The sequence below is a fragment of the Paenibacillus sp. SZ31 genome (assembly GCF_012912005.1).
Lineage (GTDB): Bacteria > Bacillota > Bacilli > Paenibacillales > Paenibacillaceae > Paenibacillus.
The window spans coordinates 1-57,671 of record NZ_JABBEA010000007.1; the positions used below are offsets into that span (position 1 = coordinate 1).

General features: G+C 46.4%; 50 protein-coding genes (1 of these 50 running past the window's edge). 8 read left to right on the top strand and 42 right to left on the bottom strand.

The genetic code is table 11. The features are described from left to right. Positions 1-94 precede the first annotated feature (94 nt). Both glpX and paiA read right to left on the bottom strand, forming a co-directional pair. The gene (gene glpX, locus HF638_RS15145) at positions 95-1,177 is read right to left on the bottom strand and encodes a class II fructose-bisphosphatase (protein ID WP_169480951.1); all 1,083 of its coding nucleotides are present in this window, start codon (positions 1,175-1,177) and stop codon (positions 95-97) included. A 692-nt stretch (positions 1,178-1,869) separates the two neighbouring features. Beyond that, on the bottom strand, positions 1,870-2,388 hold the full coding sequence (gene paiA / locus HF638_RS15150) for a spermidine/spermine N(1)-acetyltransferase (protein WP_169480952.1): 519 nt from the start codon (positions 2,386-2,388) through the stop codon (positions 1,870-1,872). Between the two features lie 122 nt (positions 2,389-2,510). On the opposite strand from paiA, the gene HF638_RS15155 reads away from it, so the two are divergent. Further along, positions 2,511-3,155: a YczE/YyaS/YitT family protein gene (locus HF638_RS15155; protein WP_169480953.1), complete on the top strand. Its 645-nt coding sequence runs from the start codon at positions 2,511-2,513 to the stop codon at positions 3,153-3,155. An 82-nt stretch (positions 3,156-3,237) separates the two neighbouring features. Here the strand turns inward: HF638_RS15155 and HF638_RS15160 are convergent, their stop codons facing one another. The 19 genes from HF638_RS15160 to HF638_RS15250 all read right to left on the bottom strand — a co-directional run bounded on the left by HF638_RS15160 (position 3,238) and on the right by HF638_RS15250 (position 30,198). Beyond that, positions 3,238-5,817 (bottom strand): glycosyl hydrolase, encoded by a 2,580-nt coding sequence (locus HF638_RS15160; protein ID WP_169480954.1) that lies wholly within the window; start codon positions 5,815-5,817, stop codon positions 3,238-3,240. A 363-nt stretch (positions 5,818-6,180) separates the two neighbouring features. After that, positions 6,181-6,699 (bottom strand): (2Fe-2S)-binding protein, encoded by a 519-nt coding sequence (locus HF638_RS15165; protein ID WP_169480955.1) that lies wholly within the window; start codon positions 6,697-6,699, stop codon positions 6,181-6,183. Beyond that, complete coding sequence (locus tag HF638_RS15170) at positions 6,696-9,158, bottom strand: molybdopterin cofactor-binding domain-containing protein (RefSeq protein WP_169480956.1); 2,463 nt, start codon at positions 9,156-9,158, stop codon at positions 6,696-6,698. The genes HF638_RS15165 and HF638_RS15170 overlap by 4 nt, the downstream gene beginning before the upstream one ends. Positions 9,159-9,191: 33 nt before the next feature. Next, positions 9,192-10,106 carry an FAD binding domain-containing protein gene (locus HF638_RS15175; RefSeq protein WP_169480957.1) on the bottom strand — a complete coding sequence of 305 codons (915 nt, stop codon included), beginning with the start codon at positions 10,104-10,106 and terminating at the stop codon, positions 9,192-9,194. Positions 10,107-10,396: 290 nt separating this feature from the next. Next, positions 10,397-11,038, bottom strand: coding sequence for a nucleotidyltransferase family protein (locus tag HF638_RS15180; RefSeq protein ID WP_169480958.1), 642 nt, complete (start codon positions 11,036-11,038; stop codon positions 10,397-10,399). Then, complete coding sequence (locus HF638_RS15185; protein ID WP_169480959.1) at positions 11,010-12,284, bottom strand: XdhC family protein; 1,275 nt, start codon at positions 12,282-12,284, stop codon at positions 11,010-11,012. The genes HF638_RS15180 and HF638_RS15185 overlap by 29 nt, the downstream gene beginning before the upstream one ends. Before the next feature lie 42 nt (positions 12,285-12,326). Then, the gene (locus HF638_RS15190; RefSeq protein ID WP_169480960.1) at positions 12,327-13,649 is read right to left on the bottom strand and encodes a 5'-deoxyadenosine deaminase; all 1,323 of its coding nucleotides are present in this window, start codon (positions 13,647-13,649) and stop codon (positions 12,327-12,329) included. 95 nt (positions 13,650-13,744) lie between these two features. After that, entirely contained in the window at positions 13,745-15,340 is a 1,596-nt protein-coding gene (gene ggt / locus HF638_RS15195) for a gamma-glutamyltransferase (RefSeq protein WP_169480961.1), read from the bottom strand. After that, complete coding sequence (locus HF638_RS15200) at positions 15,334-16,575, bottom strand: pyridoxal-phosphate-dependent aminotransferase family protein (RefSeq protein ID WP_169480962.1); 1,242 nt, start codon at positions 16,573-16,575, stop codon at positions 15,334-15,336. Before HF638_RS15200 ends, ggt begins: the two co-directional genes overlap by 7 nt. Positions 16,576-16,581: 6 nt before the next feature. Then, positions 16,582-17,889 carry a Zn-dependent hydrolase gene (locus HF638_RS15205; protein ID WP_169480963.1) on the bottom strand — a complete coding sequence of 436 codons (1,308 nt, stop codon included), beginning with the start codon at positions 17,887-17,889 and terminating at the stop codon, positions 16,582-16,584. Further along, on the bottom strand, positions 17,886-19,289 hold the full coding sequence (allB, locus tag HF638_RS15210) for an allantoinase AllB (RefSeq protein WP_169480964.1): 1,404 nt from the start codon (positions 19,287-19,289) through the stop codon (positions 17,886-17,888). The genes HF638_RS15205 and allB overlap by 4 nt, the downstream gene beginning before the upstream one ends. A gap of 43 nt (positions 19,290-19,332) precedes the next feature. Then, a complete protein-coding gene (uraH, locus tag HF638_RS15215) occupies positions 19,333-19,710 on the bottom strand; it encodes a hydroxyisourate hydrolase (RefSeq protein ID WP_169480965.1) in 378 nt (125 codons plus the stop codon). Further along, entirely contained in the window at positions 19,710-21,215 is a 1,506-nt protein-coding gene (gene pucL, locus HF638_RS15220; RefSeq protein ID WP_169480966.1) for a factor-independent urate hydroxylase, read from the bottom strand. The genes uraH and pucL overlap by 1 nt, the downstream gene beginning before the upstream one ends. Positions 21,216-21,463: 248 nt before the next feature. Beyond that, positions 21,464-23,086, bottom strand: a complete 1,623-nt coding sequence (locus tag HF638_RS15225) for a PucR family transcriptional regulator (protein ID WP_169480967.1) — start codon at positions 23,084-23,086, stop codon at positions 21,464-21,466. A 220-nt stretch (positions 23,087-23,306) separates the two neighbouring features. Next, the gene (locus HF638_RS15230) at positions 23,307-26,051 is read right to left on the bottom strand and encodes a CHASE3 domain-containing protein (protein ID WP_248278165.1); all 2,745 of its coding nucleotides are present in this window, start codon (positions 26,049-26,051) and stop codon (positions 23,307-23,309) included. A gap of 178 nt (positions 26,052-26,229) precedes the next feature. Then, on the bottom strand, positions 26,230-27,618 hold the full coding sequence (fumC, locus tag HF638_RS15235; RefSeq protein ID WP_076250332.1) for a class II fumarate hydratase: 1,389 nt from the start codon (positions 27,616-27,618) through the stop codon (positions 26,230-26,232). A 133-nt stretch (positions 27,619-27,751) separates the two neighbouring features. Next, complete coding sequence (locus tag HF638_RS15240; RefSeq protein ID WP_169480969.1) at positions 27,752-28,762, bottom strand: aldose 1-epimerase; 1,011 nt, start codon at positions 28,760-28,762, stop codon at positions 27,752-27,754. 179 nt (positions 28,763-28,941) lie between these two features. After that, positions 28,942-29,751 carry an MBL fold metallo-hydrolase gene (locus HF638_RS15245; protein WP_062834815.1) on the bottom strand — a complete coding sequence of 270 codons (810 nt, stop codon included), beginning with the start codon at positions 29,749-29,751 and terminating at the stop codon, positions 28,942-28,944. Between the two features lie 180 nt (positions 29,752-29,931). Further along, a complete protein-coding gene (locus HF638_RS15250; protein ID WP_348982110.1) occupies positions 29,932-30,198 on the bottom strand; it encodes a hypothetical protein in 267 nt (88 codons plus the stop codon). 240 nt (positions 30,199-30,438) lie between these two features. On the opposite strand from HF638_RS15250, the gene HF638_RS15255 reads away from it, so the two are divergent. The 4 genes from HF638_RS15255 (at position 30,439) to HF638_RS15270 (ending at position 34,762) form a co-directional block, all read left to right on the top strand. Further along, on the top strand, positions 30,439-31,671 hold the full coding sequence (locus HF638_RS15255; RefSeq protein ID WP_169480971.1) for an aminopeptidase: 1,233 nt from the start codon (positions 30,439-30,441) through the stop codon (positions 31,669-31,671). Positions 31,672-31,760: 89 nt separating this feature from the next. Continuing rightward, positions 31,761-32,993, top strand: coding sequence for an aminopeptidase (locus tag HF638_RS15260; protein ID WP_169480972.1), 1,233 nt, complete (start codon positions 31,761-31,763; stop codon positions 32,991-32,993). 247 nt (positions 32,994-33,240) lie between these two features. Further along, the gene (locus HF638_RS15265; RefSeq protein ID WP_169480973.1) at positions 33,241-33,831 is read left to right on the top strand and encodes an RNA polymerase sigma factor; all 591 of its coding nucleotides are present in this window, start codon (positions 33,241-33,243) and stop codon (positions 33,829-33,831) included. Continuing rightward, complete coding sequence (locus HF638_RS15270; RefSeq protein WP_169480974.1) at positions 33,809-34,762, top strand: hypothetical protein; 954 nt, start codon at positions 33,809-33,811, stop codon at positions 34,760-34,762. The genes HF638_RS15265 and HF638_RS15270 overlap by 23 nt, the downstream gene beginning before the upstream one ends. Positions 34,763-34,764: 2 nt before the next feature. On the opposite strand, the gene HF638_RS15275 is transcribed toward HF638_RS15270, so the two are convergent. Continuing rightward, on the bottom strand, positions 34,765-35,277 hold the full coding sequence (locus tag HF638_RS15275; RefSeq protein WP_169480975.1) for a hypothetical protein: 513 nt from the start codon (positions 35,275-35,277) through the stop codon (positions 34,765-34,767). 232 nt (positions 35,278-35,509) lie between these two features. On the opposite strand from HF638_RS15275, the gene HF638_RS15280 reads away from it, so the two are divergent. Next, positions 35,510-36,160, top strand: a complete 651-nt coding sequence (locus HF638_RS15280; RefSeq protein ID WP_169480976.1) for a hypothetical protein — start codon at positions 35,510-35,512, stop codon at positions 36,158-36,160. Positions 36,161-36,229: 69 nt separating this feature from the next. On the opposite strand, the gene HF638_RS15285 is transcribed toward HF638_RS15280, so the two are convergent. The 16 genes from HF638_RS15285 to HF638_RS15360 form a co-directional block, all read right to left on the bottom strand. After that, positions 36,230-37,546: a hemolysin family protein gene (locus HF638_RS15285; RefSeq protein ID WP_036613746.1), complete on the bottom strand. Its 1,317-nt coding sequence runs from the start codon at positions 37,544-37,546 to the stop codon at positions 36,230-36,232. A 399-nt stretch (positions 37,547-37,945) separates the two neighbouring features. Continuing rightward, positions 37,946-39,526, bottom strand: a complete 1,581-nt coding sequence (locus HF638_RS15290; RefSeq protein WP_169480977.1) for a sigma-70 family RNA polymerase sigma factor — start codon at positions 39,524-39,526, stop codon at positions 37,946-37,948. Between the two features lie 226 nt (positions 39,527-39,752). Beyond that, positions 39,753-40,268 carry a spore coat protein GerQ gene (gene gerQ / locus HF638_RS15295; RefSeq protein WP_169480978.1) on the bottom strand — a complete coding sequence of 172 codons (516 nt, stop codon included), beginning with the start codon at positions 40,266-40,268 and terminating at the stop codon, positions 39,753-39,755. 19 nt (positions 40,269-40,287) lie between these two features. Continuing rightward, a complete protein-coding gene (locus HF638_RS15300) occupies positions 40,288-40,710 on the bottom strand; it encodes a cell wall hydrolase (RefSeq protein ID WP_076217086.1) in 423 nt (140 codons plus the stop codon). Between the two features lie 160 nt (positions 40,711-40,870). Continuing rightward, positions 40,871-42,556, bottom strand: coding sequence for a hypothetical protein (locus tag HF638_RS15305; RefSeq protein ID WP_169480979.1), 1,686 nt, complete (start codon positions 42,554-42,556; stop codon positions 40,871-40,873). Positions 42,557-42,760: 204 nt separating this feature from the next. Further along, positions 42,761-43,510 carry a glucose 1-dehydrogenase gene (locus tag HF638_RS15310; RefSeq protein WP_169480980.1) on the bottom strand — a complete coding sequence of 250 codons (750 nt, stop codon included), beginning with the start codon at positions 43,508-43,510 and terminating at the stop codon, positions 42,761-42,763. Positions 43,511-43,657: 147 nt separating this feature from the next. After that, entirely contained in the window at positions 43,658-44,050 is a 393-nt protein-coding gene (locus HF638_RS15315) for a DUF2500 domain-containing protein (RefSeq protein ID WP_169480981.1), read from the bottom strand. A gap of 110 nt (positions 44,051-44,160) precedes the next feature. After that, positions 44,161-44,754, bottom strand: a complete 594-nt coding sequence (locus HF638_RS15320) for a C39 family peptidase (protein WP_169480982.1) — start codon at positions 44,752-44,754, stop codon at positions 44,161-44,163. A gap of 301 nt (positions 44,755-45,055) precedes the next feature. Further along, complete coding sequence (locus tag HF638_RS15325; protein WP_169480983.1) at positions 45,056-45,478, bottom strand: NUDIX hydrolase; 423 nt, start codon at positions 45,476-45,478, stop codon at positions 45,056-45,058. 68 nt (positions 45,479-45,546) lie between these two features. Then, positions 45,547-46,047, bottom strand: coding sequence for a hypothetical protein (locus tag HF638_RS15330; protein WP_169480984.1), 501 nt, complete (start codon positions 46,045-46,047; stop codon positions 45,547-45,549). 90 nt (positions 46,048-46,137) lie between these two features. Beyond that, positions 46,138-46,563, bottom strand: coding sequence for an NUDIX hydrolase (locus tag HF638_RS15335; protein ID WP_169480985.1), 426 nt, complete (start codon positions 46,561-46,563; stop codon positions 46,138-46,140). A gap of 4 nt (positions 46,564-46,567) precedes the next feature. Beyond that, positions 46,568-47,203 carry an SMI1/KNR4 family protein gene (locus HF638_RS15340; protein ID WP_169480986.1) on the bottom strand — a complete coding sequence of 212 codons (636 nt, stop codon included), beginning with the start codon at positions 47,201-47,203 and terminating at the stop codon, positions 46,568-46,570. 375 nt (positions 47,204-47,578) lie between these two features. Next, positions 47,579-49,372 (bottom strand): serine hydrolase domain-containing protein, encoded by a 1,794-nt coding sequence (locus tag HF638_RS15345; protein WP_169480987.1) that lies wholly within the window; start codon positions 49,370-49,372, stop codon positions 47,579-47,581. Positions 49,373-49,395: 23 nt separating this feature from the next. Then, entirely contained in the window at positions 49,396-50,199 is an 804-nt protein-coding gene (locus HF638_RS15350; protein WP_169480988.1) for a class I SAM-dependent methyltransferase, read from the bottom strand. 178 nt (positions 50,200-50,377) lie between these two features. Then, positions 50,378-50,587 (bottom strand): hypothetical protein, encoded by a 210-nt coding sequence (locus HF638_RS15355; protein WP_169480989.1) that lies wholly within the window; start codon positions 50,585-50,587, stop codon positions 50,378-50,380. Between the two features lie 147 nt (positions 50,588-50,734). Continuing rightward, positions 50,735-52,012 (bottom strand): WD40/YVTN/BNR-like repeat-containing protein, encoded by a 1,278-nt coding sequence (locus HF638_RS15360; RefSeq protein WP_169480990.1) that lies wholly within the window; start codon positions 52,010-52,012, stop codon positions 50,735-50,737. 334 nt (positions 52,013-52,346) lie between these two features. Between HF638_RS15360 and HF638_RS15365 the strand changes: the two genes are divergently transcribed. Next, positions 52,347-53,276, top strand: coding sequence for an L-lactate dehydrogenase (locus tag HF638_RS15365; RefSeq protein WP_169480991.1), 930 nt, complete (start codon positions 52,347-52,349; stop codon positions 53,274-53,276). A 93-nt stretch (positions 53,277-53,369) separates the two neighbouring features. Here HF638_RS15365 and HF638_RS15370 read toward each other — a convergent pair whose 3' ends face one another. Further along, positions 53,370-54,350, bottom strand: a complete 981-nt coding sequence (locus tag HF638_RS15370; protein WP_169480992.1) for a GntR family transcriptional regulator — start codon at positions 54,348-54,350, stop codon at positions 53,370-53,372. Positions 54,351-54,542: 192 nt separating this feature from the next. Between HF638_RS15370 and HF638_RS15375 the strand changes: the two genes are divergently transcribed. Beyond that, positions 54,543-55,031, top strand: coding sequence for an HPP family protein (locus HF638_RS15375; protein WP_169481155.1), 489 nt, complete (start codon positions 54,543-54,545; stop codon positions 55,029-55,031). 78 nt (positions 55,032-55,109) lie between these two features. Here the strand turns inward: HF638_RS15375 and HF638_RS15380 are convergent, their stop codons facing one another. From HF638_RS15380 to bcaP, 3 genes are all read right to left on the bottom strand, one after another. Continuing rightward, positions 55,110-56,075 (bottom strand): tyrosine-type recombinase/integrase, encoded by a 966-nt coding sequence (locus HF638_RS15380; RefSeq protein ID WP_169480993.1) that lies wholly within the window; start codon positions 56,073-56,075, stop codon positions 55,110-55,112. 55 nt (positions 56,076-56,130) lie between these two features. Continuing rightward, positions 56,131-57,210: a hypothetical protein gene (locus HF638_RS15385; protein ID WP_169480994.1), complete on the bottom strand. Its 1,080-nt coding sequence runs from the start codon at positions 57,208-57,210 to the stop codon at positions 56,131-56,133. A gap of 262 nt (positions 57,211-57,472) precedes the next feature. Beyond that, positions 57,473-57,671, bottom strand: partial view of a branched-chain amino acid transporter BcaP gene (bcaP, locus tag HF638_RS15390; protein WP_211175666.1) — the 3' portion only. 1,238 nt of this gene lie beyond the right edge of the window; 199 of the gene's 1,437 nt are visible here — the last part of the coding sequence; its start codon lies off the right edge, out of view — the gene reads right to left on this strand; it ends in the stop codon at positions 57,473-57,475.

Consider the following 57,671-nt stretch of genomic DNA (forward strand, 5'->3'; position numbering starts at 1 on the left):
CACGAAAATGCTTGGGTTGGAAGACCGCTCACGAATCTTTCGCAGAAGAACTGTCGCACTTGGTTTGACAATCCGTCCTACTAATAAGAACCAATCACAATGTCGTTGTTACGCCTTGATCAACGGAGGATTGACTAAATTCAGCCTGTTCCAACGTTTTTACATGACTCGGAATGCGGTCCGATGGTTCTGGCGTGGATTGCAGCTGTCTTACTTTGTGCAACACTTCTTTGTTCGGCAGGAAGTGTTGGGAACGAATGAATCGAATTGTTTTGGTTTTGGCACGCATAACAATCGAATCGGTCTCGGCCCGATCATCCGCAAGATAACGTACTCCTCCCAGAATCTCACCTGGCGTCACACCCGTTGCGGCAAAAATAACGTCCTCCGTGCCGATCATATCCTGCATCGTTAACACTTTGTAGGGATTATCGATCCCCATCTGCAGGCAGCGTTGGAATTCGTCCGCGTTGGCAGGCATCAGGCGACCTTGAATTTCGCCTCCAAGGCAGGACAATGCAGCTGCAGCCAGCACACCTTCCGGTGCTCCGCCAGACCCCACATACAGATCAATGCCCGCCTCCGGGAAGGCCGGTGCCATCGCACCCGCAACATCACCGTCACTGAGGAACTTGATCCGAACACCAACCTTGCGCAGAGTCTTGATTGTACTTTCGTGTCTCACACGATCCAGAATCATCACAGTGAGGTCCGAGATGTTTTTGTTCAATGCAGCAGCTGCTTTCTCCAGGGTGACTTCAACGGGCTCTTCAATGCTGACCTTGCCTACAAGCGCAGGGCCTACCGCCAGTTTCTCCATATACATGTCCGGTGCGTGGAGCAGGTTACCTTTTCCCGCCACTGCAATAACCGATAGAGCGTTGTTCAGTCCTTTGGCCACGATTTCTGTACCTTCGAGCGGGTCTACAGCCACGTCAACCTCAGGGCCCTCAGCGTTGCCCACTTCCTCGCCGATGTACAACATGGGTGCTTCATCCATTTCCCCTTCACCGATTACCACCGTGCCGCGAATAGACACGGAATCGAACATGGCGCGCATGGCCAAAGTAGCCGCTTCATCTGCACTGTTCTTATCGCCTCGTCCCATCCAGGGTGCTGAAGCTAACGCAGCCAATTCTGTTACTCTGACAATTTCCAACGCCAGTTCGCGTTCCATTTTTCCCACTTCCTTTCCAATTTCCAAAAGCATAACGTGAAAGCGGTACTAAATCCATCGCAAATCCATATGAAATTGATCTATAATCGGCGTAGAAGCGCCTTTCCGGCAATTAATCCCTTATTTATCCAATTCATATTTTGATTGATTTCACTTCTTTTTCGACTGGGTTTAACATTACAACCTGTCCACTTTTTCACCTTAAATATTAATTTAAATTCCCATTTACAATATAAAAATCCATATTATTTAACATCGTGAATTTAGACACCCATTTCATGCACAATAAGTTCTTTTAACATAAGGGATATACAGCTTTTAAGGTGATTATTAAGAAAGAAACCATCTCCGACTGACTACGAGCGAAAACGATTTTCGCTTGGCTCTACAAACCCAGAAATAAGCTAATAGATTGTAATGATATGTATTGAGATCAACCTGCCGCTTTCAATGTTATCAAGCTAAATTTGGATGTCATTTATGTATTAATCAGGCCTTTAGCTCTTACAAATGCCATAGATGCAGCTTATGATGGTCATCGAAAATAATAAGTTTACATAATATTTATTATGTATTAATTTCCCGCAATTTCTTCATTTTATGATTCATCGGTTCTGGCAAAAGATAAAAAAGCCCAAAAGAAATTCTGCATTCAGCATATTTTCGCTCAGGCTTTTCCCTCGATGATCCCGTTACAGTATCGTTTTGGTCATTATAAAATCAATCTGTTCCTCATCTCCCATAACAAAGGTATGGGCTCCGGTCTGAACAAATCCCATCTTTTCGTAAAATGCGATGGCATTTTCATTTTTCTCCCACACGCCTAACCAAATATTCCTTTTGTCATGTTCAATTGCCATCTCTATGGCTTTATGGAGCAGTACTTTACCAAGCCCATGTTTTTGGAACACTTTCTTAATGTACACCCGCTCGATCTCAAGGGATTCCTCCCCCATCTTCTCAGACTGAGCATCATTGATATTCACCTTCATGTACCCTGCCACTTTATGGTTGACGTAAATAAAAAGAAATTGTGAATCCGCAATGGAAAGTTCGGTCTCTAATTGTTCCAGACCAAACGCCTTTTCCAGATAAGCTTTCATATTTTCAGGTGAATTTTGCGCTTTAAATGTTTCATTAAACGTCTCATAACTAATCTCCTGCAGTTCACATACATGTTCAACCGTACATATCTCTATACGAATCGTCATCTATCATCACATTCCTTTAGCAAGTTAATTATTTGTTGCAAATGCAATAAAAAAGGATTACATTGAATCTAACTCAATTTTGTTGTATTTGCAACATAATATAAAAGAAGAGGTTGAATGATTTGAAATATGTGCTTTTTGTCTCAGGTATTCTCATCTTAACGCTTGGTATTTCCCTTACCATTCAATCTGAACTGGGGACCTCACCGTTTGACGCACTTCTGGTAGGGCTGTCCCATCATGTAGGGCTAAGTGTAGGAAGCTGGGAAGTCATCATTGCTTTCCTATTAATAGGATGCAATGCGCTTTTGAAGCAGCAAAAACCCGAGTTTCTGGGGCTCGTCACCGCATTCATTACAGGTGTGGGGATCGATATATGGCTTTATGTATCTCATTCTTTGATCACACCCGAAGTTTGGTACAGCCAATTAATAACTTTTGTCATTGGTTTAGTGATCATAAGTATCGGCACGGCCATCTATTTACAGACCAATTTCGCACCCATTCCGATTGACCGCTTAACATTAATTCTGCACGAAATCACTCAAACTCCATTATTTATATCGAGAACATTGATTTACTTTGTATTTTTGATCCTGGCGTTTCTGCTCGGTGGGCCGATTGGGCTTGGAACATTGCTAACCGTATGTTGTGCAGGTCTGCTCCTTCAGTTCATCATGGGGCATACGAAAAAGATAATAGATCGCATATTAACAGACAAGGATACATCCACACATACTACACGTGAAAAAGAACATTCCGTCTAATCGCGGTGTATACCGTCTACACAATAAAAGGCTGAATCAGAGGTCCAACCCCTGATCCAGCCCATCAACCGTTCATTCTTCCTTACGGCTCAATTCCCCATACCAACTGACCATTCACATACCCGGTAACCTTATCATGGTTTGCGAACTGACTACCGGATGCCTTGAACGAGTAATCGTTAGTCTGAGTATAATTCGTCCAATTGTTTTTGGAAAAACGAGCTTGAAGCTCAGCGCTCTGGCCTGCATTCAGCGTTCCCGCAGCATTTGTAAAGCCCACTTCAAGATAATGATCGGCTCCGGCAACTGGAGTCGCCAGTTTAACGAAATTGCTGGTTACATTCGCACTGCCCATACTGGCCCAGTCGGACCAGAAACTCTGAGCTTCTTCCCCGTCGATCGTATAGTAATACCGGAGTTTTACATCACTCAACGAGATGGTCGAATTACCAGAGTTGACCAATTTGAATTTGGGTGAGATTCCGTTGGTCGATGCACTTGTATTGCCGTTAAAAGCTTGAATCGTCAAATCCCCTGCTGGCACAGTAACCGTGCTATCTACCACGTTCACCGTAAGCACAGCGTTATTTCCTCCATTGAAGTGAAAGGTCAATACATTCTGGCCCAAGGGCAGCGTAGCGAGGTAGGATTTGTTCAAAACAACAGCAGAGCTGGACGCTGTATAATTCTGACCTGATACAAGCGTAACATTCCCCTTCGTGATGCTTGTGAGCTGACGGCCATTTAAGGTGAGAGATACACTAATATCCTGCGCGGGATTCGTCGCTTTATCAAATGTTGCATTCACAGGAGAAATCGAAGCATTCGTACTCGGTGTTGAATCCACAATTTTGACTTTTAACACAGGGTCCTGACCTTGATTAAAATCCAGCACAATCGAATGTTCGCCAACTGGCAGAGTTGCCAGGTAAGCTTTTTTCAGCAGCAATGTGCTTCCGTTCAAGGTATAGTCCGTCGTTGCGGTCAACGCATTGGTGCCTGCCCGAAGAGCAGTCAGCGTATTTCCGTTCGCATTTACCGTTACGGTTTTATCGCTTTGAATGGGTGTGTATTTGTCAAATTCAACATTTACAGGTGTGATGGATGCACTGGGGTTGGGATTGTTTACCTTTAGATTCGGCAGTTCATCCAACGTAATGACATAATCGCTTTGATAAAGCGTTTTCAAAGTTGCCGGGTAGTTAAAAGCAGAACTCATCAGATGCTCGCCATACCAAGGGCAGAAGTACAGCCATCCTGATTTCTCCTCTGTAAGATTCTTCACGCTTGGAATCGTGTCGTTCTCCGTCATGGCAACCATTTTCGTACCACCTGTCAATTCAACAAGCTTATAGAAAATCGAGGTAATCGCATCCTCATTCGGTACGCCAGATAAACCGTCATAACGGTTGTAGATCGTATTGTATTTATCATATCCGACAAGATCTACCTGATCATCGCCCGGATACCAGGCAGGAGAAGTACTGTATACGTAGCTGTTGTAGGTCCAGATCAGATTATGCAAGCCATACGTCTCGGTCAGTTCGGTATAAAGCAGATCCCATAGCTCTTTGTACACTTCTGCGCCTGCCGAAGCCCACCAGAACCATGCACCTTCCCCGTTCAGCCCGCCGTTGCCTTCTGCTTCATGATACGGACGGAACAGCACTGGCACATCGTTATCTTGCAAAATCAGCAATTGTTCTGCCAGATCCTCGATGGTCATCATCACGTATTGATACTCTTTCGTACCGGGAATTACCGCATTCGCTGTATTAAAATTCGTTTCTGTTGGCTTGTAGGTAGCTTCTTTCCAATCGACAAAGTCCCCAAGCTCATACGTATTGAAATTACGAGGCACATTGATATGCCAGGAAGCTGTTGCAATGCCTTCACGGTTATTCACCCAATCAATCATGCGATCGGTTGTACCGTCCTCCCAACCATACAACGGATTATAGTTCATCAAGTCAAAACCACGGATAGCCGGATACTTTCCGGTAAGATCATGAATCCACTCGAATTCAAGCTCTGTATCTCCGTCATTTCCTCCTCCATAGATCTCTTGCTGACCTGAGATGATGTTGTTTCCGTATACATCTGTTAAATAATTCATCAAAATTTGAGTTTCCGGTGTAGCTTCTGGATCAGTCAGAACTGGCTGCACATTCAGGGGATCCAGATCAGCATGATCCACTGTGAACGTGTCAAAATAAGCGAAGCCCCAACCCGCCTTTAGCTCGATGGTGTTGGCACCCTGATTCAGCTTATGGAAGCCAAAATCAAAGTCCGACCACGTTGTCGTGTAAGGCAGCATGTATGCCCCCTTGGTAACTCCGTTCACGTTTAAATTTTGAGACCTTCCGTCCGCACTGAGCTCCTGCATATATCGTGTGGAGATCGCGTACATGCCGGTTTCCGGGACAGTAACGGTGAAAGTTAGTGTGCCAGAGTTCTGCATCCAGACAAATCCGGTCCCTGAGAATCCGGGCTTCGGTTGTCCATAGATTGAAGTGACCACTTGAAGATCCGGGGTGAGCTGCGCATTTTCGCTTTCGATGGTGAACAGTGGTGTGTCTGCATGAACGGGCGCTGTCATTAATCCAAGAAGTAGGGCCAATGCCAGCATCATTGCGGTTGCCTTTTTGAGCAAATTTTTCATCAATTCCATCTTCCTTCCCAAGTGAAATATGATAATGAAATGTCAATGAACCCATTCATGATGGCGCTTTCATATTAAACATAGCATGTGCATCAATTTTTGTAAATATATGGTGAATACAAATGTTAAAACTTCTTTTATACCAGCCTTTTAAACATCTATCCTCCTTTCTCTCACCCGACTTGATGATTGACGAAAACGGTTCATTATCTAATCAAATTAGCGTATGAAACTTCATTTCACATTAGATGTGTATCTGGCAGAAAACCTGATAAACAACAAAAAAAAGCATTCCTGTTCGAATGCTTTTTCAAGTACGTTTCTTCAATTGCCCTCGTTTATGTCTGCGGCCTGCGTCCCGGCTCAACTTACGGTTTCCTCGGTAGATGTTTCCGTGAGCGCACAACGTTCCCCTGCTTTGCGTACCGCCCGAATAATCCCCCCGTATCCGGTACATCGACATAGATTCCCGCACAGTCCTGTTTCAATCTGATCTTGTGAAGGCTCAGGATGTGCATCCAGCAATGCCTTGGTTGAGATCACCATGCCCGGAGTACAGTAGCCGCACTGGAAACCACCTTCCTCCACAAAAGCCTGTTGAATCGGATGCAGAGTACCTTTCTCTTCGCCGTGCAGACCTTCAATGGTCGTAATATCACTGCCTTCACATTGATAAGCCATAACAAGACAGGAATTCACGGGCTCTCCATCGATTAGAACCATACATGCGCCGCAGCGACCGACTTCGCACGATACTTTGGTACCCGTTAGTTGTAAATGAGTTCGAAGCACATCGACAAGTCGGGTCGTTTGCGCGATCTCCAGATGTTTCTGTTCGCCATTTACAACGGCTGTCCAGTGGTTTTCAAGCGGTTTACTCATGATGGACTCACTCCTTCCTGCAAAGGTACATTTAAAGGTCTGACCAGTTGTTCTCTCTGTACAGGAAGACGGTTGACCCTCACGCCTGTCGCCTGATGAATTGCGGCTGTAATGGCCGGCGCAAGCGCTACGGAACCAATCTCACCAATGCCTCTCGGACCAAATGAATCACCTTCGGGCAAGTCTTCAATAGCCTCAACCTCCAGATTGGTATGAATATCCCGAATGGTTGGGATCAGATACGTATCGAGGTTGGTAGTTACATAGCGGCTGTCCTGCATAACCGCATCCTCGGTCAACGTAAATCCAAGGGCCATGACACTGCCGCCTTCAATCTGTCCAATGTAACCCATGGGGTTGATAACCGGGCCTGCCGCCACAACATGGCGTGTATCGAGTAGCTTGGTTTCCCCGGTTAAGGTATTCACTTCCACCTCTGCCGCAACCGCCGCGTACGTATACAAATAATGCCCGCCTACCACATTGTCCGGCGTAGTAGGGTAATCGAACTTTGTATCGAAAATCCATTCATCAGCTTCACCCCGTAGCGCGAGTTCAGCATACGAGACCACAAAGCCTGATGGGGCTTCCAATTTCGCCTGGTATTGAGATACGCCTGAATAACTTTCAGCAATTTGAGCACTTTCAGTCCCTCCAGCAACGATCTCAGCCACTTCAGTTCTTTCAGCCTTCTCGCTCTTTCCTGTCTTTTGCACATCTGTTTCTAGTTCTGAAGTGTCGGCAGGAAGCTGGCCTGTGTGCCATATACCACCAGGTCCTGTTACCAGTTCATCCGCCGGAATGCCCGACATTTCAGACGCGACAGCGAGAGCACGGGAACGAAACGGAGTCTGCAACCGCTGCAGAGCCATCCATGCCATCGTTGTTGAACGCGAAGCGGTACTTGAACCGCTGTGTGGCACACGGTCCGTGTCTCCAATGATGATACTGAGATCCGATGTACTGCATTGGAACAGATCACATAACATAATTTCCAGTGTTGCAACGAGCCCCTGGCCAAATTCCTCGTAGCTGAACGCCACCTCAATCTTGCCTTCGTTATTCAGGGACAGACGGCCTCCCGCAGGGTCCGGAATGCCGTAACCCAGCCCTGCACCATGCATGGCGATGGCTGCTCCGACTCCGCGTTTGATCCACGGAGGAAGAGCAGGATCTGCCGGAGGGTGCTGATGTTTTTGCCACAGTTCGGAGCGATCCAATGCCTCCCATACTTGGGACAGTCCATCCGTGACCAAAATCCGTTGATTCAGCGGTCCGGGATCATTCTTTTCCCGCATATTGCGCCTGCGGAACTCCCAAGGGTCCATGTTCATGATTTCTGCAAGCCGATCCATCTGGCCTTCCATGGCAAAAATAGCCTGGTTTCCGCCAAATCCGCGAAACTCACCTGACAGCCCATTATTCGTATACACAGACACACCTTCCACATCTACATTCGGAATGGCGTAGGGTCCAAGGCAATGCTCGGTACAGAAGTTCAGCACCGGTGCGCCAAGTGTGGCATACGCTCCCGTATCGGCTGTAATGCGGACACGATGCGCCTGTATGATGCCTTCTCGACTCATGCCGGTCTGCATTTCAATTTTCATTGGATGCCGTTTCAGCCCTGCACGCACGGATTCTTTGCGCGAATTATGCATTTTCACAGGACGTCCGCATCTTAAGGCCAGCAATGCACCATAGGGCTGTACGTTGAGTTCATCTTTTCCACCAAATGAACCACCAATCGGTGAAGACACCACCCGGATATCTTCTTCAGGACAGCCAATAATGCGTGCAAGCTGCATCCGGTCTTTATATCCATGTTGCGTTGCCGCGTATACATTCAGCCTTCCTTCTTCATCTGGGACAAACATGCCACCTTCTGTCTCCATGTAAGCATGCATCTGGCGAGGCGTATAATACGTCTCTGTCACGATATGATCACACGTGGCAAAGGCTTGCTCGGCATCTCCACGTTTGATCTCCGTGCGATGCAGCACATTACCTGGACCATGCTCATGCAGCTCTGGTGCGCCGGGGGCCAAGGCAGCGTCTGTACTATCCAGCGGCGTGAGTTCCTCATACACTACCCGGATCGTATCCAGCGCAAGTGCCGCACGTTCCGGGGAATCCGCAGCAACCGCTGCAATGGCGTCACCGACATAACGTACCATATTCTCGCAGAACACTGGCTGATCCGGGGTCGCAATACCAAAACGATTCAGTCCAGGCACATCTTTGGAGGTCAGAACCGCATAGACACCTTCCAACGCCTCAGCTTCCGAAGTATCTATAGACAATAGACGAGCATAAGGATATACGCTTCGTAATACTCTGCCATGAATCATGTCAGGTAGCGTCATATCTGTCAGATATTGAAGCTGCCCTGTTACTTTGGGTGCCCCATCTGGCCGCAGGTGCCAGCGTTTCCCGCTCTGTTCCCGATTCAGTAGCATGATCCTTCTCCCCCTTTGTTTGATCCCATTCTTCTATTCGTGAAGTGCCTCCCATAGCCCGGCGCCAAGCATGTTGCCTGCGGTCTGCTTGCGATAATGTTCTGTTGCAAATGCATCGCTATAAGTCATAAATTCGCTAGCTACAGTGGCTCCGAGAGTCGCGGCTTGCATGACAGAAGCTTCGCTACCAAGAAGCTGTTGTTCTGACTCCAGAAGTCGCATCGCCATGCCTGAGCCCCCGCCAGCCGCAATCGCAATCTTGGTCCAGCGGTTATCCGAGTCAATCTCTCCATACAACGCAACCGTCACCAGCGATGCACTGAACGTCTCCCGTCGACCCAGCTTGCGATAAAAGGAAACTTCTCGTGCAGCAGGTCTGTACTCACCTTCCACATCAAGCTTAGAGGACGGTCTCATCGGAATATGAATCGAGATTAATACGTCCCCTGGATTACGGCTGCCATCCCGTCCACCCTGAAGCCAGGAAGACACACTGCGGATCTCGATGCCGCTGTCAGTCAACCAGTGCAGCTCCGCATCATGTACAAGTAAAGCAGTCAGTGTGTCACCCACTCCGGATACAACATTCCCGCCAATGGTTGCCACATTTCGAATGGAAGGAGCAGCAATTGCATTCACCGCTTCTTGCAGGATCGGCAGTTGATGCAGCAATGCTTGTGAAGCACATTCCTTTAATCGCGTCATGGCTCCAATGACCAGCTCATCTCCACGAATAGATACACCGCTCATTTCAGGAATACGACCCAGACTAATCATGTGTTCAGGCGCTGGAATCAAGCCACCTTCCCACTGGGTTCGCAGCAATGTTCCACCTGCCGTAAAACAACATATTCCCTTCAGTCTACTTCTCAACGTTTGCAGTTCTTGCAGATTCTCAGGCTGCCATACCGATGGCATGGCTCCAGAACCGTATGCCGGTATTACCATCGCTGCATCCCCTTTCTCTCTCTTCCATGGGCAGGAAATTCAACCGTCTGATCCAGATAATTCTTCAAATCATATGAGAGTTCAGCAACAACGTCAATTCCCTTCACATCGTTTTGGATAAATGTATAAAACCTGCGTTCCATTTGTGCTTGATGCATCATGATCTAACGAAAGCTAACACAGGCTCTCTTTCACCACACGTTAAAAGGAGACAAATAGGCCAACCAGACTGTCTGGCTGACCTGATCATGTTATTAAATTATACATAGTTAATAATCTTCTCCTGTTATTTAGTCTGTCTGCTCCGACTCGTATACATGATTCAGAATGCGTTCCAATTCCGGCTCTGTATCCGCATCCCAGAAACTAGTCTCAGACAGTGGTACATGTACACCTGAATAGTTAGCGCTGCGCATAATCTTACGTGCCCCCTCATCTCCATGCAAGGACAACAGAGGGCCGAACATATGGGAGCGAAAAGCAACAGGCGGCTTACCTCCCTCACCGTCGGTAGCTGCAACAAAGTCACTCAGCCTGTGGGTAGCCAATGCTGTGCTCACCCGATTGATATCCTGCGCTTTTAATAAAGGCTGATCACCCAGTAACATGAGAATGCCCTCCGGTTTGTATTCCATCGCAGACAATACGCCAGAATGAAGAGAATTGGCCATACCGCAGGCATAGTCAGCACAGACCACAATTCGAAGTCTCGCTGTGGGATGATAGGCATACGTGGCAGAATCAAACCATTTTACAGGTAGCCATGCCAACGAATCTTCCGGTTTGACCACACAGACCACTTGATTCAACTCCGAATTCAGCGCAGCTTCCAATGACCATGCAGCCAGCGACCTTCCATCAGGCATGACAACCGAGAGTTTATCTCGACCAAGACGACGACTCTTACCTGCTGCCAGAACTATGCCCGTCATTCGCATGCGCAACGCTCCCCTTCTGCACCTCGGAACTCAAGGAGGAGACCTTATGTTTACATGCGATCAATTCAGCTGCAATGCTGATGGCGATCTCTTCGGGACCTTCTGCCCCGATACCCAAACCAACGGGAGAATGCACATATTTCATCGGTGGTAAGCCATCCAGCAGACGGACTGTACGTGTTTTGGAACCCATGATGCCAAGATACGCATACTCACAGTCCACTACCATCTCCAGCAATTCACGTTCGCGTGGAAAATTGTGACTCATCAAAATTAAATAATCTCCTTTGTTCATGTTTAACAAAGGCATAATCTCCCGCGGGAAGCCCATCACGAGTTCGGTTTCAGGGAACCGTTCCGAGTTGATTAGGGACTCTCGCCAATCGGCTACCACCACACGAAATCCTGCTGATCGGGCGAGTCTGACAACAGGAATAACATCATTCCCGGCTCCGATGATAATCAGGCGAGGTTTAGGCGTATACAGCGAAGTGAGTTGCTTCGGGAGGTCCCAGGGATTCGTCGATACCGCATCGTTTGTCGATATTTCAGCCTCAGAGGTATGTTGTGAATCAGCGGATAGTTGGGAAGAGTGAGAACCGTTGGACGCAGCAGGTACCACTTCAGGCACAAGCGTAAGACGAAGTATATTCGGAGAATGTTGTGTGGAAGCCATATTTTTATTCCTGGCCACCCCTACGTTGTACTGTTCATCAACCTGAAATGGTGCTAGATTATGATTCTTCACGCGATCATGAGAAGGGACGAGCGAAGGACGCAAGACTGGATGGTACCCCTTTTCCATAGGCTCAGTCCGTCTCCAGTCATATTCAACCTTCGTATAATCATCTTGGAATGTTCGGGTTAATGCTGTTGTAGCCCCGGATTGCAAACACTCATGCATCTTCTGCAACGTATCTCGGAGTTCACCACACACAGGTTCAAGCAACACAACAACGAGTCCGCCGCAGCCAATCGTCTCCCCCCAGGACAGATCATCCTCGGGACGCATGTCGTACTCCGCAAATTCCATCTGCTTCGTATCCAGCACATGGCTCACCCGGGCCTGAAGATCACTCTCCAGACATCCCGGACTGATACTACCAACCATTTTTCCATCCTCAGTCAACAACATAGAGACTCCCTGCTTACGGTAAGCATGACCCTCTACCTTGATCGCTGTTGCGAGCACGCAGCGCGTTTCACGGGCTGCGATTGCACACAGATCATGCATTTCCATATCGGTCTCCATCCTTTCTGGAATCGCATAAGCTTCCTTCGATCAGATGCGCTTCATTAATCTCGCAATGCTCTTATCCGACTCACGCAGCACAATGCCACGATCGATCGTCTGAATCTTACGATTTTTGAGCACGATACTTCCATCGATAATCACGGTGTCCACACAGCTTCGTGTTGCAGAATAGACCACGCGGGAATAGACATCCGTCTCATAGGAAGGATACGTGTGGAAATCATCCAGATCCAGCAGCAGCATATCTGCCTTTTTGCCCACTTCGAGACTGCCGATTTCCTTCGACATGCCGAGCACCTCAGCACCACCCATGGTAGCCATGCGCAATACCGTCCGTGCATCCATCACCGTTGGGCCATGAGGAATCTTCTGCATCAGCGCTGTGAGGCGCATCTCCTGAAACATATCCAGATTGTTGTTGCATGCGGCACCATCGGCACCAATCCCAACCGCGATCTGACGATTCAGCAGATCAGGAATATCGGCTACCCCGGAGGAAAGCTTCATATTCGATCCAGGACAGTGAGTGACTTTGACACCGCGCTTGCGGATGATCTCCTTCTCTTCCTCACTCAACCATACACAGTGGGCCAGCACCAATCTTGGGGTCGCCAAACCAATATGATCGAGATATACGATGTTGCGCATTCCGCGTTCATGTTCTACCAGTTCGATCTCTCCACGATTCTCGGAGGCATGGGTGTGGACTTTGACATGATATTTATTGGACAGGTCTCGCACCTCTACCAGCAATTCTTCGGTACACGATACTACGAAGCGTGGACAGAAAGCATACTGAATGCGTCCTCCGCCAAACCCGTTCCATTTTTCCAGCAGATCCACACTCTGTTGCAACGAAGTCGCTGTATTCTCACGCAGGGGTTCCGGAACCTCGTCGCCATGATCCATCATCACCTTGCCGGAAATGACCCGAATGCCGCTCTGTGCCATCGCCTGAAATGCCGAGTCTGTGTGATGTACCGTCTCCATATCCAGAATGGTCGTGGTTCCACTGGAGATCAATTCGCCGAGTCCAAGCATTGCCGAATAATAGACGGATTCCTCATCATGCGCTGCTTCCAGCGGCCAGATGCGTTGACGGAGCCAATCCATCAGTTCCAGATCGTCCGCACGTCCACGGAACAAGGTCTGACACAGATGAATATGCGTCTGGATAAAGCCTGGTAACAGCACTTTGCCGCGAGCATCAATAACCTGATCAGCCTCAACGTCGATGTGAGCTGCAATCTCCTTGATTTTGTTATCCTCGATCAATAGATCTCCGATGAACACTTCCTCTTCTGCATTCATCGTCACAAGCTGTGCGCCTTTCAGCAGGATCGTTCCCATGCCAATCTCCCCTATCTGTGTCTGTCTATATAGTTCAACTCATACATATTTACACTTGTACTCCGATGACAGATTAACCTTCCGATCGCTGTCTGTTACCATCCAATAGCCATTCCATCGCCCCTGGGGTCTGCTGCACCGCTAATCATGCCATCCTCACGAATGACAATGCCTTGCGACTGTCCCATAATCCCGTCCCATGGTGCTCTGGCTTCAACGTTATGTCCCCACTGGGCAAGGGTCGCACATACGTCATCATGATATCGGTTCTCCACACGCATCGTATCGCCTTCTTCACCCCAGGTACGTCCGTACACCCAACGCGGCAGGCTGATCGCTTCCTGAATGTTGAGCCCGTAATCAAGCACTCCGGTAAGCACCGATAATTGTGTCTGCGGCTGGCCTTCTCCTCCCTGCGTACCTACGAGCATATAAGGTTTGCCATCTCGTGTAACGAGGCCCGGCATGAGGGTATGGAATGAGCGTTTGTTCGGTTCCAGTACGTTGGCATCTCTCGGATCTAAGGAGAAAAAAGACCCCCGGTTCTGCATGATAACCCCCGTATCCCCCGGAACATACGCTGCACCGAAGTCAAAATACAGGCTTTGGATGAATGAAACTGCATTGCCTTCGCTATCAACCACCGCTGCATACGCCGTGTCCTGACCTATCGTTTTAGACAAAAATGGTTGTGCCACAGGTGGAGCAGACTGAATCTCATTCCACAATTGGTCTCCGTAACTCTTGGACAACAGAAGATCCAGCGGAATGTCCCTGAAATCAGGGTCCGTCAGATAACGATCACGATCACGAAACGCCTTTTTCACCACTTCCGCCATCAGATGATAGAATTCCGGTGAGGTACGTGCTACAGAGGACAGATCCGTATGCTCCAGCATATTTAACATCATCAGCATCGAGAATCCCTGCGAGTTGGGCGGCATCTGATGAACTTCATAGCCACGATACTCCGTGCTAACGGGTTTCACCCACTCGCCACAATGCCCTGCAAAGTCTGCTGGGGCAAGCATGCCCCCATCCTCACGAATAGCCGAGGTCAGACGATCCGCAAGCTCCCCTGTATAAAAAGCATCTCGCCCTCCCGTCTGAATCAGACGAATGGAGTTAGCGAGTTCAGACTGGATCAGCAGCTCTCCTTCCTGCAAAAGTGTACCCGAAGGGGCAAATACCGCTCGCAGCGGTGTATGACCCAGTATGAAATCTTCATCCCTTTCCATCCATAGGCGGAGATTTCGGGATACAGGGCATCCTTTTTCTGCATACTGCGCGGCAGGTTCAAGCAATTGCTCCCACGGTAGCTTTCCGTACCGAGACCATACTTCCCACCAAGCATCCACCATTCCCGGAACCGTAATTGCACTAAGTACACCGCGCTGAGGGATGGCATTCATGCCCATCGCTTTGAACGTATCGGCATGAATGCCTGCGGCTGATCGACCACTTCCGTTATAGGCGGTAATCTCACCGCTGGCTCCATCATGAATCAGGAAGAAGGCGTCCCCACCAAGTCCGGTCATATGCGGATATACCACACCCAGTGCTGCACTGACCGCAACAGCGGCATCATAAGCATTCCCGCCTTGCTGGAGGATGGAACTTCCCACTGCACTCGCCAGATAATGAGGAGAGGTGACCATGACCTCTCTGGAGATTGGCATTTGGTTTAACATAAGGCGCCCTCCTTCCCTGCATACACATCCATCGCTGCCTGCACCGCTTCACCGGCTGGTAACACGTGACGATGACGTAATAGAACAGCTTCCAGCGCTCCCAGCACATGAAGTACGTTCTTGCGTTGGCAACTGAATCCCATCGTACCGATCCGCCAGATTTGCCCTTTCAACGGGCCGAATGAACTGGCGATCTCAATACTGAAATCGTTCAGCAACATGCTGCGCACCGACTCACCATCGATGCCCTCCGGAATAGTAATACAAGTGACCACCGGAAGTTTACTGGACATATCCCCATATAATTGCAGTCCCATTCCCTGAATTCCGGCGACCAATGCACGTTCATTCACAAGATGTCTCTGGAACCTGGCCTCCAACCCTTCTTGCAGCAGAATGCGTAATCCTTCGTGAAGACCGTAAAGCATGGAGGTGGCCTCCGTATGGTGGTTCAATCGTGCCGAACTCCAGTAATCCTGCAATTGGCTCAGGTCAAAATAATTGCTGGCAATGGTGCGGCCTTCTGCCCGCGCACTGGTTGCATCCCGCAGTCCGCGTTCAACTGTTTTGCGGCTCATCAGCTTCTGCTCCACACGACTGTTGTACGTGAGAGGTGCCATTCCTGAAGGAACGGACAAGCATTTCTGCGTGCCGCCCATCACCGCATCCAGATGCCAGGCATCCGTCTCCACGGGTGTGCCACCAATAGTTGCCACAGCATCTACAACGAGTAAAATATCAAGCTCGCGACAGGCTTTGCCAATCTCGGCAAGGGGCTGCATCTGTCCGGTGGAAGTTTCACCGTGAACCATCGCAACCAGACTCGGTTTATGGGCATGGATCGCCTTGATCACCTCTTCCGGATCAAATACCGTTCCCCACTCCGTTTCAAAAAAGACAACCTCGGCACCACAGCGTTCCGAGATTTCAACCAGCAGATGTCCGAATCGACCGTAGATCGGGACGAGAACTTTGTCACCAGGCTGGATCAGACTGACCAACACAGCTTCAATCCCTGAACGGGATGTACCATCTACCGGATAACACCACTCGTTGTCTGTCATATATAACTCACGCAGCATCGCCATCGTCTCGTTCATCAAGGATGTGAACTCCGGGTCAAACTGACCCAGGATTGGAAAGGATAACGCTCTGAGTACACGTGGATCAACCTCAACGGGTCCCGGGGTCATAATGGTCCGCAAGGACGGAGATAACTCTTTATAGTTGGACATCTGCATTCAACTCCCGTAACCGTATTTATAGAGTAGCCGGACCAGAACCCGAAAACCGCGCATCAGGTCTGCTTCAGCTGTATATTCAAGTGGATTATGACTAATACCATCCTGGCTCGGCACAAAGATCATAGCTGTTGGACAAGCAGGCTGGAAAATCTGCGAATCATGTCCCGCACCGCTTGGCATTGGCCAATAGGACAATTGCTCCTGCTCACAGATATCTTGAATGTCCGAGATTATCTGCGCGTTCATGGGTATGGGCGTGACAGATAGATGTTCTTCCCAGTCCAATACGAGCTGCTGCTCGGCTGCGATACGACTAAACGCCTGAAGCATATCCTGCCAGCAGCGATCAATACTTTCCTGCCGAATATGGCGGATATCCAGTGAAAACACCGCCCGTGCTGCAACCACATTCCCAACACCCGGATCGGCTGTGATTCGCCCAACTGTGGCTACCAGTGGTTCTCCAGCTTCCAATGCGATATTCCTTACCTCAGCAATCATCTCGGCTGCTCCGGCAAGTGCGTCCTTGCGCCAAGACATCGGCGTCGTCCCCGCGTGATTTGCTTCTCCGCTGACGGTAATACTGAACCGCTTCTGACCTACGATATCGGATACGACTCCAATCGAATGTCCAAGACGTTCCAGAACCTGACCTTGCTCAATGTGAAGCTCAATAAAGGCACCGTAATTTTTCGCAGCGGGTCTATATGCACTATCAGGTCCAAAGCCTGCATCGCGGATCGCTTGTGCAAAGGTAACGCCATCTTGATCCTTCAAATGCTCTACATCTTCCAGAGTCGTCATTCCTGTTATACTGCGTGAACCCCAATACGCGAAAGGGAAGCGACTTCCCTCTTCTTCACATAGCGATACCACTTGAAGTGTGCGCTTCGGTACTCCGAAATGCTTCTGTAAATACTCCAATGCCAGAACTCCCGCTACCACACCGTAAGCACCATCATATTTGCCGCCATACACGACAGAATCAATATGTGATCCGGTCACAATCGGTAATTCTTCAGCACCCGTCGCTGATTCCTTACCTTCGCCCTGGAGTGTGCCATACAGATTGCCGGACTGGTCAAATTCGGGAGACAGCCCTTTCTCATGCATTTTGGCAGCAAGGGCACCCTGTGCTTCACACCAAGCCGAGTCATACAACAGTCGTGTAACGCCACCCTGTGCATCCGCACCATATGTCGACAGCCATTCAAGCATGGCTTGCAGCTCCACCTGTTCCACATTCGGCAAAGGAAGAGGTGCGTTATTCGTACCGGATGACCCGTATACTCCTGACTCCGTCATGGCGTCTCCCCCGTTCCCGCCTCGATGGGACTAGAGGAGTGGGCTGCAATGTGCTGCCCAATAGGTTCAGGAGACAATCCGGATTCCGAGTTATACACCCGTTGCCCACGACAGAATACGTCTGCAATGCGGCAGTTAAATGTACGTCCCACATAAGGGCTCTGTTGATGCGTATAGAGCAGATCCTCCGTGTTCAGGGTTGTGCTTTTCTCCCAGTCAATCAGGACGAGATCGGCATCCTTGCCAACTGCAATCTCTCCTTTGCTCTCCAGACCAAGCCTTCTGGCAGGTTGCAGGGAGAGCACTCTTCCGAGTAACGGGAGGTCGATATTGCGCTGAAGATGTCCGTCCTCCAGCATGATCAGCAGTGTGCTTTGCGCTCCGGATATACCGCCCCAGATTTCAAAAAAGTTATCGGATTGTTTCATGGATGGCGGACATGGCGAATGGTCTGAGGCAATAACATCAATTAATCCTGACGTCAGTGCATCCCATAACTGCTCCTGTTCAGATGAGCTGCGAAGCGGTGGAGCGCATTTCGCTACAGCACCCAATCGGACCACATCCTGATCGGTCAGTGTCAGATAATGAGGGCATGTCTCCGAAGTGACGTCCTGCCCACGCCGTTTAGCCGCTGCTATCAAATCCAGTGCTTCCCGGGTACTAATATGCACAAAATGCAGCGCACACCCGGTCTGTTCACCATATTTCAACGCTCGGGCAACCGCGACGACTTCAGCTTCCACAGGACGCGACTGGACATAGTCCATCGGTTCAGTCTTTCCCTCAGCGATGCTTTTCGTGCCGAGTTCGGCAACCATGCTTTCGTCCTCTGCATGAAGTGCCAGCACACGGTTTAATTTTGCGATTTCATTCATTCCGTCCAGTAGCGTATGGTCATCGGCTCTGGCAAAGATATCTTCCCCTTCTCCACCCGGCTCGGACATAAATGCCTTGAATCCGGCTGCACCCAATCGTGACAGTGGAGCAAGTTCCTTACGATTGCCGGGAACCAAGCCTCCCCAGAAGGCATAATCAACATACGACTGGTCTGCGGCTGCTTTCTTTTTTATTTCCCATGCGTCCGGCCTTGTGGTTGGTGGTACGCCGTTAAGCGGCATATCGACATAGGTTGTGATTCCCCCTGCGGCAAGGGATGCCGATCCAGACCGGAATCCTTCCCAACTGGCGAGTCCGGGTTCATTGAAGTGTACATGAATGTCCACCACGCCCGGCATCACTGTAAGCCCCTCAGCTTCTATGATCCGAGTCGCTTCGCCAGCGGTCAGCCCCGTGGATATTTCTGTTATTTTTTCACCAGTAATGCCAATATCCAGTTGCTCTACCCGATCTTTCAGCACCACCCGGGCCCCCCGGATGATGGTATCAAATGTTGTCATATGAATGACCCTCCCCCTGAATCAGAACCAGATGTGTGCATGTTCAGCTTCCCCGGTATGTACTGTAACCTCCTGGAGCAATCAATAACGGAATATGGTAATGGCTTGAGGCATCAGATACGGCAAAACGAATCGGAACAATCGTCCATAATGCCTGGCCCAGCTCCTCCAACGAACGCTGTGCGTAATAACTCTCGACATGGAATTGAATCTCATATATCGCTCGCTCCAGCTTACCTCCATCCAGCAGCGGCGTATCCAAACGTCCATCCGCATTGGTCACCGACTCCGCAACTTTTGTCTTGCTTTCCTGCTCTCCATCCCTCTTCAGGGTATACAGCTCGATCCGAACACCCGCAGCAGGCACACCTTTGGATGTATCCAGTACATGAGTTGTAATTCGTCCTTCAGACATCGACATTAAACGTCACCTGCTTTCCCGGAGTCACGGCCGTCTGTTTCCAGATCATCTCTTGTCATCGAGAAACCCTGGAATCCATATGGCGGTCTCGGCTCGGTAAATACTTTGCCTTCCCCCTCTTTCACTTCCTCCAGCACCGTCTCCCAGGTCCGATTGTTGGATTCAAATGACACTTCACTAAGCTGCTCGAATCGACGTAACAGTCTTTGACCCATCTGATAGATCAGATGTTGAATGGAAGCGGATCGACACTCATGAAATACCGCAGCAGCCAAATCTCTGACCTGTTCCGCTGCTACATACCGTCCACGCTGATCATCTATACCATCTCTCGGGTCCTCATAACGCCAATTGATGTTCAGGAAAATAAATAACGGTCGATCCCATGTCTCTGGAAGAGTGGTATATTCATCCTGCATAAATCCGGCAAATTCACTGCCTTTGACCTTGATCAGTCTGAGATCGGCTACACCACTGAAATGGTTGCTTAGTTCAATTGAGTCTCCTGTTCGTTCTGCCTCTATGGCAGCCGTCGCCCGATCATTCTGCGAATAACGGAATACGAGTGCACTCGGTCGGTAATTCCCTTCCAATCCAATCGGTATATCTTCAAAAGGAATCTGGTCCGCTGTCATCTGAACCTTGCTCATCTGCGGATAGGTCTCCAGGAAACGCCGACTTACCAGCGCAAGAAACCCTTCCACCGTCGCCCCTGTGTAATCCGCTGCATGTCTAAGAATGAAATTCTTCATCGAATCGGTTGCCATCACCAGCGAATTATCCCCTTCTGCAAAAGAAGGCAAGAATTCATCTCCCTGCACAGCGACCTTAATGTTCAATCCAAACAGAATATTGCTGCGTCCCATAAACGGAGATTCCGGAATGGACTGTATCCCCGTCAACGGCTTGGCGTAGGAACGGTACATCCACACATCCCCTTTGCCGTAATACATGGTTCGCTGCTGTACGGCGGCTGGCTTGCTCACAAATTCATGTTCATGACCGATCTGTGCGAGCCACTGCTCCAAACGAATGCCCGCAATTTTGAATACTTCCTTCAAAGCAGTCTCGAATTCTTCTTCCCTGCCTCGACGATGACGTTGCCTCATGGATTCGAGGATGGAACTTGCAGTATGGCCTTTTACAGCCAATATGAATGGAAAGCCAAATTGGCTTGTATATGCTTTGTTTAATTGTAGAAGTTCGTTGTATTGTTCCCGTGACAGTGAATCAAGCCCTGCACCAGCCTGTTCTTGAACAGAGTTGCTGCTCATGCTGATTCGCGCTCCAAGATCCGGGTGATTTCGAAGCAGTTGCAACTTCACCTGGTCATCTGATGCCTGAACCACCTTCTTCATCACATTCATCATCTGTTCAAATGAATCGAAAGGTCGTGAAAGCCCGGAACGCTCAGCCACCCATGGTGATTCCTCAAATAAGCCGCCAAACGTATGCACGAACTGCGTGATAGACCAGTTGTTAACAAGTTTAATTAAGTCGCTCATGTTAGAACCTCCGGTCTGTTGTAGATTATTGTTCTTCATTCTAAGTGTCGTTCAATGTCGCGACAACAATATTTACGCAATTTTGTAATATAACATAACATCAGAGTTGTGATTTGTTTGCTATGCACGGGAAGATCAGCTTTTGTTGTCCTCAAACATGAACAAACCGCACTCCATCAAGGGAATGCGGTTCTTGGGGGTCTGGCCAGGTAGTATTGTCAGTATTGTCATGATGCACAATGTGCGATCTAGAGTTGAACATTGTGGGGTCTTGCAGCTACTTTGTCCCGCACAAACTTGCGGAAGGTGAATACCAGCTTTAACTTAAGCAGATCATTTGTCTTTTTAAAGTCCATTTGCAGTAAGCTGCCGACTTTCTCCATCCGATAGGTGACCGTGTTCCGGTGCACAAACAGTTGCTTGGCAGCTTCATTGATCAGTCCGTCATTCTCGATAAAGGACTCCAATGTATTCATCAGCACCTGATTGGGATCACCATCCCTGGCAAGTAACGGTTCAAGTACTTTATTGCAATAGTTCTCCATGATGTTATCCGGTACGTGTTGGAACACATAGGCAAATTCGAGCATTTCAAATTGCAGCGCACGATCTTTCATGCCGAACCGACGAGCCAGTTGTCGTGTATCCAGACACTCCTGGTACGCTTCACGAAGTGATTTGGGCTCATGCTTCATTTTGCTGATCCAGAAGCGCGGAGCCGGTGCCCCTTTCGCTTCTTGTGCTGCCAGAACATCACCGAACCGGTTCAACAGAAAACTCGACAGCTCCTCTCCATAATCTCGCCCTGTTGGACAGGTATAGATGGATAGAATGCCATCCTCGATCTGAAAATGCTGCGAGGCCGTGAATTGCATCAGTGGATTGTATTGCAACTCGCGATGAATCTGTTTAAGCAGCTTTCCCTCGGCAAACATGGTTGGCTCAAGCGTAATCAATACGCACTGATAGGTGCCCTGGAACAGATGTACACCTTTGTTCTCACTCATGGTGGTTAATTCCTGAACGGTCATTTTGTTATCCAAATACTGTGAAAGCAGTGTACGCATCTCATCCTGCACAGTCGGGTTAATATGCTCACGATAAGTCATATCCATATAGAATGCCAGCACATCAGCAGCCTGCTGAAACAGCTCTTCTTCTGCTCGAAGCGATAGGGCTGAATCCGTAAACACAAGCAACGATCCGTACTCTTCATCATTCTGCTTAATCGGTACGCGATGACAGCTCCCTTGATTCCATTTCACTCGGTGCATGACAGATTTCCAAGGCCAGCCTTGAGTTACGGCATCCCCTGCAATGCCTTCACTGCCATAGAGCACATGTCCACGAGATCCAATGACGGCAAGCGGATAGTTCAGTACCGTGGCTAGTTCCGCGAACACATTCCGATGCGGCTGCTGTTGCAGCGCAAACTGCATTAATTTCTTCTGTTTCTGCACGACCTCATGCAGTAATCGGTTACTGCGTTCATGTTCAGCCTTGAACAAGGCATTCATCTGATCGGAAAAAGTGAATTGAAAAGGAAGCTCAAGCAGCGGTAACCGAAGTCGATCGGCTTCCTCGACAATGCCTTGGGGAATGGACTGCCAGAAGCGTCCCAGCTTGATGCCGAGTCCTGCACAGCCGCGTTCATTCAAGCGTCGCATCAAACGTAGTGCATCCGTCTCACTGTCTTTCATAATAAAAGCGGTGGTGAACAGCATTTCTCCGGATTTGATCCAATCCGCGATATCAGGAGCGTCCATGACGTTAACGGATTTCATCATCCGTGAAGTCCCTTCTCCACCCGCAACCAGTTTGGCCTCTGACAACGGGTATACCTGTAAAGCCTCTTTGACCGTAAGTTGCATGGACACTACCTCCCATATATATAACACTAAATCGTGTTATTGTCGTTTCTACAGACTAAATTCTGGATTATCCTTCTAATTAAATCTATATTCATCCATTTATTTTTGTTTATTGTTAAGTATTATAACATCAAATTCCAGAATAAAGCTTACACGCAAAAAAAATAAAACCTATGACCTAATTACAGCGCACTCTCCTGTAATCGGCATAGGTTTCATATCAGATTTCCAATGTTTCGTGATTGATCCATAATTTCATACGGGATAATACATCTTTGATATTCAGTGGCTTGCTGAGATAGTCCGAAGCACCTGCTGCAATACATTTCTCCCGATCCTCTTTCATGGCCTTGGCTGTCAGCGCAATAATCGGAAGCTGAGTCAGACCAAGCCGTTCACGGATCTGGCGAGTTGTCTCATAACCATCCAGTTCCGGCATCATGATATCCATCATGATAATATCAGGTTTGACTCCTCCACGCTCCAACAATTCCAGACACTCGTATCCGTTCTGCGCTGAAATGACATTCATGCCGTATTGCTCAAGGGCGTTAGCCAGGGCATATACATTACGTATATCATCATCAACGACAAGCACTTGGCGTCCGCTGAGCAACGCTTCTTCCAGAGGTGTTAATAACACGTCCGATGGAGCTGTGGTCAATGAAGGAAGTTTGTTGATCTCAGGTGTGGTGCTAGCCACCTCATTCAGGAACAGCCGAGATGCTTGCATCGTCTCAGGTTCATCTCTTCGCAGCGGCAGGAACAGCGTGAACACACTGCCATGTCCTTCACGGCTTGTTGCCGAGATTGAACCACCTAACAGGGTCGCAAGCGATTGAGAGATGGACAAGCCCAGCCCGGTCCCCCCGTATTTACGCGCTGTAGCTCCATCCGCCTGTTTGAAAGCATCGAAGATCTGCAGAAGTTTATTATCTGCAATCCCGATCCCTGTATCACTGACGGAGAAAGCAATCACGTCTGTTTCTTGGCCTTTCGCCTCAGGGTTCGCCAGACTCATTCTGGAGATGGTTAAGGCAACTTCACCCTCACTGGTGAACTTGAATGCGTTCGAGAGCAGATTTCGGAGAATCTGATGCAATCTCATCTCATCGGTCACGATGGTTTCCGGCAAAGGACTTTGGAGCTGAATCCGGAAATCTATTCTTTTCTGCTCAGCTGTTTTCAGGAAATACTGATTCATGATTTCAGGCAGACTGCCCAGGTAAACATCATCGAAATCCACTTCCATCTGCCCGGCTTCCACCTTGGATAGATCGAGAATATCATTGATCAGATTAAGCAGGTCTTTGCCTGATTTGTGAATGACTGAAGCATAGTTCTGCTCTTCACTATTCAAGTGTTGATTTTTATTTTCAGACAATATTTCAGATAAAATCAACATGCTGTTGAGCGGTGTCCGCAGTTCATGGGACATGTTCGCCAAGAATTCGGATTTGTACCCCGAGCTCGTTCGTAACTGATCCGCCACAACCGAAAGTTCATTGGCTGATGTCTCTGCAGCACTCTTTTGTATTTCCAGTCGATCATTAAGCATATGAAGCTCTTCGGTCTGCATTTGCAGCTCCTCTGTCTGAGACAGCATCTCTTCGGTCTGAGCCTGAAGTTTCTCTGATTGCGCCTGTAACTCTTCATTCAAAACTTGTGACTCATCGTACAATTGCTGTAATTCCATACGAGTGACGGTAGAGTGTAGTGAAACACCGAAAATCTCAGTAAGTTCTTGCATCAGCTTCATGTCATTCTCTTGCAGCGGATTCATTGACGCGAGTTCAATTACCGCAATCGTTCTGCCTTCGAACAGGACCGGCACAACGGTAAGTGATGTGGCAGATGCATGTCCGAGACCCGACGAGATTCGGATATAGTTTTGAGGCAAGTCATTCATGCGCAAGACTCGCTTCTCGACAGCACTTTGTCCGACAAGTCCCTCACCCGGGGCAAGCGACACTTTACCGAGCGAACGTTCTTTCTCTCCATCCGCAGCATATGCAGCCACGCGCAGCAGTCGATTGTCTTTCAAATAATATAGGACGCTATAAGGCACTTCAAAAAGAATGGCAAGTTCGTTCAGGAACAAGCGTGACAATCCCTCTAGATTGGTCGGGTTCTGCAAAAGTGTGGCAATGCCCGTAATCTGATCCTTGATTCGATTCTGTTCCTGCACTTCATCCAGCAACTTGTTCGTTTCATTCCCCAGATCACCCACTTCGTCACGTGTACGCACCTGAATTCGCTGCTTCAGGTTTCCACCTTTAGAAATATCACTGATCGTGTGCATGACATCTCGTAACGTTTTGACAATATTCCCTGAGATTACGATCGCAGCGGTGATTGATAATGCTGCAATAACACCCCAGAGCGTATACATAATTGTCAGCAGTGTGGAACTGCGTGCGGCAAGATCAGTTACCCTTGCTTCCGTCAGAGCAATTTCGGTGCTACGGAAGGTCGCGAGCTGGGATCTCAACAAATCAATTTCCGTTTTACCAGGATCAGATTGGAAGAATGCAATTACCTGTGCTTGATCCCCTTGCTTTTTCAAGTTTACGGACGGTTCCCCAGCGATCTCAATCCAGCGTGTAATATGTGATTTGATATTTTGCAGACTCTGCTGCTGTGAAGGATTGTCACTTATGAGAGCATTCAACTGATCATAGTTGGAACTCCATTGGGAGAGGCCTTGGGAATAAGGCTCCAGGTAACTTTCATTGCCTGTAATCATGAATCCACGCTGTCCTGTTTCCATGTTCAAGACATTTTTTTCAATCGCGTTGGTCAGATTATGTACTTCCAGATCATGATGGCTGATAAAATCATTTTCCTTCTGTAACACATTAATTTGGGCTGTAAGCACTAACAAAACAGCACCAAATAAAACTACAACCACAAGATAGCCCAATAGAATTTTGGAGCGTATCGTAAATCTTCTCGTTTTTGACAACGCGGAAACCTCCAAATATATACGAATCCCATTCACGTACATTAAAACAGTTGCATATGTAGTTTATATGTATACGTATAGTCTGACAAGCTTTAAGTTCATCCATTTGTATTAGAAAAACGACCTGCTTATGCAGGTCGTCATCTTCATCGATCTATATTACTCATTCATGCTGATTTTAGGCCTTTGGAGCGATCATTTTAGCTGGATCGACATATTGATCAAATTGCTCTTCCGTAAGCAGGCCTGTTTGTAACGTCGCCTGTTTCAAAGACAAACCTTCTTTATGCGCAAGCTTTGCAATTTTGGCTGCATTCTCATAACCAATATGCGGATTAAGCGCGGTAACCAGCATAAGCGAATTGTTCAGATTATGTTCAATCTGATCCAGGTTAGGCTCGATGCCTACGGCACACTTGTCATTAAACGCAATAATGGAGTCCGCCAGCAGTTGCACGGATTGCAGGAAGTTATAGATGATAACCGGTTTGAATACATTCAGTTCAAAATTACCCTGACTCGCCGCGAATCCAATCGCTGCATCATTCCCCATGACCTGCGTAACCACCATGGTAATAGCCTCGCTCTGAGTTGGGTTGACTTTACCTGGCATAATGGAGCTGCCTGGCTCATTCTCCGGAATACGGATTTCTCCCAATCCACTGCGGGGGCCACTGGCTAACCAGCGAACATCATTGGCGATTTTCATCAAATCAGCTGCAAGCGCTTTAACCGCACCGTGCGCATACACAACTTCATCATGACTCGTAAGTGCATGGAATTTGTTTGGTGCAGATACAAAATCTTTACCTGTATGCTTGCCAATCTCCTTGGCAGTGAAGTCCCCGAAGTCCGGATGAGCATTGATTCCGGTTCCCACAGCTGTACCGCCGATGGCAAGTTCCTTCAGGTACTGCACACTTTCACGAATCATACGCTCGCTCTTGCCCAACATGGCTTCCCAACCACTAATCTCCTGACCGAGCGTAATCGGTGTTGCATCCTGGAGGTGGGTACGTCCAATTTTGATAATATCCTTGAATGCATCCGACTTGTCTGCAAAAGTGGCTTTCAATACCGCGATTGCTGGCAAAAGTTGATCCTCAACAGCCAGAACACCTGCGACATGCAGAGCCGTTGGGAATGTGTCGTTAGAGCTCTGGGACATGTTCACGTCATCATTTGGATGCAGACGCTCTTCCTTGCCCTTCTGCTCCAGGAGTTGGTTACCCAGATTAGCAATGACTTCGTTCACGTTCATGTTGGATTGCGTTCCGCTTCCAGTCTGCCACACAACCAGTGGGAAATGGTCATCAATTCGACCTGCAATAATCTCGTCTGCTGCATAAGCAATGGCATCGGACTTGGCCGCAGATAATTTACCTAATTTATGGTTACTGGCCGCAGCACTTTTTTTCAAAATGGCAAGGGCACGTATAACTTCCATCGGCATATGTTCACTGCCAATCGGAAAGTTCTCCTTGCTGCGCTGCGTCTGAGCTCCCCACAGCCTGTCGGCTGGTACTTTCATTTCGCCTAACGTATCTCTCTCAATGCGGTATTCCACTTGCTTGTCCTCCTCCAAAAAGATGGTTTGGGTCTCTACAAAGCTTGTGTATCTCGTCATATTATACATGATTTACGAGCAGGTTTTCACCTTTTCGACAAAATTGTAAGCGTAGCGCAAAATGAACGTGAATTTATTTTTGTGACGCAATGGGATACAGTCGGCTAGTCTGTTCGAACAGTTCACCTGGCTCCAGACCGATCAATCCGATTTCTTCCGCCGGGATGCCTTCAACATTCGGGGCATTAACCAGGTTCATCTGTGGTTCAGGACAGAAGAATTCGCCGCCCATGTTATTGTTCCAGATCATCCAATGCTTGTACGATGTACCCACATCATATACCAGTTTGTCTCCAGTACGATGATCTGTAAGTTCCATATAGTTACGGCCATTCTGAGGTACTGCCGTGTAGTGATTATCCATGGCCGCAAAGAACGGACTAACCCCGTCTTTCTTCAATTGTTCTTCCTCAGGTGTAAGCGGTTGAAATTGTCCGGTTGGCAGCGAACGTTCATTCAATTCACGGCGTTGTCCAATCGTAATTTTGGCCGTGTAATCCGAGGATTGACTGTCCGGTGCGAACGGTACAGCGATCGCCGTGTGGAATGCAAACAGGTTAGGCATGTATTCGTTCCCGTTATTGCGAACGATCAATTGCTGCTGAAGTCCTTGGCTACTCAAAGAGTAACGAAGCGTTACCGTGAACGTAAACGGCAGGTACTGATGGAATGTATGTCCTTCTTTCACGTCCTGGCTAAGCAGCACATAACTCTCCAACTGGTCAGAACCATATCCCTCAACCTTCCACTCGGCATCATGCAAGAATCCATGCAGATGGTTACCTGTAGCCGGTTCATTCACAGGCAATTGATAGACTTTACCATTCCAGGGGAAACGACCATCCTCATAACGGTTCGGCGGAGAAAGAATCGGAATTCCATAGACCGCAGGTGCAGCCATAAACTCATCCATCTGATCCTGATTCGGCTCTCTCAAGTAACGGAATCCCTTTTCTGTATCACGGAAAGCAACGAGGTTGGCACCCACGCTTGGAATAACTGCCGCTTCAAATTGATTAAAACGAAGCCAGACGGCCGGAATCCCTCCAAATTGTTCTTCGAATGCTGCATTTTGCTGTGTCATCGTTATATGTACCTCCTGCATACTAAGGTTATATTATACGGCTCGACTATATCATGCCCGGGCACAAAATACCAATCTATGATAGAGAACAAATTCATGATTGAGCCTCAAAAAAGACATGAAAAAGACAGCTGCAAACGGCTGCGGCTGTCTCTGTCACCATTCTTATTATGGTTCAATTAATCTACATATTTGCCGTGATCCGGCACGGTGCTCTCTTCAAAGTCCAGATCAAGCTGCTTGAGGGATTCACTTAGCATATCTCCGCTCAAGGCATGCCCATGCCCAGTAATGGCAAGTTTCGGCTCCAGATGCCTTATATGCTGAACAGATTGATGTGCAGCCTGCCAATCGGTTGTGAAATAGGACGGCGGGCCATGCAACTGTTTGTCCTGAAGTAACACACTCCACAGCGATTCCTGCTTCACCGTAATGATCGCGTCCCCTGCAATCAGCAAACGATCCGCTTCCCGAAACAGTGACACATGTCCAGGTGTGTGACCTGGCGTGTGCACCCATTCCCATCCCGATACGCCTGGAACGGAATGATCTTTCGGCAGACTGAATATCCGATCATCCAGATTGATTGCCTCATTGGGATAAGCGAATGACAATCTGGACATTAGACCTCCACCTACAGAAGGGTCCGCCGGAGGGTAATCTTTCAATCCCGTCAAATATGGAATTTCAAGCGGGTGCGCATACACAGGTACACCCCAGAATTGTTCCAGTTCAATAACGGTTCCTACATGGTCGAAGTGACCATGTGTCAATATGATCGCAGATGGCGGACCTTGAAAACGTTCGCTTGCAACCTGAACAATATGATCCGTGAACCTCGCCATTCCGGTGTCCACGAGGACCCAGTTCCTGCTTCCTGGCTCTCCGATGAACACGACATTAACGAATAGTGTACGCAGACTGAGAATATCGGGCGCGACTTCTTCAAGCCCCGTCAACCCTTCTGTAATCAGATTGTCAGATGCCATTCACGGTTACCTCCCATTAGGCGGATTGTCTCTCTGGTTCCATTCATCTCGTAGACTTCCCTTTTCTGGATCATCTATTCAATATTTCCAATAAAATAGACGGTATACACCCTGTTTCGGGCATACACCGTCTAGTATAGTCATCGACACGACACAATAGAACAAGAATATCTCAGCCAGTTAAGCCGGATAGGCCTCCAAAGCGGCATCGAGCAATTGATTGTACACATCGTCATCATTCTCAAGCAGCTCGTCCATACGAAGCAACTCATCTTCATCTCCGGATTGCTCCGTGAAATGCAAGCTATAGTCCCAGTCTTTTCCGTTCTTGCTCATGAAGGTAATCTCATATACTGACTTTTCGCCTTCTGTGCGGTAAACGGTATTTCCCACGTATCCTTTTTCACCTTCACGGCGCATTTCAGCACTTATAATTTCAATATTCACAATCATTCTCTCCTTTAATCTTTCATTTACAGCAGGTCTCCAACATTTCTGGTAAACCTAGTTTGGTAATTATTATTGGTTAATTGTACAATATATAACGTAGCAACGTATACCTTATTCAATGAAGGAACTCTTCTGAGTCCTTACATCGTTGTAATGAGGACTATAATACGTGTTTGAACAACATCTATAATAGCCAACAAGCTACGATATTATTATCACATTGGAGGAAAAAATAGCATGAATACTTTTGAAACGAATCTGCAGCAATATGCTGAACTGGCTGTTCAAGTCGGTGTCAATGTCCACCCTGGACAAACGCTCGTGGTTAACGCTCCAATCTCGGCAGCGCATTTTGTAAGACTAATCGTCAAAGCCGCTTACGGTAAAGGCGCCAAATTGGTTAAAGTAAACTGGAGCGATGAATCCGTTACACGTCTTCATTACGATCTTGCCCCTGATGAAGCCTTCTCTATTGAACCGAAATGGTTTGCAGCTGAAATGACTGAACTCGTTGAAGAAGGTGCCGCTATTCTGCACGTCATCGCTGAGAATCCAGATCTGCTGAACGGTGTAGCTCAGGAACGAATTATTACTAGCCAAAAAGTGCGCGGCAAAGCGCTCGAAAAATATCGTTCTTATCAGATGGCTGACAAATTCAGCTGGTCCATCGTAGCCGTTCCTTCTCCTGAATGGGCAGCTAAAGTGTTCCCGGATCTGCCGGAAGCACAACAAGTGGATCGCCTGTGGGACGTTATTTTCAAAACAGTACGGATCGGTGAACAGGATGCTGTTGCCGAATGGAAAACCCATTTGCAAAACCTCGATTCCCGCGCTGATCTACTGAACAACAAGAAATACAAGAAGCTTCACTATACAGCTCCAGGCACAGACCTGACGATCGAACTTCCAGAAGGCCATATCTGGGTATCCGGTGGAAGTGTGAATGAGCAAGGACATGTCTTTATTGCCAATATGCCTACCGAAGAAGTATTCACAGCTCCACTGAAAACAGGTGTTAACGGCACAGTACGCAGCACGAAACCACTGAGCTACGGCGGCAACCTGATTGACGGATTTTCCCTTACATTTGAGAACGGTCGAATCGTAGATTACACCGCTGAGCAGGGACTGGATGCGCTCAAAAACCTAATCGAGATGGATGAAGGTGCACACTATCTGGGTGAAGTAGCCCTCGTTCCACATCAGTCACCGATTTCCGATACGAATATTCTGTTCTACAATACCTTGTTTGATGAAAATGCCTCCAACCATTTGGCGATCGGTAATGCCTATGCCTTCTGTTTGGAAGGTGGTAAAACGATGTCCAAAGAAGAGTTGATTGAACGTGGCATGAACTCCAGTCTCACTCATGTAGACTTCATGATTGGATCTGGAGAAATGAACATCCACGGTGTAACTTCCGAAGGCACGGAAGAGCCGATCTTCCTGCAAGGAAACTGGGCATTTTAATCCCGTTTGATGTGATTAGGAGAGAGGAGATTACTCCTCTCTTTTCCTGCGTCAACAGATTTAAAATTCAATCATTGGAGGGAACGTATATGTTAAGTTTTGAACAAAAACTGGATCGTTACGCTGAACTTGCTGTAAAAGTAGGCGCTAACGTACAACCAGGGCAAGTATTTGTCATCAGTGCGATGATTGATACCGCTGAATTCGTACGCCTGCTGGTGCGCAAAGGGTACGAAGCTGGCGCCAAGCAGGTTATTGTAAAATACGGAGATGAAACCGTCAATCGATTGCGGTTTGAGATGGCCCCTGAGAAATCCTTCCAAGAGCCACCGAAATGGCATGCGGCGGAGCTTGAAGAACTGGCGGCCAATAATGCAGCCTTCCTGACGGTATTGTCATCCAGCCCAGACCTGATGAAAGGCATTGACCCGGAGCGAATCTCGACCCATCAGCGTACATTTGGTCAGGCGATGGCCAAGTACCGTCAGTATCAACAGGCTGATAAAATGAGCTGGACGGGTGTAGCTTGTCCTTCGCCCGATTGGGCAGCTAAAGTATTCCCGGATCTGCCGGAAGCTGAGCAGGTTAGCCAGCTGTGGGAAGCCATTTTCGCTGCGGTAAGAGCTGATCTAGAGGACCCTGTAGCGGCTTGGGAACAGCATATTGAACGATTGGAGACCAAGGCCGTTGCATTGAACAACAAGAAGTATCAAGCACTGCACTTCCTCTCTCCGGGAACGGATCTGACGGTTGAGCTTCCAGAAGGACATATCTGGGCGCAGGCAGGTAGCGTGAATGAGCAAGGTACCCCTTTTGTCGCCAATATCCCGACAGAGGAAGTATACACAGCTCCAGCCAAACTTGGTGTCAACGGTACAGTATCCAGCACCAAACCGCTCAGTTATGGTGGAAGCATCATTGATCGTTTCTCACTCACCTTCGAGAATGGACGCATTATTGATTTTCATGCGGAGGAAGGTCAGGATACGCTCGAAAGACTCATCTCCATGGATGAAGGTTCGCATTTTCTTGGCGAAGTGGCTCTGGTTCCCTTCCATTCCCCGATTTCTGAGAGCGGTATCTTGTATTACACCACGTTGTATGATGAGAATGCCTCCTGTCACCTTGCGATCGGCAGTTCCTATGCATCTAATATCCAAGGTGGCAAGACGATGTCTTCCGAAGAACTTGCCGCTCGCGGTATGAACACCAGTATCACTCATGTGGACTTCATGATGGGCTCTCCCGAGACGGACATCTACGGTATCACGGCAAACGGCGAACCTGAAGCTATCTTCCTTAAGGGAGATTGGGCATTCTAACGGTTACGGATGAGTTCTCCCCCGTAATGTATTTCCACTAAACAGTAGCAAAGGCTGTCTTGCAACCATGTGTTCATGGTTGGCGAGACGGCCTTTTATTAATTTTCAGCAAACTGTCCCAGAGGCTACATACGCTCTCCTCATCTGGTTTTTCTCGGACCAACCTCCCATTGTATCGTTTCCATATTATGTTGTAAAATGTAATGATACCAATGTTTGTGGATTGTTCACCAGAAAGGAGAACATCATGGCCAATCGGCTTCAGTTACTACTCGCCTCAGATTTCCATAATTTAGGCTCTGCACTTCAGGAAGAAGTGTATTATGAATATTATAATATGGTACATGGTCTTATCGTTTATATCATCAAGGAGCGTACTGCAGCAGAAGATATTATTCAGGAAGCTTTTATTAAAATCATCAAAAACAAACCCATTTTCGAAGACGAGGTCAAACTAAAAGCCTGGCTCAAGGTCGTCACGCGGAACACAGCTATTAATTATCTGAGAAAAAATAAAAATAACCGTAACCAAGTGGATACGGATAGTGTTTTTATAGATATGGAGACGATGAATCAGACCGCAGCTTCCGTGGAAAGCATGGTAGAAACGCAGATGATGCAAGAGTCCATTGAAAATTATCTCGAACAGCTCAAACCGGAATATCGTGTACTGGTGGAGTTACGGTGGAAAGAAGGTCTCTCCTATCGGGAGATGGCCGAACTGCTGGATACCTCCGAAGACATTGTGAAGCAACGCTTATTTAGAGCCCGTGGCAGTATCAAGAAGAAATTACATAAGGAATGGGGTGGAAGCATTGAGCAAAGGCAAGTCCGATAAGCATGTGGAGCAATTCGACTCAGATCTGGAAGACGAGTATTTCGATGCTGCGTTTGATCTGGCTTTTGATGAAGCTTTTCATCAGGCCGTCTCTGCCCCTTCCTCCTCCCATACCGAATCCATGCAGCAATCCTGGCAGAAGGTACATAGGGAAATTAACAGAATCGGTTTACGTAAAAAAAGAATACGTACCTTGCGGCTTTCCGTTGTCGTAGCTGCTTCCGTGACCATCGGGGCCGTTATTTTCAGCCTGCCGTCTGGTACGCAAGCGGTATCCCCATTCGTGCAATCCATCAAGGATTGGGGCAATGGCATGAAATCCATTATCATCGAGGATCGTACGACCCATCTTGGGGCTGATCCGTCAACAGCCAAAACGCCTCCACCACCGGAAACCAGCTTAGACGACATTCTTAAAGTACAAGAAGAAGAAGCTCTTAATACACCTTCGTATGAGTTATCGAGCCACCTGCTTCGTCCAGTACTTGTTACAGAAGAGATTGCACGCGATGGGTTCATGGGTGACTTTCTGTTATCCAATGCCATTCCCGAGCGATTCAACAAGGTCAAATTCGAACTCGTGCTCGATACTGAAAACCCTGTAAATCCAGACGATTATTATGAGTCCACACAAATGAGAGTTCAATATACCAGTGAAGGCAAGAGCATAGAGGATGAGATCATCCAGTTTGATTATGTCCATGTCATGCCTGGGGAGAAAATTGAAGGGGCCATGCTTCGTGATATGAGCACCGTAAAGCTGGCGGATGGCTCGGAAGCACTGATGTATATCGGCCCACCCTATAACTCCTTTCAGTGGATGATGGGTTCCAACAATATGAGCCTGTTTGGCACCCTTTCTGAAGAAGAAATGACTGCTATTGCCAACGATTTTCAAGAGCAGAAGTTTCCCGGCAGTACCCGCCGATAAGATCAAAATAACACGGTGCCAGAAACATGTTTGCTGGTATCCGTAGTACTTCCATCATGCGCTGTATGAATACTGGTAACGCGATAATAATATCCTGGCATAACGGTCCAATCCGATGTGGCATTCAGTAAGTTTGTTTTCGTTGCATTGTTGGAATTGTTTTTGAAAGTTACCCATGCTGTTCCTGTCCAGCGCTCAAGTCGGTAATCTACCGAAAGTGTCTTCACTTCCACATATGTCGCGGTCTTCGTATTGACGATGGCAGAAAGTCCTCCCCCAGGGATGAGTGCACCGACCGCCTGATAGATATGTCCTCGTTCCTGAGTGGTAGCAAGCGAATTGATGGATGGTTCGGGTGGCGGTGGAGCTGTAAGTGCACCAGAGGACACGTTGATTATCGGGCTTGCAACGGCTGGTTCGGACGTAGGTATAGCCAGGATTGTTGGCACTATTAACAAGACAACAAGGGTTATTTTTAGTATAGATGCTGCACTCTTTGTTTTCGTTTTCCGCATATTGATCCATCCTCCGCTTCCATACTTGATTTTGTGTAAGGGTATAAACGGACGGATCGGGTGACAGGTTTCAAAAAAAATTAGACGCTCCGATATTTCTGTCGGCAGCGTCTTTTGTCCTTTTTATACATTTCCAGTATTGTGAAACCTAAACTATTCCAGCCCGTATGTATTGGGTAATGCATGGTTGGAACCATATTAACCAACAAGATTTGCAAATGAGGTGTATAACTTGAGTGAATTTCAATCCGAATCCAGAAGGCATCGTCACAGCTCCAATCCGAATGAACTACATATCGAAGTTTCCGGCTCGTTCAAACGTAGTCTTCTTATCTTGGTGGGTGTGCTTACCCTCGGGACCTTAATATATTTCTTGGCTACAGCCCGGGAAAGCTGGATAAGCATGGGGATTGACCGCTATGTATTACCTTTTATGATCTGGGGATTTGCACTGTCTCCCATCCTTGCTTTTCTTCTCCTCAAGCAGAGTCGCCGAACCCTTTCCCATGTCAAATTTTTACGAGTTTTCGGGATTGCTTTCTGCCTTCTGCCTCTGACACTTCTGTTTTATGTGCTACCTGTAACACTTGGCATGGTGAATGATCACCTAACTCAGTATAAGCAAAATCCGGTGTTATCCACCACTAAGGTCGGGGACTACAATTCTTACGAGGTTACTTTCGTGGATACGCCTATGTACGCCATCATCACCATTAAGACACCGACAACAACCCAATCCACTCGAAAAAAGCTGAATATCCAGCATGATCTCGCTCCTGGAGAGAATGTTTACGTCACTTATAAGCGAATTTATATCAAAAATAGCTTTGTCACGGAGAATCGTTACGCCGATGTTGTCATTCATGTACCCAAAGAATCATGAGTATGCAAAGAAGCTGTACAATGACCATTGCGTCACCATACAGCTTCATTCGTTACAATTTTGATCTGGCTACGCGCCTTCTTCTTCAACCAATAGTTCCAGCTTAATCACATTCACTCGGGAAATCCGCTTATGCTCTGTCTCTTGAATGACAAATACATAACCCCCATACTCAACCGATTGACCGACCTCAGGTGGAATGGCATCTACTCTGGAGTATAGCCAGCCCCCGATGGTATCGTAATCGGCACGATCCATCTCCAGTCCGAATCGTTCGCTGACTTCTTCAATCAGCATCAATCCATCAATGGAGTATTCCATCTCATCCACTTGTTCAATGACAGGACGCTCATGGTCGAATTCATCCTGAATCTCGCCTACGATCTCTTCCATGATATCTTCAAGTGTGACAAGCCCGGAGGTTCCGCCGTATTCATCAATCAGAATCGCAATCTGTGTCTTGCTACGCTGCATACGCTTGAGCAGATCACTGATTAGCGTGGTATCTGGCACAGCAAGGATGGGCCGGATCACGGAGATGGTATCCGTAAGTTGGGATCGCATTAGATCCTTAATGTGAATAAAGCCGATAATATGATCCTTGTCTCCGTTATATACCGGATACCTTGTTCGCATACTCTCACTGGCAATCTCCAGATTCTCCAGCATCGACTCATTGGCGTTCAGACAGATCATTTCCGTCCGCGGAATCATAATTTCACGGGCGGTTGTATCCGTAAAATCAAATATATTATCAACAAGTGCTAATTCAGTGTTATCAATTAAACCGCTCTTATTGCTTTCTTTCATCAGAATGCGTATTTCATCTTCGCTATGTGCGGAGTCCATCTCCGAAGCTGGTGCCATTCGGAACAGTCTCAACAAACCGTTAGCCATACCGTTCAGTGCCCATATGAATGGATACATTAACTTGTAGAAGAACGTTAGCAAAGCCGCAGACCACAACGTGATCGTCTCAGACTTTCGAATCGCCATTGTTTTGGGAGCAAGTTCCCCCAGTACAATATGCAGGATCGTAATGATCACAAATGCAATGGCAATAGAGATTCCATGAACATAGACCGGTCCCAGTCCAAACGCGGTAAACATAGGCTCTAACAGATGTGCGATTGCGGGTTCTCCCAACCATCCAAGTCCCAGTGAAGCCAGCGTTATGCCTAATTGGCAAGCTGACAGATATGCATCCAGATTACGTACGATATTGGAAGCATAGATGGCATTTTTGTTGCCTGTTTCCACCAAAGCCTCAATCCGGCTTCCACGAACTTTCACCATCGCAAATTCCGCCGACACAAAGAAACCATTCATTAATACAAGTAAACCAATGATTACTAAATTTAAAATACTCGGTAAGGGGTCACTCAAATTTTCATCCTATTTGCCGTCATTCTTCGGCAAATAGGTCCACCTCCTTCGAAAATGTAGGATATTTGCCATTCTGCCGCTCATATGCAATTTCAACTTCCCAATGCTTCCACCTCCACCTTGTTCTGTCGAATAACAAAGATATGCTTCTTTTATTATATAATTCTACACTACACAGTCAATCCGTGTCCTATGACAACGAAATGGCACAAACGCCTTATTTCTTTAACAAAAGTAGCGATTACGCTGTTTTTTTAACATTTCGTAAACAATGAACTACACCAAAGAGAGTATCCAAGTTCATGCTTCGGCATGGCTGGTACTCTCTTTATTTATTACTTTTATATAGCATAAGAGTATAGGGCATTACTCGCTTCTCTATATCTTCTGCTCTACTTCCTATGTCGACTCAATCTCCACTATGGTCTCAGAAGCGGGGTTCCAGCGCCACTTGGCTTGTTTCCCACTTTCGTTATGCAATCCACCGGTCCAGAATTCATCCTGCTTCAACATAGCCCAATCGACCTCGCCACTCAGTACCTGAATCCCGAGTTCCGTCAGCGACAGGACTCCGTCACGGAATTTTTCATCATGCTGCATGAAACTAGGGAAAGGTGTTGCACCGGTCATCTGAAGTAGAGCATGAGGTTCTTCTGTCATCCGCTTCAGGTGTGCCCAGTATTCAAGATCACCCATCCCGAGAATATGCAGCTTGTCCCCTACCTCGCGAAACAAAGGATACGGACTCTCCACACCAGCTGTAATGGTCTCCAGTGTCATCTGCTCAATGACTCCCAGGCCGTTTGATACAGATGGCAGACGGGACAAGTGGGCCTTGAACGCAGCGTTTGCAAAGGAGAGCACCGAGGTGTCTGCCTGCAAATAATCCAGATGATGACGGATATCAGGCGACGTATAGGCTTCCCAGAACTGTGCACCTGCTTGTAGCTCGTCCGTGTCAATAACGTGCCAACTGCCAGACAGACGTTCGATCTGCGTGGAGGTAAGTTGGCCCAGTCCCCTAAAGTGCTCAATCTCTGGATACGAGTCAATACAGAGCAGATTCAGTTTCGTATTCTGGAGTGCTTGTCCTTTGAAATAATGCAATAAGTAAGATAACATCGTCTGATCATAGAGGTCGTATTCGAACCACAGGACAATCTCCTTATATTGTTGAAACGAATGCAACTTGCGCTCAAGCTCCTCGATCTGCAAGTATTCCGTCTGCGGAATGCCCAACTGCTGCTCTAACACGGATGCCCGATTCTTCCGTTCCTTTACATCTCCCATATCTTTGGCTACTGGTCCGAACGTGTACAATTCTCTCCATACGAGGATATCTCCCTCGATTCCACTCTCTCTTAGACGATTCGCAGCGTGATCTCCATTCATAATGTGTAACAATCCTTTTCCTCCTTCATACAAGTCACTGAACACAGAGACCAGATCCCTCACTGGCATAGAACGCTTGAGTTTGGATCGGGCATCAAACAGCCTTTTCTTTAATGCAGGTACCTTGACCCCGAGAAAATCCGATATTTCCTTCAACGAGTATCCTTCCAAATAAAACAGTTCAACAGCAATCCGCATCGATGACGGCAATTTTGCAATCGAATCACGCAGCGTACGATGAATTTCGTTTTGCACCGCTTGTTCTTCTGGATTATGCGCCTGATCCTCTTCCTGGAATACATGCTCCAGCTCCTGAACGGGAATCAGGGTATGCTGCTTGCGCCTTAGCCAGCGATAACACTGCCTCTCCACGATCACCTTGAACCATCCAGGAAAAGCCTCCGAGTCCTCCAGCTTGGACAGATTGCCAAAGGCTTCAGTAAATGCCTCCTGCACAACATCTTCTGCCCAAAATGTATCTCCTAAACGATTGTAGGCAACAGCAAGAGCCATCCCGCGATATTGAGACATCAGTTGTGCGTAAGCTTCGGGTTCGCCCTTCATCGCTCCTTCAATCCATGACTTCAATGCTATGGACTCCCTTCATATAGGCATGTTTCTTGTTCTGTTCATATATAAGTGCCATGTTTTTATCAAAAGGTTACGTCTGACTCAATCATATAGTAATCATTTTGCACAAATTCTTATGTAAAAAGCCGCCCCGTCTGTGGAATACCTCCACATTCAGGACAGCATGTAATTCATTATGTGTTATCCATATCAAATATCAATCAAAATGAAGAGGCGCCAATGATCATCTGCTTGGAGCTTGTGGGTAGTTGCCTACCACGCCCGGATATTGATACAACAACGGCTCATCAAATGTAGCATAGTCGAAGTTGACCATCAACAGCATGATCCGTCTTCCTGTCTTCGGATCGCTGATGATAATATGGTCACGGCCCGCTGCTTCAATGATACCTTGGAATATGCGAGCGTTCCACTCTTTGTTGCCTTCGTATGTCATGTAGAACGTACCGAATTTCCCGAGGTTCAGACGCAAAATATTCTCAATGTACGACTGCTCAAACTGTGGCGCCGTTGTAGTGATTACTGCACCCGTTGGTGTCATTGGGCTTCCACTGGATACGAGTGGGGGTACACTTGTGGAGCTTGGTGATACCATTCCTGGTGTTACTGACATGGCAGGCATTCCGTTACCGATTTTGTAAGACGTACCTTGAACCTGAGAATTAGCTTGTTGACCCAACACGGAATTCGCTTGCTGACCCAACGTTTGAGTCGTTGGTTGATAAGGCTGATTAATCATGGTGATTCCTCCCCAAATTTTAATATACTTCCGGACAGTCTTCGCCTGAAGGACTGAAGAAACAATGCGCTTTAAAACGTCCTGTATTTTGCTGGTCATACCACGTTGCCGGACACTCGGCCACAGGTCGGAAGAACCACAATGAATTGCTGGCTGGCCAGAAACGCTCTCCATTGATCACCCGTTGTGCCAGACGAATCTCGGACTGTCTTGCCCGCTGGTAGAAGTAACCCTTCTGTGTGGACTCGTAGCCTCCTGGATTCTGGAATACCATACGATTGATGTCGCGAATATCCTTAAAGTCCAGACAATCTACCAGTACCCGGTTCACACTTACATTGCCCACAAGCAACATACCCTGTTCGCCGTCACCTTCAGCCTCCGCCCTCATTAGCCTAGCCAATAGCTTGACGTCCTCTGAGTTGGCTTTAATAACAGCCATATTCTGTTTCCTCCCTTGTTTCAGCTGTTCATCTCCGTACATCGTATTGTGCAGGAGCCCATTCGGTGACACGATTCCATCTTTTTTCCATAAAAAAAAGCCCGGAACCTCACCCAAGGTGAAGTCCCAAAGCAACTTATTTCTTATATTACTCGCCTGTTCAGGGTTTGGCTTCAATCCAATAATCATAGGCATGTACAATATTGCCCTGGTACGCCTGATATTCGGCCAGCAGATCGGGAAGCTTAGCAAGCTGAAGTTCCATCTCCGCTGCTCCCTTCTCATAAAATGAAATATGAGGACCTTCGTGGTTCTCCTTCATTTCTACCGAAATCATCAACCTTTTCCCTAAACGATCGGCGATCTCCATCTCCTGACTCACAACAGCAGCGATGCCATTGGAACCTTCGGCGTTGTTACGGAAAGCCATCAGTGACACATGATCGAGTGTACCAATCATAAATTCCGTCACAGACATGTCTTTACCCGGCAGCGGGAAGGTATCCAGCCATATGGCAAGATCTGCACTTGTTTCGAGATCACTGTCCTTCTTCGTTTCTTCCTGGAAAAATGTAATGTTCGCAGCCCATTCGGTCAACAGGGTATTCCGATTGTTCTCCCAGTCCGGCAAGGTATAAGGCTCAATATCCAGATGGATGCCTTCAAATTGTTCATCCGGCTCAGATTCAGCATTATAATTTTTCACATAATCAATCAAGCGCTGAATCCTTGGACGATTTTCCTTCTTGCCCCAGATCGGGTGTCCACCCATCGCATGAATTTCAATACCTTGAGCTCTGGCTCGTTTCACAAAACTGCGGTAACTGGAATAGGGTTGATCCAGATCCAAGCGGACATACAACCAGTTAATATTCTGCTCTCTCGCAAACGCTAAGATGTGCTCCCCTCCGTCGTTCGTCACCTGAGAGGCCTCCCAGATATACGTTCCCCGAATCTCTGGCTGGTTGGATGGAATCTCCGGTGATGGCAGTTCCGACGGTTCCAGTTGTCCCCAGTATACAATGTCATGTACAGCGGAACCGGCGTAGGAAGTATGCTCGCTGAATGCGGAGGCAACTTCTTCAATAACACTTTCCAGCTGCGCTGCCCCTTTACCGGCAAATGTCGTGAACTCCTCGCCAGGCATGGGCTTGGTATTCAACCCAACCGTGACGCTCGCATTGCTGGCATCAGCCCAGTTCAGTTCCTGTTCAATTAAACGTATGATGCCATTGTTTCCTTGCGCATTATCACGGTAAGCTAGTAAAGTGACATGATCCACTTGTTCAATAAACCAACGTGACAATGGTTCGTTATCTGCATCCTCAGAAGTTCTATTCCCTGTGACGGTGTACGAATCCAGCCAAAATGGCAGGTCAACATTCACAGCAACAGCGCCACCCTGTCTCACTTGCTCAAGTAACAGATTCATATTGGCCACCCAGGATTGAACCAATGGCTTGGCATCTTCTTTCCAGGCTGGTAACACGTAGGGCTTGATATCCAGATGTATGGCATCAAATCGCTCATTGGGCTCAGCTGCCAGATTATAGTCACTTACCCACGAGGCTAACCTGAGCATGGGGCCTTCACGCCCACTGACCGCCCAGGATGGATCGCCTCCCAGCGCTTCAACCGCAATACCTGCACGGCTTGCTTTGGCTATAAACGTCTGGTATACCTCCTTGGACAGCGTCATGTCTACATTCACGTACAGCCTGTTTATCTTATGTTTAGCTGCATTGGCCAGCAGCTCATCTCCGTTGCTAACAGACTGCGCCTGCCATACCCAGGCCGCCCGTATATCCGCGCCGTCTGCTTCAGCAGGTGACTCATTCCCTATCATTATCATCCCTCCGATCAGCAGTAACAGCCAAAATACCTTCCGGGATTGTTTCCCGAACATATACTCCCTCCATTCCTCTACTGTTGTAAAATCACATTTATTATAGCAACCGAGTTATTAAAAACAAATAAGCCCAAGTGCTTAACTTGGGCTTATTACTCTTATGTTGGGACAGCGCAGGGCTCACCCGGCTCGATCCCGGTTCTAGTCCTCATATATCATTTTTCGGGTCATGCCTCCATCAATAACGAGGTTGGTCCCTGTGACAAAGGTATTGCTTGGGTCAGATAAATATAGACAAGCACGGGAGATATCCGAAGGAATACCCACACGACCAGAGGGATGCTGTTCATGATCCTCCTTTTTCAGTTTCTCCACGTCTCCTGTCTCAATCCATCCGGGACTGATACAATTGACCCGAATTTGGTCTTTGCCCAGTGAGACCGCCAGCGCATGCGTCAGAGCCACAATCGCACCTTTGGATGCGGCATAGGCTTCGGTATCAGGCTCAGACATCAGTGCACGGGTAGAAGCCATGTTGATAATGGCACCGCCGTGTTCATTGCTTTTCATATGTTTGGCTGCTTCCCGACTCGCCAAAAAGCAACTTCTCACATTGGTATTGAGTACATCGTCCCATTCTTCCAGCGTTAGCTCATAGGGTGATTTCCATTTTGCAAGTCCTGCGTTGTTCACCAGAACATCAATTTGTTTGAATTCCTCCACGGTAGTCCGAAAAAGATTCGTAATATCCTGCTCGCTCCGAACATCACATTGAACAAAGATGGCTTCTCCGCCTTCATTGCGAATGGAAGCTGCGGCTGCCGCACCCTCCGCTTCCTTATGGTCAGCAAGTACGACTTTAGCCCCGGCGACCGCATAAGCCTCGGCCACACTGCGTCCTATTCCCTGAGCGGCACCGGTTACAACAACGACCTGATCTGTAAATGACATATTTATTTCCTCCTCTATGGTAATGATCCTGCGATCAAAATTTCATTAAGCCTCTCCTTATATAAAAACACGTTAGGCCCATTAAGAAACGCTTGTCCAGCAAATAATCAAAAAAAGCTCACGCCATCCTGGCGCAAGCTGCTCGGTTTAACCGCGTAGGCGTTCGGAATATAAGCGATTATATCGCTCGAAGCCTATGTAACGCGTTCCTTTGAACGAGAGCCGTCCTTCATCCCCCTCAGCGCACAAACCATACTCTTCGCCATTGACTTTGAATTCGAGCCGATCTCCACTCTCTACTTCAAAGGTGACATAATATAAGGTTCGTGCTGTACTGCCTGGTTCGGATTGAGACTGACTCGTCTTCATCCGTCTGCTGGTGATTCTTGAAGGTACGGTCAACAGTGGCTCTGAGTTGTTACGCCCCCACTTCCATACTTCTTTTCCCATCGACAGAAGGACTATACCTATAAGCAGAACAAATACAACCGGAAAGACGGTTCCAAACAAATCAAACATCCAGGATGATTCAATGCCCATGTCTCTCCCTCCGTTCATACAACTTAGGACAGCCGGAGTCTTGACCCGTCTCCTGTAATGTATATGCGGACGTACACAGAACTTGTTAACCCGATTAAATATTTGAGCAATTAAATCTGCACTGGATGTACGACGATATAGGAGTTTTGACAAAAAGGTAACCAAGATCTCCATAACGTGTTCAGTTCAATACTGCTGATTTTTCGATTGTAATATTCTTTATCACAATTCATCTTGTGATCTAACGATTCGGCCAAGTAAAAGTGCGTTTCATCATAGCCAACGACGGGAACAAAATGCAAATAACGTTGTTTGGGATGTACTCTAATAAATATAATAACGGGCACCCCTTGGCTAATCTGCTTCTTCAACGTATTCACATTCCCACGTAAGTACATTGCCTGATATCCAAGCTTTCTGAAAAAAACAACGACCGCTTTGGGATATACCGTCCCATCCAGTAATTTGCGAGGATAGGTTTCATAGAGCTTTGTCCCGTTGGACTCCACCCCGAAATGTCTCAAGACGAACGCACTGGAAAATGCAGCGCATTCATAGTTTTTCTGAATATCCAATCGATTGGGAGATTGAATATAATAAGTGCTTGGCACCTTGACGGTGTACATGCGATCTATCTTGGGAAAACTGAAATAAAGGGAGATCACCCAGAGGATAATCAACCAAAGTAATACATTGAGAAACAATACGTGACCTCCTTCACTTCATCAGATGATGTTATTTTCTAGCGTATTATGCCACTCACTAGACAGCAGACTAAAATCCGGAAGTAAATTGCGAACATGTGATGAGACCTTTGTTTTTCCTGTTCCACTTGCACCTGTCACTATAAATAAAGGTAATTTGTTCATGTCAGTCCTCTAATAAATAAGTCAGTTTCTAACGTTTTCTCGCTTTAATCACAGTTGACGATCAGCTAAGATTAACTCACCCTGACAAAAGTCTGGAGATACCGCATACCAAGATTCATCAACTATCTCCAGAACATCACTTGTTACCTTCGTTGAAATATGTAATCTCATTGCCAGTAAGTAAGCTTTTAAAGCCGTTCTTGTAATAAGGCATAAGCTCATCTGCCTGTGCTATATCCAACCATGCTATCTCAGAGATTTCATCTGGTCTTGATATCTCTTCTCTCCCTCCGACAATTTCGGCTCTGAATGTGATAAAAATGGCATGTTCCTTGATTTCTTCAAATTTACACTCATTGATTGCTACAATGCCATGAACGGTAACATCAAGTCCTGTTTCTTCATGGGCTTCCCGAATTGCTGCTTGTTCCCATGATTCATCGGGTTCAACAGCTCCGCCAGGCAGCGACCAGCTTGAACGTCCTACATTTCTTACCGCAAGTACTTTAGATTTGGATGAATTCGTTAGTAATGAGTAAACTACATCGACTCGTTTCATTGATTGAACTTCCTTCCTGGAATTGACCTTCAAATCTTTTTCGTTCATCATGACTACTTAGAACCTGCCTAACTTATCAATTTTTTGTTATTTTCTATTGATTGTTCTTCTATATATTTTTTAATAATCATTTCTCCTTCAGTTGAATTTAAAAAATCTCTTATCTCATTCCCTTTTGATTTTTCCAGCGAAGTAGATTCTTCTCTTTCAGTTTTAAATCCAAGTAACATTATTGCTATTCCTAGGCTAATTAAAGTGAAAAAATCACTATAAGTATTCACCTCTTTAACAGAGATAGCGACCTTTATATTAGGCAAAACGATGATAGCCATCACTGCACATCCAAGAAACAATGGGCGAAAATTAAATAAAATCTTGCTTAGTTTCAAACCCTTACTTGCCATTATTCTTTTAATCACAAATTCCATTAAGTCATATAGGATAAGAAAAAATGCTGCTATGGATATGTATAACAACCACTTACCAGTCACATTAATATAAGGAGTTAGTCTTAAGATTGATAAAATAATGAAGCTAACTCCGGCCACCTTAGTAAAGGTTGCGTTCAATGTAATTCCCCCTATTGCAGTTTTGATCAATTAACAAATAATTATAAATTTCCAAAAAAATTAGATAGCGCCACGCTTTTCCGGAAACTTTTAAATATTATTCTTATCGCTAAACTCAATACAAAAAGGTTGCAGCTCAGGCTTTAAACAGTACTCTATCCTTTCTCTGAAGTTTTTCCATTCGACTTTTAAAATTGCTTCTTCGATTGGAAAGAAACCAGAATCTAAACTCTCTGATGATGTGGTTAATTCTCCTCCTATTGGTTTTGCTAAAAATAACGTGTTGCATATTGAATTTTCGATATTTTGAAATATTCCACAGAATTTGATGATTTCAATGTCGATTCCGGACTCTTCTTTCGTTTCTCTGATCGCAGCTTGACTTAAAGATTCCCCCTCTTCTACTTGACCACCCGGCATTTCCCATCCTCTTCGTGGTCCTCTAATAAGTAATAATTCGTTTTTTTCGTTTATGACGATTGCAGCAGCAGATACGATATGTTTTGGAGGGCTCATTATTCTACTCCTTCTTTGACAAAGCAAGTGTATAGTTCTTGCCATCATAGTTATTCACATTTTCAATGTGTCCTTGTAAATGCCTATAATAACGTTCAGAATTTTCATTTTTCCAATTCCAGAAGTGCGCACCATTACATATAATCAATCTTTCAAACCATCTCTCAAAATTCATATCTACCTTAATTGCGCTATCAACAAATAACATTTCCGTCCAATACAGGTAGCTAGAAAATCGATCAATACATTCATTCGTATTTATAAAAAGCATATCTCCATTATCCGAGCCTATTGGAATCCAACCCTGCGGTATCATGCTAACATAATCATAATCAATGTATACCTGCCGAATCATGTTTAAGCTATACAACTGGATCCCACCTCCATAAAAGGGATGCACGAATAGCTCTGCTCCATTATGACTTAGTAAAAAAGCTTTATAGTCCCAAGGAATAACTAAATTAAACTCTTCAAATAAAGAATCGATCTCCTGATTTGATGAACCCGGATAAAACGTAAATTTTGCAGGCTCACTGTAACCAGTTGAACCTTGTATTAATAATGAATTATTACTATCTAATCTTTTCTTCAACCCCTCTAGAGTTAACTCAACTATATTGAAAACTTCCGAAGATTCCATAAAATTCATCCTTTCTACTATTTCCCGCCCTCTTAAATAAAGCCCTCTATAAACTATTCCTTATGCCAATAGAACGTATAGTGTGAATGCTGTTGAAAACCTAATGAAGTATAGAAAATACTATCAGAAATAACATATGCTTTTTCAGCACCTAAAGAGTTGCCGATAACATTTCCTTTTGCTTACTCATCGTATAGTCATCAACAGGTACAGGTCCTTAATATGACGACGGTTATCTGCGGAAATTTCAATCAAGAAATCACATACTTGTTCATAATAAGAATCATCGAAATTTCTAAAGTCAATTTTCATTTTTATCCTCCACAAATTACAATTGATTGTTACGTCAAAAGAATAATAACGTTGCTTACGGCTCTAAAAGTACAAATCCCATCCCACAATAAAAGCAGCAAATAGGAAAGCAGATATGCCAGACATGATGTATACCGCCTTTTGCTTTTTACTGTAACTCCTCTTCAGCAGTTTGTAGAACATCAAGACAAGGTACGCCACAGCTAAAATGACATAAACCAGGTTTAAGATGAGATGTATCCGTAATGAAGAATAGGGGGCAAAGCCTAAGGCACGCATGAACAATAGGATCGTATTCAAAATTAATGCCAGACTGGCAATATTAATGGCAATATGATACTTATCAAATCCTGTACCTGGTCTTTCCCAGTTTTTTAATTTGTATTTGGATAACCGAATAAAATAACCAATTGTAGCTCTCAAACTGAGTAGGATGGCTACTGCAAGAGCAATAAAAGATGCTTTGATCCCGTTTATCGTTAAGTTGGATACGGGCAAAAAGTCATTATAAGACATAGAGACCTTCTCAACAGTGCCATTACGCTCAACAACATTTGCAAAATTACTAAGGTCAAATGTGGTATAATTCTGCAGACTTAACATCGAATATGCTTTCGTAAAGCCGGAAACGACCCGTCGCGCAGGCAGATAATATCCTCCACTCTCAGATTCAATAGAATTCGTGCTGAAACTACTTCCAAACACCTTCTGGACAAGACCAACGCTATAAGCCATTTCATTTGACTGGTTTGTCATGACCACTAACCCAAAATTAGACTCCCGATCAAAAACAAATCTACTTGAAAATCCCGCCGTACTTCCAGCGTGTTCTAGTGCAGGCACCCAGTACTCTACCTCAAAGAAGCCATGCGCAATTCGAGGAGTAGAAGTCCCATCGTAATATAGACTAGTTGACAGCATCTCGTCTAACGTGGCATTGTTCTCGAACAATAAATTGCTACCATCCACAGGCATCAAGGCTGCGAGAAATTTAGCTGCATCCTCTGCGGTGCCAATGGCGCCCCCTGCAGGGTATAAGCTTATGTATGCTCTGTTCTTAGGAATGAGTTTCAGATTCGTAGTGTAGCCTTGAATCTCATTTCTCCTTTTCAAGACGTTTAGATTATCATACTGTGACGGGTGAATCGAAGTGTCTCTCATATTCAACGGTTTAAATATATGTTCATTGACATATTTGTAAAAGGGTTGTCCGCTTTGCACCTCAACGATATAAGCAGCCATAGCCGTACCATAATTTGAATAAGCAACGACACTCTCAGGTTTATCGATCTGCCTTGGTTCAAATTTTTGTAAAGCTTCTTCTAAATCCACAATGTCTTTCTCGGATGAATACCATAAATCGATCAATATATCCTCCCATCCTGCATTATGATGCATAAGGTTCAATAGGGTAATGGGAGCATCGTATTCAAGCTTCTTTAGAAAACCTTCCGGCAAATATTCCTGAATATCGGTATGCAAATCAAGCTTTCCCTGCTCGACAAGTTGCATCACACTCGTCCAGACTAATAGTTTAGAGGTTGAACCCCATTCAAATACAGTAGAGATGTCTGCCTTTCTCTGTTGCTCAAGATCTGCGTATCCATAGGCCTTATTCACAACAGTCTCACCGTTCTTGATAGCTACAACCGAAACGGCGGCGTTGTTCTTCTGATTAGTAGCCACATATGAATCAATCGTTTCCTCTAGCAAAGACAACGCAATCCTGGAGGGCGTTGTCTCCACATTCTCTACCTCAGCGTACACAGGTACAGCACACGTCACAATGATTAAAGCGAGTGACAGAAAACAAGCAATTACTTTATTAACATGGTGATATCTTCGATTAATCTTCATTGTCTACTCCCCTTATCGTTCTCCTATAGTTTTCGTGCCTTTATCACAAAGGTTACAGGGAGCATCAATGCTTTATTGGCAAAATCATCATTCTGCAGTTGCATCAAGTCATCATCAGATTCCTCAATTAGCTGCTCAATGACAAATCCTGCTTTTGCCAGCGCATTCACATAGGTTGAAAGTTTACGGTCCGTTAATGCTAGCTTACTTTCGCCAAGAGTTACCGAGTACCAAGATTCATCAAAGTAACATTTTTCAAAAACAAGTCTATCCTCTTCTGCAGCAACACATTTGTGTATAGGGTGAGACCAACTAAAGATAAATACGCCATCCTTCTTAAGATAGGAAGCAATCTGGAGAAAAGTCCCTTCAAGATCCGTTGTCCAGCCGATCGCATAAATCGAATAAACGATGTCAAAATAATCCTTGGGTATGCCACATTCTTCTTCCATAGGTGAACAGATTAAGGTCGCTGAAAGACCACATGACGTCAAAAGCTGTTGTGTCTTTTCAATTTGATTTTCCGATAAATCCGTTCCCCATAGTACACTCGCCTGACGTTCTCCCAAATACCGTAAGGATTGGCCGCTCCCACAGCCTATTTCCAATACTTTCTTTTCCGAGATATCTCCAAAAAGATGGTGTTTTTCTTCGGAGACAAATGCTCCATAGAGCGGAAGTGCTGTCACTCCTAAAACATCATTTCCTTCGGTATTCCAAAACAAGCCATTGGTTTCATGAATACTTCCTTTATCCATGTCGACCGAGATGGCATGAACCTGTCTACCGCCGATCATGTTGGTTCTAACTGTAGAACTCTTCTCCATGTCATCATCCTCCAAACTAAAATTCAAAAAAATTAATTCCACATTTTGAGTAAATCACCTTAATTATTTCTATAATAACCCATGCTGCAATATTTGCGTAGTACATTTAAAAGCGCATACATTTCTCTCCAAATCAAAAAGAACCCTCCCGCAGGAGCGTTCTCCGTGAATGATTAGCCTAAGCGTACATCAGATCCATAAACCCTCGAGTTACATCTCCACCTTCGGCTGGTTCGGGCTGATCTGCCTGTGCGTGTTCTGCCATGCAAGCCTTCACCGCTTCCTCTGTCGTACAACGATTGGCCTCGTCACATGTGTAGCATAATTGAAGCATATATCTGGTTAAGTCATCCGCCTGCGTGAATTGAGTTTGACCGTTGGTTCTCATCTTCATCACTCCTTCTCTTGTTGAGTTAAATATATCACCTTCCAGTGGATTTATTTGTGATTTATTTCACAAACTAAGTAAAAAAGAAAAGAAACCCTTAGGCTCCTCTCCTTTCTCCTATCTATTCACATCGATAACACTCTACGTTTATAGTACTTTCCAATGTACACCGCCATCTACCGTTTGCAATAACAATGATCTTTTGGCATCTGTATTTTCAACCAATATCCAACCAAGCTTGGAGGTAACCATCTGAATCTTCACAATCTCCGGATAGTCTTCGAGAATTTTTTCCAGTACACTGCTTGCAGGAAGAGAGCTCCATGTTTTGCCTGCATCCTTGGTGTGGTAGGTTATACCCTTTTGCATCGCCCAACCTTCCGATGCGTTCAGGAATACAGGTGAAAGACTGCGATTCGCACCCGTTTGTTTGTTTAAAGTGAAATTGGACAGCTTCCAGCTCTTTCCGCCATCGGTTGTGAAGAATCCATTGAATGTCGTGCTCTCCCCTTGAGAACAGGACATGGACATCCAGGCCGACTGCGCTTCACGTCCAAAAAATTGTGGTGAACTGACACTGAAATTACCACACCCGTTGAATTTGTTTCGATCAAAGAAAGATGGTCCTGTATCCCAGTTCTCTCCGCCGTCTGAGGTCACATACAACTTCGGTGTACCGAACTCAATGGCGGTCAGGAAACCATGCTTTGGATCTGAGAAGGTCATACCTGTTGTGTATCCACGTCTGGAAATCTCTTCTGTTTCCTGTTTGCCATCATCGTCACTGGATGACATCCGATTCCAAGTGATTCCACCGTCCTCGGTGAAGTACAGTTTCTTGTCCTGTTTACCAATAGCGGTATCCACCGTGGTGAGAATCCAGCCTTTTTCAGGAGATACAAAGGAGATCGCGGTCACTTTATCCGTCTTGGACAGAGATGACAGACTCCAACTTACCCCTCCATTGTTGGTCCGAAGCACCATGGTGTCTGTTCCACCCATGCCTTCGCGAACAATCCAACCATGCGTACGATCTACAAAATAAATGCTTTGTCCATATTTAGGGTTAGCCGGAAATTGTACATTTTCCGAAGGTGAAATATTGGTCCAGGTCTTTCCCTGGTCCTGTGTATAGTACAGTCGCAGCGCATTCCGCGTTACACCCCATGCCAATCCTCCGTTGTCATTGAGCAACTGAAAATCGGTCAACCGGGTCTGAATTTGGTACTTGGCCATATCCGAAGATTCTGTACTGTTGACAGGGGGAACGACGGTTAATGTCTGCCCTGTATTCCCGGCATCCTCCTGTTGTTGCGGAGGTTCTGCTTCCGGAGGTTGATCTGAGTGGGTGCATGCAGCCAGTAAAGCTACTATACCTATAGACAGCAATGCTGTCTGCGCGATTTTGATCCATTGCGAACGCAAGTGGGTTCCACCTCTCTCATCCAATTTACAGGCGCGCATGCCTGTCTTATGGCGTTTTATTTACGATTCATCAGAATCCACTGCTCCTATTCTACCACAAACCTTGTGTAAAAGGCTCATTGCCCTCTCATGGCCGGCCCGCTCCCTTTTTCCAGCTGATACTCTGGCTATATGTCGCACATTTATTACCATTAATTTGTTCCTAAACTGTTTTTCGACGGAATAATTGGTAAAAAGACATGAAATGTGAACTATTTTATAGACAACACTCGCTTTATATTTAGTAATCCCTTAATATGGATGGGAGTATAACCCAAAAGGAGAGGATATGAACATGACAAACAGTGCAGTATTGAAACCAAGTCGTGTCGTGATTGTAGGCATGGGTGCGGTGGGAACAACAACGGGATACACGCTAATGTTGAGACAGCGTTCGTCCGAGTTGGTATTTGTGGATGTGAATCATGATAAGGCAACCGGCGAAATGCTGGATATGAACCACGGTCTTCCGTTTACCGGTGGCGTGAAAGTATGGGCTGGCGATTACTCCGACTGCAAAGATGCAGATATCATTATTATAACAGCGGGCGCTTCTCAGAAACCGGGCGAAACCCGCATTGATCTGCTGAAGAAAAATGCAAGCATTTTCAAAGATATTATTGAACGTATTACTGAAGTGAATTCTCATGGTATTTTGCTGATTGCAACCAATCCTGTAGATATTTTGTCCTATACTTCATGGAAACAAAGCGGATGGCCTGCTTCCCGTGTCATCGGTTCAGGTACATTGCTCGATAGCGCACGTTTCCGTTACCTGATTGGTAAAAATAAAGGGATCGACCCGCGTAGTATTCACGCCCACATTATTGGTGAGCATGGCGATTCCGAAGTACCGGTATGGAGCCTGGCTAATGTTGCGGGAACAGACCTGGAATTGGATGAAGAAACACAACAGGATATCTTCGACCGTACCAAAAATGCAGCGTATGAGATTATTAATGCCAAAGGAGCGACTTCCTATGCAATCGCCCTTGCTCTGGACCGCATTGTAGCTGCAATTCTGGGCAACGAAGGCTCCGTTCTGAACGTGTCCACGTACCTTGAAGACTACAATGGCGTATCGGATGTCTATCTGGGCGTTCCATGTGTAGTAGATCGCAACGGCGTGCGCGAAATTCTGCCTCTTCCGTTGAATGAAACCGAGAAAGTGGCTTTCCAAGCTTCTGCTAACAAATTAAAAGAACAGATCGCTGGATTGGAATAATCGGATTATTACTTTAACAAGAGCCACCCGCATCTCTTATTTCAGAGAAGCAGGTGGCTCTTATGGATATGCATTCGGAAATGTTTCATTTATTTATTTCATATCAGAATGGATAGAGATATCATTCAACAAATTGGCACTGCTTGGTTCTAGTCTCATCGGATAGGGAACTACTTTATCTGGGGCTAGCTTAAACAATGCTGGAAAGACAGCGCCAGAAGCGTAAACTCGGTCTGTTTTCTGCAATAACCGCAGGCTTTCTTCCTGATCAAGCTCTTCCTCCCACCCTAAAGTCTCCACATTCAAGTGGTGAATTCCCGCCTCCTGAACTCGACTAGCCATCCACTCTCCTCCTATTTTACCTAAACATATAAAGGAAACGCGTGTGTTCTTCTCCAGACTCGATATTTCTAATAACAATGATGGTTCAATATCAGCGCCAATAACTAGAATTTTGATGTTGAGTGCTGCAAAGTATTTTTTGACTTCTGTAGCATGATTAAGTGTAGTTACTACGATTTTTATGTGTTGGAGCTTATCATGTATTGAATCTTCATGGAAAGGCAAGTCCTCCAGAAATAAGGTCTCCACATTCAAGCCAGTCGCCTTTTCGATAACTTGACGGTAAAAGAAATGATCGTGGCCCTTACATTCTACAAACAGGATGTCTGATTGACCGTCAGGAAATGAGCTCTGTTGCAACGCATACGCCAATCCCGTCATAAAAAATGGTTTGAGTTCAATGTTGTTCAACTCCACTTGCTTCACGGTTTCTTTTATCAGATCCATTAGTAATAAGCTTTGTTCATGGTATAACTGCCCTTTGGCAGTAACCTGTGTTCCCCGTCCCTTGTTCATCGTGACGAACCCCTCATCGCGCAGCTGATTATATACCAGATTAATCGTGTTGCGGTTCACTCCCAGTTCCTCAGCTAATTGGTTCGCCGCTGGCAACATATCTCCGGATTGTATTACACCCATTGCAATGAGACATCTCAATTGCTCTCTAATCTGCGTATTTACATTAAAAGTCCAATCAGGATCTATCCTCAATGTTAGTTGTTTGGTATCCAATGATATAAACCTCTTTTCATAGCTATATAGTTATATTATAACTAAAATCAGCTAATGCTCCAATGGAATCACCCTACATATCGAATTATATTGACATAATACCACTTTGATTATATAACTAAATAACTATGTAAATATGAATTAGGAGGCAATGACGTGCGATCAATTGAGGTAACCGATTTTCTAGCTAAAATGAAGGGAACGGGTAGGAGTACACTAAAAGTAGATCCTTTTAGTGCACTTATTGGGGGGATCGGAGGTTTTGTGACCATCAGTATTTTATCTTTACTCACCCTTTGGACTTCAAATCTATGGATTATTGCGCCTTTTGGTGCAAGCTGTGTGCTCGCTTTTGGATTTTGGGATGCTCCGTTATCCCAGCCACGAAACATCATTGGAGGGCACTTTATTTCTGCTCTGACTGGTTTGGCAATGCTTCATCTATTCGGTGATAGTATGTGGGTTATGGCCGCTGCCGTAGGTCTGGCAATTGCATTTATGATGTTGACCAAAACATCACATCCACCTGCTGGCGCTGATCCGATAGCCGTCATACTGGCTGGAAGTGGTTGGTCGTTTCTGTTCACGCCAGTACTTACAGGCTCGATAACGATTGTAGCAATGGCACTACTGATCAACAACCTGGACAAAAAGCGCAGATACCCATCGTTCTGGATATAAAGCATATGGAAGCTAGGTATGATTACTATTAGTTTACATAATATTAATTACGTAATTATATTAAAAGAACCGCAGCTCCTATGAGTTGCGGCTCTCTTCATGATTGTAATGAAGTGGTTGTGTATTGAACATCGGCAGCTTCACTTCAAGTAAGGCCATGGCCTCTTCTTTCTCCCTACTGGTGACGTGTGTGTACACGGTTGTCGTTTGGATCGACGCGTGACCAAGCAGCTCCTGCACGGTACGCAGATCGGCTCCACGTCGTAACATCATGGTCGCGAAGGAGTGACGCAGCTTATGGCTGGAGTAGTTTTGACGTTGATTAGCCGGTGATTCCTGCTGGAAGCGTTCAAAGGTTTCCGTGGATATGAGCTGAATGCTACGAATCGAAAGTCTCTTCCCTTTTTGCGAGACAAATAGTGCTTCCTCTTTCGGTCGCCAAGGATCGAGACGCTCAGCCATAGCTTGAGATAACACGTCCGCCACGGTCTCTGGTACAGGAAGCGAGCGCCATTTCCGGCCTTTACCGAATACATCCAATGTACGCCGCTCCGCGTTATAGTCTTTGCAATCCAAAGCATGCACTTCTCCAACCCGTAATCCCATATATCCCATCAGCAGAAAAACAGCCAGATTACGTGTACGATACTTGCCTTCTACCGACTCCAGAAACCGGGTCAGCCCACTTTCATCAAGGAAAACGGGCGCACGGTTTTTCTCGGTTTTGGACTTCTTGATCCCAAACGCCGGATTATTCGTTAACAATTCGAGTTCAATGAGGGACTTGTAAAAACAGTTCACCGCCGCATGTTTGCGATTTCTCGTGGCATCACTAACCCCACGCTCCCGAGCGCGGGACAGAAACGACAGCACATGCAGCTTTTTGACCTGCTCCAGTGACTTTCCTTGAATGGAGACCAGGAATTCTACCACGTCACCTGTGTATGATTTTACCGTATGGCCTGTATATCCGGCGTCCTTCATCCATATGTGAAAAGCTTCTAGCTCGTCCGCATATTGCTCCTGGATCTCCTCAGTTATCAACTAGCCCTCACCTCGATTCGGTTCTATTTATTATAGTCTAAGCTGAACAGAACCCCTACGCTTCATCCACAATGACAACGTCAATCAGCGGAATGATCGTTTCGGGTGTGCCCTGACTACGAGTAAGTACAAACGATGGCAATGGATTCTCGTGTAGCCCATTCACGGATTCACAGATCTGTGTATATAAATCCATATGCAACGTCTCGCCTTCACCCGCCACATCAATGACAGGCCAATCGTTCTGAACACAGGCAGGCCAGTAAGCCAGTTCATTCGCCGGCACGATACTCAGTTGCTGAATGGACGGATCAATATGGTAGATTCCTTGCCGTTCAGGTTCATCGCCCAGCTTGTCCACGGCAAGCATTCGAGCAGATGGCTCGTCTGGAGCAGAATAGAGTGAATAACACCACGGAGTGACGCCCCAGACAATTGCCATCAGACCTTCTTCCAACAACGTATCTGACAGTTCTCCTTCTGCAAATTGTTCAATCAGATTATGGTTACCCGGTCCGATTAGTTCCTCCACACGCTTAGCGAGTCGAGGCAAGTCAGCGAGAATAAAACCTCCTCTGCCATAGGAGTCAAATACATGATGGTTCCTAGTCCAAACAGGTTGAGATGGCACAGCCAACGACGCTGCTTCTGCCGGGAAAAGCGATATATATACGGTAATAACCTGCGCATACTTAACCATTGCAAGTTGTTCAGGTTCAAGCGTGCCTTCAGCGATACGAGGTGTTTTCATATGCAGGGAGATTCGAAGTTCGTATTCCCCTTCTGCAAATGCTGACCAACCCAGATTAACAGGTTGTTCAACCCCCTCAATAGAAGCAATGGAGATCGTGCTATCCGGGTTGAGTTTAACAGCATATTGTACGTATGCTAGCTCCTGACCATAGATGATATTGGCATCTTGACGATCGACAGGTGATTCCAACGGTTGTGCAATGACAGATACTTTACGTCCATCCTTCAGAAGGCGCTGCGGATCAATATCCAACTGTAAGGCTTGTGTGTCCCCCGATTGTGAGATATGCAGCTTTGCCTCGGCAAGTACGGCTGAGTCAGCCAGCGCAAATCCAAAAGCTGCATTTTGATGACCTGAATTTGTATGTAATGGTGTGTTCATGATACATCCCCTCTCTTATGTCTGATGGCATGTCACATCCCCAAATATATTTCATATTTGGCTTAGCCGCAACCCCGGCTCCTTGATTTAGTTCATCACGCCCCTTATTACTTACCGATATATGAAGAAAATTCCAACCTTCCCCTGCTGTTATCATCCTTTATCTTGCTATATAAAAAAATCCTCATCCCGCTTCGCCTAAGCGATACGCAATGAGGAAAAATGAAGAGGTTCTCGGTTAAAGATGATGTTCTCGACTAATCTATTTATCCTTCGCTCTGAAAGCACTGGAGATCCGGCGTGCCGGATTCAGATGACTGTAATGCCGTCCATACGCAAAGTAGATAATCAATCCGATGATCAACCAAGCAAAGAACGTAATCCATGTCAGCGCCGCAAGGCGTGTCATCAAGTATACACAGCCCAGAGCACTCAAAATCGGAATTAGTGGCACAAGTGGA

What these genes read in the sequence shown, in the direction of transcription:
- HF638_RS15265 (WP_169480973.1), top strand. Translation starts at nt 33,241, where the DNA reads ATGGCCAATCGGCTTCAGTTACTACTCGCCTCAGATTTCCATAATTTA.
- paiA (WP_169480952.1), bottom strand. Translation starts at nt 2,388, where the DNA reads ATGACGATTCGTATAGAGATATGTACGGTTGAACATGTATGTGAACTG.
- HF638_RS15205 (WP_169480963.1), bottom strand. Translation starts at nt 17,889, where the DNA reads ATGACGGAGTCAGGAGTATACGGGTCATCCGGTACGAATAACGCACCT.
- HF638_RS15165 (WP_169480955.1), bottom strand. Translation starts at nt 6,699, where the DNA reads ATGAGTAAACCGCTTGAAAACCACTGGACAGCCGTTGTAAATGGCGAA.
- pucL (WP_169480966.1), bottom strand. Translation starts at nt 21,215, where the DNA reads ATGAGCGACTTAATTAAACTTGTTAACAACTGGTCTATCACGCAGTTC.
- ggt (WP_169480961.1), bottom strand. Translation starts at nt 15,340, where the DNA reads ATGTTAAACCAAATGCCAATCTCCAGAGAGGTCATGGTCACCTCTCCT.
- HF638_RS15175 (WP_169480957.1), bottom strand. Translation starts at nt 10,106, where the DNA reads ATGGTAATACCGGCATACGGTTCTGGAGCCATGCCATCGGTATGGCAG.
- HF638_RS15180 (WP_169480958.1), bottom strand. Translation starts at nt 11,038, where the DNA reads ATGACGGGCATAGTTCTGGCAGCAGGTAAGAGTCGTCGTCTTGGTCGA.
- HF638_RS15385 (WP_169480994.1), bottom strand. Translation starts at nt 57,210, where the DNA reads ATGAACACACCATTACATACAAATTCAGGTCATCAAAATGCAGCTTTT.
- HF638_RS15335 (WP_169480985.1), bottom strand. Translation starts at nt 46,563, where the DNA reads ATGAGCCCTCCAAAACATATCGTATCTGCTGCTGCAATCGTCATAAAC.
- HF638_RS15345 (WP_169480987.1), bottom strand. Translation starts at nt 49,372, where the DNA reads ATGAAGATTAATCGAAGATATCACCATGTTAATAAAGTAATTGCTTGT.
- HF638_RS15245 (WP_062834815.1), bottom strand. Translation starts at nt 29,751, where the DNA reads ATGGCATCTGACAATCTGATTACAGAAGGGTTGACGGGGCTTGAAGAA.
- HF638_RS15170 (WP_169480956.1), bottom strand. Translation starts at nt 9,158, where the DNA reads ATGCTACTGAATCGGGAACAGAGCGGGAAACGCTGGCACCTGCGGCCA.
- glpX (WP_169480951.1), bottom strand. Translation starts at nt 1,177, where the DNA reads ATGGAACGCGAACTGGCGTTGGAAATTGTCAGAGTAACAGAATTGGCT.
- allB (WP_169480964.1), bottom strand. Translation starts at nt 19,289, where the DNA reads ATGACAACATTTGATACCATCATCCGGGGGGCCCGGGTGGTGCTGAAA.
- HF638_RS15340 (WP_169480986.1), bottom strand. Translation starts at nt 47,203, where the DNA reads ATGGAATCTTCGGAAGTTTTCAATATAGTTGAGTTAACTCTAGAGGGG.
- HF638_RS15375 (WP_169481155.1), top strand. Translation starts at nt 54,543, where the DNA reads ATGAAGGGAACGGGTAGGAGTACACTAAAAGTAGATCCTTTTAGTGCA.
- HF638_RS15190 (WP_169480960.1), bottom strand. Translation starts at nt 13,649, where the DNA reads ATGGGAACGATCCTGCTGAAAGGCGCACAGCTTGTGACGATGAATGCA.
- HF638_RS15255 (WP_169480971.1), top strand. Translation starts at nt 30,439, where the DNA reads ATGAATACTTTTGAAACGAATCTGCAGCAATATGCTGAACTGGCTGTT.
- HF638_RS15260 (WP_169480972.1), top strand. Translation starts at nt 31,761, where the DNA reads ATGTTAAGTTTTGAACAAAAACTGGATCGTTACGCTGAACTTGCTGTA.
- HF638_RS15305 (WP_169480979.1), bottom strand. Translation starts at nt 42,556, where the DNA reads ATGATAGGGAATGAGTCACCTGCTGAAGCAGACGGCGCGGATATACGG.
- HF638_RS15225 (WP_169480967.1), bottom strand. Translation starts at nt 23,086, where the DNA reads ATGCAACTTACGGTCAAAGAGGCTTTACAGGTATACCCGTTGTCAGAG.
- HF638_RS15275 (WP_169480975.1), bottom strand. Translation starts at nt 35,277, where the DNA reads ATGCGGAAAACGAAAACAAAGAGTGCAGCATCTATACTAAAAATAACC.
- HF638_RS15240 (WP_169480969.1), bottom strand. Translation starts at nt 28,762, where the DNA reads ATGACACAGCAAAATGCAGCATTCGAAGAACAATTTGGAGGGATTCCG.
- HF638_RS15355 (WP_169480989.1), bottom strand. Translation starts at nt 50,587, where the DNA reads ATGAGAACCAACGGTCAAACTCAATTCACGCAGGCGGATGACTTAACC.
- HF638_RS15315 (WP_169480981.1), bottom strand. Translation starts at nt 44,050, where the DNA reads ATGGGCATTGAATCATCCTGGATGTTTGATTTGTTTGGAACCGTCTTT.
- gerQ (WP_169480978.1), bottom strand. Translation starts at nt 40,268, where the DNA reads ATGATTAATCAGCCTTATCAACCAACGACTCAAACGTTGGGTCAGCAA.
- HF638_RS15365 (WP_169480991.1), top strand. Translation starts at nt 52,347, where the DNA reads ATGACAAACAGTGCAGTATTGAAACCAAGTCGTGTCGTGATTGTAGGC.
- uraH (WP_169480965.1), bottom strand. Translation starts at nt 19,710, where the DNA reads ATGTCGATGTCTGAAGGACGAATTACAACTCATGTACTGGATACATCC.
- HF638_RS15310 (WP_169480980.1), bottom strand. Translation starts at nt 43,510, where the DNA reads ATGTCATTTACAGATCAGGTCGTTGTTGTAACCGGTGCCGCTCAGGGA.
- HF638_RS15350 (WP_169480988.1), bottom strand. Translation starts at nt 50,199, where the DNA reads ATGGAGAAGAGTTCTACAGTTAGAACCAACATGATCGGCGGTAGACAG.
- HF638_RS15160 (WP_169480954.1), bottom strand. Translation starts at nt 5,817, where the DNA reads ATGAAAAATTTGCTCAAAAAGGCAACCGCAATGATGCTGGCATTGGCC.
- HF638_RS15200 (WP_169480962.1), bottom strand. Translation starts at nt 16,575, where the DNA reads ATGTCCAACTATAAAGAGTTATCTCCGTCCTTGCGGACCATTATGACC.
- HF638_RS15300 (WP_076217086.1), bottom strand. Translation starts at nt 40,710, where the DNA reads ATGGCTGTTATTAAAGCCAACTCAGAGGACGTCAAGCTATTGGCTAGG.
- HF638_RS15325 (WP_169480983.1), bottom strand. Translation starts at nt 45,478, where the DNA reads ATGAAACGAGTCGATGTAGTTTACTCATTACTAACGAATTCATCCAAA.
- HF638_RS15185 (WP_169480959.1), bottom strand. Translation starts at nt 12,284, where the DNA reads ATGGAAATGCATGATCTGTGTGCAATCGCAGCCCGTGAAACGCGCTGC.